General features: G+C 63.4%; 43 protein-coding genes and 1 pseudogene. 14 read left to right on the top strand and 30 right to left on the bottom strand.

The features are described from left to right. On the top strand, positions 1 to 160 hold a 160-nt coding region (locus tag QCE58_RS15780), incomplete at its 5' end, for a winged helix-turn-helix domain-containing protein (RefSeq protein ID WP_309779958.1). An 8-nt stretch (positions 161 to 168) separates the two neighbouring features. On the opposite strand, the gene QCE58_RS15775 is transcribed toward QCE58_RS15780, so the two are convergent. After that, entirely contained in the window at positions 169 to 1473 is a 1305-nt protein-coding gene (locus tag QCE58_RS15775; RefSeq protein ID WP_250457701.1) for an ATP-binding protein, read from the bottom strand. Positions 1474 to 1484: 11 nt separating this feature from the next. Beyond that, positions 1485 to 2204, bottom strand: coding sequence for a response regulator (locus tag QCE58_RS15770; protein ID WP_008345349.1), 720 nt, complete (start codon positions 2202 to 2204; stop codon positions 1485 to 1487). A gap of 387 nt (positions 2205 to 2591) precedes the next feature. On the opposite strand from QCE58_RS15770, the gene QCE58_RS15765 reads away from it, so the two are divergent. Further along, positions 2592 to 3737, top strand: coding sequence for a porin (locus tag QCE58_RS15765; protein ID WP_175982408.1), 1146 nt, complete (start codon positions 2592 to 2594; stop codon positions 3735 to 3737). Between the two features lie 63 nt (positions 3738 to 3800). Here QCE58_RS15765 and QCE58_RS15760 read toward each other — a convergent pair. The 3 genes and pseudogenes from QCE58_RS15760 to QCE58_RS15750 form a co-directional block, all read right to left on the bottom strand. After that, a pseudogene (locus QCE58_RS15760) lies at positions 3801 to 4199 on the bottom strand (fumarylacetoacetate hydrolase family protein); the annotation flags it as partial. Continuing rightward, the gene (locus QCE58_RS15755) at positions 4142 to 4693 is read right to left on the bottom strand and encodes a shikimate dehydrogenase (protein WP_250520470.1); all 552 of its coding nucleotides are present in this window, start codon (positions 4691 to 4693) and stop codon (positions 4142 to 4144) included. The gene QCE58_RS15755 and the pseudogene QCE58_RS15760, both read right to left, overlap by 58 nt. Then, positions 4690 to 5988 carry an acyl CoA:acetate/3-ketoacid CoA transferase gene (locus tag QCE58_RS15750; protein ID WP_250522622.1) on the bottom strand — a complete coding sequence of 433 codons (1299 nt, stop codon included), beginning with the start codon at positions 5986 to 5988 and terminating at the stop codon, positions 4690 to 4692. The genes QCE58_RS15755 and QCE58_RS15750 overlap by 4 nt, the downstream gene beginning before the upstream one ends. Before the next feature lie 127 nt (positions 5989 to 6115). On the opposite strand from QCE58_RS15750, the gene QCE58_RS15745 reads away from it, so the two are divergent. Beyond that, a complete protein-coding gene (locus tag QCE58_RS15745) occupies positions 6116 to 6457 on the top strand; it encodes a helix-turn-helix transcriptional regulator (RefSeq protein WP_008345344.1) in 342 nt (113 codons plus the stop codon). After that, positions 6457 to 7788 (top strand): type II toxin-antitoxin system HipA family toxin, encoded by a 1332-nt coding sequence (locus QCE58_RS15740; RefSeq protein ID WP_250522641.1) that lies wholly within the window; start codon positions 6457 to 6459, stop codon positions 7786 to 7788. The genes QCE58_RS15745 and QCE58_RS15740 overlap by 1 nt, the downstream gene beginning before the upstream one ends. Positions 7789 to 7797: 9 nt before the next feature. Here QCE58_RS15740 and QCE58_RS15735 read toward each other — a convergent pair whose 3' ends face one another. The 10 genes from QCE58_RS15735 to QCE58_RS15690 form a co-directional block, all read right to left on the bottom strand. Continuing rightward, positions 7798 to 9105: a chloride channel protein gene (locus QCE58_RS15735; protein WP_250522623.1), complete on the bottom strand. Its 1308-nt coding sequence runs from the start codon at positions 9103 to 9105 to the stop codon at positions 7798 to 7800. A 48-nt stretch (positions 9106 to 9153) separates the two neighbouring features. Continuing rightward, entirely contained in the window at positions 9154 to 9552 is a 399-nt protein-coding gene (locus QCE58_RS15730; protein ID WP_008345341.1) for a MarR family winged helix-turn-helix transcriptional regulator, read from the bottom strand. A gap of 49 nt (positions 9553 to 9601) precedes the next feature. Then, positions 9602 to 10003, bottom strand: coding sequence for a hypothetical protein (locus QCE58_RS15725; RefSeq protein WP_008345340.1), 402 nt, complete (start codon positions 10001 to 10003; stop codon positions 9602 to 9604). Between the two features lie 11 nt (positions 10004 to 10014). Beyond that, positions 10015 to 13275, bottom strand: a complete 3261-nt coding sequence (locus QCE58_RS15720) for an adenylate/guanylate cyclase domain-containing protein (protein ID WP_250522624.1) — start codon at positions 13273 to 13275, stop codon at positions 10015 to 10017. 70 nt (positions 13276 to 13345) lie between these two features. Beyond that, entirely contained in the window at positions 13346 to 14110 is a 765-nt protein-coding gene (locus tag QCE58_RS15715) for a hypothetical protein (protein ID WP_008345338.1), read from the bottom strand. Positions 14111 to 14120: 10 nt separating this feature from the next. Further along, positions 14121 to 14555 (bottom strand): hypothetical protein, encoded by a 435-nt coding sequence (locus QCE58_RS15710; RefSeq protein ID WP_008345337.1) that lies wholly within the window; start codon positions 14553 to 14555, stop codon positions 14121 to 14123. Positions 14556 to 14735: 180 nt separating this feature from the next. Beyond that, a complete protein-coding gene (locus tag QCE58_RS15705) occupies positions 14736 to 16274 on the bottom strand; it encodes a cytosine permease (RefSeq protein ID WP_250522625.1) in 1539 nt (512 codons plus the stop codon). Positions 16275 to 16359: 85 nt separating this feature from the next. Further along, positions 16360 to 17310: a LysR family transcriptional regulator gene (locus QCE58_RS15700; protein ID WP_250457707.1), complete on the bottom strand. Its 951-nt coding sequence runs from the start codon at positions 17308 to 17310 to the stop codon at positions 16360 to 16362. A gap of 10 nt (positions 17311 to 17320) precedes the next feature. Next, positions 17321 to 18787 carry an FAD-binding oxidoreductase gene (locus QCE58_RS15695; protein WP_250522626.1) on the bottom strand — a complete coding sequence of 489 codons (1467 nt, stop codon included), beginning with the start codon at positions 18785 to 18787 and terminating at the stop codon, positions 17321 to 17323. A 33-nt stretch (positions 18788 to 18820) separates the two neighbouring features. Beyond that, on the bottom strand, positions 18821 to 19147 hold the full coding sequence (locus QCE58_RS15690; RefSeq protein ID WP_309779955.1) for a cupin domain-containing protein: 327 nt from the start codon (positions 19145 to 19147) through the stop codon (positions 18821 to 18823). 222 nt (positions 19148 to 19369) lie between these two features. Here QCE58_RS15690 and QCE58_RS15685 point away from each other — a divergent pair, with 222 nt between their 5' ends. The 3 genes from QCE58_RS15685 (at position 19370) to QCE58_RS15675 (ending at position 22765) form a co-directional block, all read left to right on the top strand. Then, positions 19370 to 20215, top strand: a complete 846-nt coding sequence (locus tag QCE58_RS15685; RefSeq protein ID WP_008345332.1) for a helix-turn-helix transcriptional regulator — start codon at positions 19370 to 19372, stop codon at positions 20213 to 20215. 113 nt (positions 20216 to 20328) lie between these two features. After that, positions 20329 to 21279, top strand: a complete 951-nt coding sequence (gene speB, locus QCE58_RS15680) for an agmatinase (protein ID WP_008345331.1) — start codon at positions 20329 to 20331, stop codon at positions 21277 to 21279. Between the two features lie 16 nt (positions 21280 to 21295). Beyond that, the gene (locus QCE58_RS15675) at positions 21296 to 22765 is read left to right on the top strand and encodes an aldehyde dehydrogenase family protein (RefSeq protein ID WP_250522628.1); all 1470 of its coding nucleotides are present in this window, start codon (positions 21296 to 21298) and stop codon (positions 22763 to 22765) included. Positions 22766 to 22834: 69 nt separating this feature from the next. Here QCE58_RS15675 and hfq read toward each other — a convergent pair whose 3' ends face one another. Both hfq and QCE58_RS15665 read right to left on the bottom strand, forming a co-directional pair. Then, on the bottom strand, positions 22835 to 23113 hold the full coding sequence (gene hfq / locus QCE58_RS15670) for an RNA chaperone Hfq (RefSeq protein WP_008345329.1): 279 nt from the start codon (positions 23111 to 23113) through the stop codon (positions 22835 to 22837). A 225-nt stretch (positions 23114 to 23338) separates the two neighbouring features. Continuing rightward, on the bottom strand, positions 23339 to 24004 hold the full coding sequence (locus tag QCE58_RS15665) for a TetR/AcrR family transcriptional regulator (protein WP_008345328.1): 666 nt from the start codon (positions 24002 to 24004) through the stop codon (positions 23339 to 23341). A gap of 188 nt (positions 24005 to 24192) precedes the next feature. Here QCE58_RS15665 and QCE58_RS15660 point away from each other — a divergent pair, with 188 nt between their 5' ends. The 3 genes from QCE58_RS15660 to QCE58_RS15650 are packed head-to-tail and all read left to right on the top strand — an operon-like array spanning position 24193 to position 28360. Further along, positions 24193 to 25320, top strand: a complete 1128-nt coding sequence (locus QCE58_RS15660) for an HlyD family secretion protein (RefSeq protein ID WP_008345327.1) — start codon at positions 24193 to 24195, stop codon at positions 25318 to 25320. Then, the gene (locus QCE58_RS15655) at positions 25313 to 26887 is read left to right on the top strand and encodes an MDR family MFS transporter (protein WP_250442145.1); all 1575 of its coding nucleotides are present in this window, start codon (positions 25313 to 25315) and stop codon (positions 26885 to 26887) included. The genes QCE58_RS15660 and QCE58_RS15655 overlap by 8 nt, the downstream gene beginning before the upstream one ends. Positions 26888 to 26890: 3 nt before the next feature. Beyond that, entirely contained in the window at positions 26891 to 28360 is a 1470-nt protein-coding gene (locus QCE58_RS15650; protein WP_372492611.1) for an efflux transporter outer membrane subunit, read from the top strand. On the opposite strand, the gene QCE58_RS15645 is transcribed toward QCE58_RS15650, so the two are convergent. The 7 genes from QCE58_RS15645 to QCE58_RS15615 form a co-directional block, all read right to left on the bottom strand. Next, positions 28357 to 28527: a hypothetical protein gene (locus QCE58_RS15645; protein WP_008345324.1), complete on the bottom strand. Its 171-nt coding sequence runs from the start codon at positions 28525 to 28527 to the stop codon at positions 28357 to 28359. The genes QCE58_RS15650 and QCE58_RS15645 overlap by 4 nt on opposite strands. 20 nt (positions 28528 to 28547) lie before the next feature. Beyond that, complete coding sequence (locus QCE58_RS15640) at positions 28548 to 29297, bottom strand: IclR family transcriptional regulator (protein WP_250522629.1); 750 nt, start codon at positions 29295 to 29297, stop codon at positions 28548 to 28550. Positions 29298 to 29315: 18 nt separating this feature from the next. After that, positions 29316 to 30068 (bottom strand): amino acid ABC transporter ATP-binding protein, encoded by a 753-nt coding sequence (locus QCE58_RS15635; protein WP_008345322.1) that lies wholly within the window; start codon positions 30066 to 30068, stop codon positions 29316 to 29318. After that, on the bottom strand, positions 30065 to 30709 hold the full coding sequence (locus QCE58_RS15630) for an amino acid ABC transporter permease (protein WP_008345321.1): 645 nt from the start codon (positions 30707 to 30709) through the stop codon (positions 30065 to 30067). The genes QCE58_RS15635 and QCE58_RS15630 overlap by 4 nt, the downstream gene beginning before the upstream one ends. Positions 30710 to 30730: 21 nt before the next feature. Continuing rightward, entirely contained in the window at positions 30731 to 31447 is a 717-nt protein-coding gene (locus tag QCE58_RS15625; RefSeq protein ID WP_250522630.1) for an amino acid ABC transporter permease, read from the bottom strand. A gap of 51 nt (positions 31448 to 31498) precedes the next feature. Then, positions 31499 to 32353: a transporter substrate-binding domain-containing protein gene (locus QCE58_RS15620; protein ID WP_008345319.1), complete on the bottom strand. Its 855-nt coding sequence runs from the start codon at positions 32351 to 32353 to the stop codon at positions 31499 to 31501. Between the two features lie 362 nt (positions 32354 to 32715). Further along, positions 32716 to 33024, bottom strand: a complete 309-nt coding sequence (locus QCE58_RS15615; protein ID WP_372492612.1) for a hypothetical protein — start codon at positions 33022 to 33024, stop codon at positions 32716 to 32718. Between the two features lie 116 nt (positions 33025 to 33140). Here QCE58_RS15615 and QCE58_RS15610 point away from each other — a divergent pair, with 116 nt between their 5' ends. Beyond that, positions 33141 to 33596, top strand: coding sequence for a YaiI/YqxD family protein (locus QCE58_RS15610; RefSeq protein WP_250442147.1), 456 nt, complete (start codon positions 33141 to 33143; stop codon positions 33594 to 33596). 10 nt (positions 33597 to 33606) lie between these two features. Here the strand turns inward: QCE58_RS15610 and QCE58_RS15605 are convergent, their stop codons facing one another. The 3 genes from QCE58_RS15605 to QCE58_RS15595 all read right to left on the bottom strand — a co-directional run bounded on the left by QCE58_RS15605 (position 33607) and on the right by QCE58_RS15595 (position 35910). After that, on the bottom strand, positions 33607 to 34251 hold the full coding sequence (locus QCE58_RS15605; RefSeq protein WP_250522631.1) for a DsbA family oxidoreductase: 645 nt from the start codon (positions 34249 to 34251) through the stop codon (positions 33607 to 33609). A 39-nt stretch (positions 34252 to 34290) separates the two neighbouring features. After that, entirely contained in the window at positions 34291 to 34458 is a 168-nt protein-coding gene (locus tag QCE58_RS15600) for a hypothetical protein (RefSeq protein ID WP_250522632.1), read from the bottom strand. Positions 34459 to 34530: 72 nt separating this feature from the next. After that, a complete protein-coding gene (locus QCE58_RS15595; protein ID WP_250522633.1) occupies positions 34531 to 35910 on the bottom strand; it encodes a replication initiation protein in 1380 nt (459 codons plus the stop codon). Positions 35911 to 36680: 770 nt separating this feature from the next. Here QCE58_RS15595 and QCE58_RS15590 point away from each other — a divergent pair. Together QCE58_RS15590 and QCE58_RS15585 are read left to right on the top strand one after the other, a co-directional pair. Further along, positions 36681 to 37889 (top strand): ParA family protein, encoded by a 1209-nt coding sequence (locus QCE58_RS15590; RefSeq protein ID WP_033535672.1) that lies wholly within the window; start codon positions 36681 to 36683, stop codon positions 37887 to 37889. Further along, on the top strand, positions 37886 to 38857 hold the full coding sequence (locus tag QCE58_RS15585) for a ParB/RepB/Spo0J family partition protein (RefSeq protein ID WP_008345313.1): 972 nt from the start codon (positions 37886 to 37888) through the stop codon (positions 38855 to 38857). The genes QCE58_RS15590 and QCE58_RS15585 overlap by 4 nt, the downstream gene beginning before the upstream one ends. Before the next feature lie 1639 nt (positions 38858 to 40496). On the opposite strand, the gene QCE58_RS15580 is transcribed toward QCE58_RS15585, so the two are convergent. Next, positions 40497 to 41240 carry a hypothetical protein gene (locus QCE58_RS15580; protein ID WP_175982393.1) on the bottom strand — a complete coding sequence of 248 codons (744 nt, stop codon included), beginning with the start codon at positions 41238 to 41240 and terminating at the stop codon, positions 40497 to 40499. A gap of 273 nt (positions 41241 to 41513) precedes the next feature. Between QCE58_RS15580 and QCE58_RS15575 the strand changes: the two genes are divergently transcribed. Continuing rightward, positions 41514 to 44015, top strand: coding sequence for a glycogen/starch/alpha-glucan phosphorylase (locus QCE58_RS15575; protein ID WP_250522634.1), 2502 nt, complete (start codon positions 41514 to 41516; stop codon positions 44013 to 44015). Here the strand turns inward: QCE58_RS15575 and QCE58_RS15570 are convergent. Together QCE58_RS15570 and QCE58_RS15565 are read right to left on the bottom strand one after the other, a co-directional pair. Next, the gene (locus QCE58_RS15570) at positions 44012 to 45418 is read right to left on the bottom strand and encodes a sugar porter family MFS transporter (RefSeq protein ID WP_008345310.1); all 1407 of its coding nucleotides are present in this window, start codon (positions 45416 to 45418) and stop codon (positions 44012 to 44014) included. The genes QCE58_RS15575 and QCE58_RS15570 overlap by 4 nt on opposite strands. A 166-nt stretch (positions 45419 to 45584) precedes the next feature. Further along, the gene (locus tag QCE58_RS15565) at positions 45585 to 45764 is read right to left on the bottom strand and encodes a hypothetical protein (RefSeq protein WP_250522635.1); all 180 of its coding nucleotides are present in this window, start codon (positions 45762 to 45764) and stop codon (positions 45585 to 45587) included. Between the last annotated feature and the right edge of the window lie 167 nt (positions 45765 to 45931).

The raw sequence follows: 45931 nt of genomic DNA, 5'->3' as shown, positions 1-45931 counted from the left end.
CTCGTTTCTGCTCGATAACGTCTACGCGGATCATCGCGTGGTGACGGATCGCACGATCGACAGCCACATCAAGAATCTGCGCCGCAAGCTGCAGGACGTCCGGCCCGAGGGCGAGATCATCGTCTCGGTCTACGGCGTCGGATACAAGCTCGAAATCTGAGCGAACGTTCAGTTCGATGCGGGCATCGTCACGCGCGCGACCAGGCCCGAAGGCTCGCGATTGATGAGCGCGAGCGTGCCGCCGTGCGAACGCACGATGTCATCGACGATCGACAGCCCGAGGCCCACGCTGCCGGGCCGCTGCGCGCGCGCCGGGTCCAGGCGCACGAACGGCTCGATCACGTCCTGAAGGCGATCGGCGGGAATGCCCGGCCCGTCGTCGGTCACGTCGATCACCACGTTGCCTGCATCGAGCGCCGCCGTCACGACGATCTCCGTGCCGAAGTGAATGGCGTTGTCTATGAGATTCGTGAGAACGCGCTGGATCGCATCCGGCTTGCAGAAGAACGGAATCTGATCCGGCCCGTCGTAGCGGATCGCCGCGCCCGACTCCGCGTATTCGTCGCATAGCGTGCCGAGCAGCGCGCCGAGATCGAGCCACTCTTTTTTCTCCGCGCCCGCATCGCTCGTGAGGAATGCGAGGGCGGAACTCACCATTGTCTGCATCAGATCGATGTCGCGCAGCAGCTTGGCGCGCTCGATCTCTTTCTTCTCGGCGTCGAGCTGCAGGCGCATGCGCGTGAGCGGCGTGCGCAGATCGTGGCTGATCGCGGCGAGCATGCGCGTGCGGCTTTGCATCGAGCGCGCGATGCGTTCCTGCATGCGGTTGAACGCATGCGCGGCGCGGCGGATTTCGAGCGGTCCTTCTTCATCGATCGGCGCAACGGTGATGTCGCGGCCGAACGCATCGGCTTTCTCGGACAATCGCCGCAACGGGCGAATCACGCGCGACACCGCCCACGCCGACAATCCCGCGACGCCCACGCACAGAAACGCGAGCGCGCCGAAGAACGGAATCGTGAAGCGATCGGGCTCGCGTTCGTTGCGGTCGGTGCGAATCTCCAGCGTGCGCTGGCCGAGGGGAATCAGCACTTGAAGATTCTGCGTCGGCTGACGCGCATCGCACGTTCGCACCGTCAGCGCCGCGCCCGCGTGCAGTTCCGCTCTGAGCGCGGCTTCGAGATCGTGCGTGTCGAGCGTCGAGCCTTTGCAGATGACGGCATCGTCGACGAGCTTCGCCGTCATGCGCGCGCGACCGGCGGCGGCCAGCACGCGCACGCGGTCCGCGTCGGGCGTCGCGCTCAGCATGTCCACCAGCGCGACGATGCGATACGACGTCTGCCACGGCCACGGCGGGCTCGGCGGCGCGCCGGGATAGAACAGCAACACGATGAAGAGCAACAGCGTCGCCGCCGACGAGCCCGCGACGATCGCGAGAATCTGCCCGAGCGTGGTCGCGAAAACGCGCGGCATCAGGCGGCGCATCACTGGGCGGTCACTTCGGGCTGGAACGCGTAACCGTCGGCGCGCACGGTCCGGATCGGATCATCGAGCGGATCGTCGCCCGCGAGCTTGCGGCGCAGCCGGCTCACGAGCAGATCGACGGAGCGCGTCGCGATCGGGAAATTTTTGCCGCGCGTGAGACGGATGAGTTCTTCGCGCGATAGCACTTGCCGCGGATGCTGGCACAGCACGAGCAGCAAGTCGGTTTCGGCGCCCGTCAACGGCACGCGCAAGCCGGCGGGCGAGCGTAGAAAGCGCCGGTACGGATAGAACGTGAAGCCGGAGAACGTCATCACGATTTCGCTTGCCGGCGCGCGCGCGGCGGCCTCGTTCGTCTGGCCGCGGCGCAACACGACGCGGATGCGCGCGAGCAGCTCGCGCAGATCGAAGGGCTTCGACACGTAATCGTCCGCGCCGAGTTCGAGGCCGACGACCTTGTCGGTCGGTTCGGACAGCGCGGTCAGCATGATGATGGGCGGCCCGCCCGATGCACGCACGCGACGGCAGAAGCTCAGGCCGTCTTCGCCGGGCAGCATCACGTCGAGCAGCACGAGGTCGAAGCCGCCGCGCGCGAGCAGTTCGTGTCCGGCTTCCGCGCTTCCGGCGACCTGCACGCGAAAGCCCTTGCCGCGCAGATAATCCGCGAGCGATTCGCTGATTTCCGGGTCGTCTTCCACGAGCAGCAGTTGAGATTCGTTCACTTCGTTGCACCGGTTCGAGAGCGGGCGGCGTCGCGCCTCAAGACGAGATTGTCCATCAATCCGGACCTGAACTTGATGTCAATCCGGACACACTCAGCCATCTTACTCAGTACGCGGATGTCGCGCGCAGACCACAACGTCCTTCCGATTCGCACAAGGCATTACCGCAGGTAATCGCGATTCGCGCCGCATTGCGGCATCGCGCGCACGCGAACGCATTGATGCTCAAGGGATTCCTCTTTCGCTGTGCTCCGCAGGCGCACGCGTTACACAACATTCGGTAACTCGCGTCCAACGAAAGCACGTCATGTGCCGTGATTTAATCCGCCGTCCGATGCGTCGACCGATCGATCGGAAAGAACCTCAAGCTCTCTTGGAGATACCACAGTGAAGAAATCCCTATTCACGCTGAGCGCGCTGGCCGCGCTCGGCACCGTCGCCGGCACGGCGCACGCGCAAAGCAGCGTGACGCTCTATGGCCTCATCGACGCGGGCCTCACCTACACGAACAATCAGGGCGGCGCGCATAACGTTCAGGCGACGAGCGGCGCCGTCAACGGCAGCCGCTGGGGCCTGCGCGGAACGGAAGATCTCGGCGGCGGCCTGAAGGCGATCTTCACCCTCGAAAGCGGCTTCAGCGTCATGAACGGCAAGCTCGGCCAAGGCGGACGCGAGTTCGGCCGTCAGGCGTTCGTCGGACTGTCGAGCGATCGCGCGGGCGCACTCACGCTCGGCCGTCAGTACGATTCCGTCGTCGATTATCTCGGCCCGCTCGCACTCACGGGCACGCAATACGGCGGCACGCAGGCCGCGCACCCGTTCGACAACGACAACCTCGACAACTCGTTCCGCGTCAGCAACTCCGTGAAGTACCAGAGCCTGAACTACGGCGGCTTCAAGTTCGGCGGCCTGTATGGCTTCTCGAACGATGCGGGCGGCTTCGCGACGAATCGCGCGTATAGCGTGGGCGCATCGTACAACTACGGTCCGTTGAACGTAGCGGCGAGCTACATGCAGCTGAACAACGCGGGCGCGACGCTGAATTCGAGCGGCGCAGTCAGCGATGACGCCACGTTCAGCGCAAGCCGTCAGCGCACGTTCGGCGCGGGCCTGAGCTACACGTTCGGCGCGGCGCAAGCGGGCTTCGTCTTCACGCAGACGCGACTCGACGGCGCGACGGGCATCGGCGCATCGGCATCGGGCACGACCAACGGCATCACGCTCGATGGCGGCAGCGCGCGCTTCACCAACTACGAAGTGAACGGCCGCTACAACCTGACGCCCGCGTGGTCGGTGTCGGGCGCGTACACCTTCACCGACGGCCATCTCGAAGGCGTCGATCCGAAGTGGAATCAGTTCAGCCTGCAAACGGCGTACGCGCTGTCCAAGCGCACCGACGTGTATCTGCAAGGCGTGTATCAGCACGTGAGCGATACGGGCGATTCGGGCATCACGGCGGCGATCAACGGACTGTCGGCATCGTCGACGAACAGCCAGGTCTCGGCGACCGTGGGCTTGCGTCACCGCTTCTGATCGAAGCGTGAGCGAACGGCGGACGCGTATGTCCGCCGTTTTTGCGTCGCATGGGTTGCGGCGTTACTGATCGTCCCAGCGCGCGACGGTCTGTTCCTGAACGCCGAGCCCTTCGACGGATAGCTTCATCACGTCGCCCGGTTTCAGGTATTGCTCGGGCTTCATGCCGAGGCCGACGCCCGGCGGCGTGCCCGTCGTGATGACATCGCCCGCTTCGAGCACGACGAACTGGCTGATGTACGAAACGAGCTTGCTGATCGGAAAGATCATGTCGGACGTCGATGAGTTCTGGATGCGCTTGCCGTTCAGTTCGAGCCACAGCGGCAGATTCTGCACGTCGCCGAGTTCATCGGGCGTGACGAGCCACGGACCGAGCGGACCGAAGCTGGGCGCCATCTTGCCTTTCACCCATTGACCGCCGTGTTCGAGCTGGAACGCGCGCTCGGACACGTCGTTGCAGACTTCGCGCGATCGATATCGCAGAGCGTGATGTGCGCGACGCCTGCATCCGCGAGCGATACCGCGATGGCCGCGCCCGCGCCGCCGCATCCGAGCACGAGCGCGCGCTTCGCTTTCACGTCGTGGCCCTTCGCGAGCAGGCCGCGCACGAAACCTTCGCCGTCGAACATGTCGGCGTGCCAGCGGCCTTCGTCATCGCGACGCAAAGCGTTCGCCGCGCCGATGCGCCGTCCGCGCGAATGCACTTCATCGGCGATGGCGAGCGCACGTGTCTTGAACGGCGACGTCACGAGCAGGCCGTCGAGGTTCTTCAGGCGCAGCAGCGCGGGCAGAACCGCATCGATCTCGCTTGCCTCGATGTGCATCGGCACGAGCACCGCATCGATGCCCGCATCGGCGAACTTGCGCGTATAGACTTCGGGCGAGCGCACCTGCGCGATCGGATCGCCGATGATGCCGTACAAGCGCGTGCGCCCCGTGATCGACGCGGCACTCATGCGCGGCTCCCGTACCATTCGGCGATGCGTTGCGAACGATGCCTACGTTCCCGGGCCACCGTTTCATCCTTGATGCCCATGAGTTGCGGCGCGAAGATGCGCGCGTCCATCTCGTGCACGTCGGTGGCGATGGCTGGACCGAAATCCATCTGCGCGAAGACATCGCGTTCGATATCGATGCCCGGCGCGACTTCGATCAACTCCAGCCCTTTATCGCCGACACGAAACACCGCGCGCTCGGTGATGAACAACGCGGAATTGCCGCGCTCGTGCGCGAGCGGCGCGCTATAGCAGATCTGTTCGAGCGAACGCACGAACTTCCGATGCCTGCCTTCCTGCAGGATCCGCGTCTTGCCGTTCTCCCATTGCACGTCGAGCCCGCCCGCGGTGAGCGTGCCGCTGAAGATCACGCGCTTCGCGTTCTGGCTGATGTTGATGAACCCGCCGACGCCGACGATCTTGTCACCGAAGCGGCTGATGTTCACGTTGCCGTGCGCGTCGACTTCCGCGAACGAGAGGAACGCGAGATCGAGACCGCCGCCATCGTAGAAGTCGAATTGCGACGGCTGCTCGATCATCGCGGCGAAGTTCTGCGCGCCGCCCGAATCGCGGCCTGTGATGGGCGCACCGCCGATCAGCCCTTGCTCGTTGGTGAGGATCACCGAGTCGAGCAGGTCTTCTTCCGCGGCGACGGTCGAGAGTCCCGTCGAAATGCCTGCGCCGAGATTGCACACGGCATGCGGATACAGCTCCATCGCCGCGCGCCGCGCGATTACCTTGCGCGGGCCGAACGGCAGCGGACGAATCTCCGAAAGCGGCACGCGCAATTCGCCGGCGTAGCTCGGATCGTAATCGGTCGCGTAAGTCTGACGCTGCTCCGGCTCGACGACGACGAAGTCCACGAGAATGCCGGGGATCTTCACTTGCTTGGGCGGCAGCGTGCCGCGCCGCGCCATGCGTTTCACCTGCACGACGACGATGCCGCCCGCGCGCCGCGTCGCCTGCGCCATCGCGAGCATTTCGCCGAGCACGGCTTCCTGTTCCATCGTGACGTTGCCGTCTTCGTCGGCGGTGGTGCCGCGCAGGAACGCGATATCGATCGGGAACGGCTTGAAGCGCAGCCATTCCTCGCCGTCGATATACATCAGCTCGACGAGCATCTCTTCCGTCGACGGACTCTGACGCGCGCCCTGCTGACGCGGATCGACGAACGTGCCGAGCCCGGTCTTCGTGATGAGGCCGGGACGCCCGCCCGCCATTTCGCGCATCAGTTGCGACCTTGACGATGAGGCCATTGGGACAAACCCAAAGGACGAGGCATCGACGGGCACGCATCGATTTACAGGCTATGATCTGTTTTCATGCTTAACAACTTAGAGGCTGTAAAATGGCTTTACAGATCAAAACCTGTAGGAGCACGCGATGGACTATTCGCTGAAAACACTGAGCCAACTCAGGCCGATCCTGATCGGCTTTCGCAAGGCGGCGGGCCTTACGCAAGCGGCGGTCGCGGCGCGTCTCGGCGTTACGCAGCAGACGTACGCGCAACTCGAAGCCAATCCGGCAGCAGTGAGCGTCGAACGTCTCTTCAAGGTTCTACGCGTGCTCGACGTGGAACTCGCGCTCACGCGAGCGGAAAAGGCGAGCGAAGCCACGCCGATACACCCGCCGCCGCCCATCGCGGCCAAGGCCACCGCCGCGCGCCCCGCACGCAAGCGCGCCACGGCCGCCGCTGCGGCCTCGAAGAAACGGGAGAACTGGTAATCATGGCGCGCCGCACGCAATCCGGCCGACTCGACCTGTGGATGAACGGCCTGCCCGTCGGGCATTGGGAAACAGGCGCGGCCGGCGAACGCCTCGTCTATCGCGACGACTGGATCGCCGATCCTCAAGGCCGTCCGCTATCGCTGTCGCTGCCCTTCACGCCGGGCAATCAGCCGTGGCGCGGGCAAGTCGTCACCGACTTCTTCGACAATCTCCTGCCCGATAGCGAGCCGATCCGCCGCCGCATCGCCACGCGATTCCGCACCGGCGGCACGGCGCCGTTCCAGTTGCTCGCGCAGTTGGGCCGCGATTGCGTCGGCGCCCTTCAAATGCTGCCGCCCGGCGAAGCGCCCGTCGATCTCGACACCATAAAAGGCCGTGCGCTCACCGCATCGCAGATCGCGCGTCTGTTGCGCGAGACCACATCGGCGCCGCAACTCGGCCAGCACGAAACGGTCGACGACCTGCGCCTGTCCATCGCCGGGGCGCAGGAAAAGACCGCGCTTCTGCGTCACGGCAAGCGCTGGCTTCTGCCCGAAGGCAGCACGCCGACCACGCATATCTTCAAGCTGCCGCTCGGGCTCGTCGGCAACATGCGCGCCGACATGCGTACATCGGTCGAGAACGAATGGCTCTGCTCGAAGATCGTCGCGGCGTTCGGCCTGCCCATCGCGCGATGCGAAATGGAACGCTTCGACGATCAGAAGGTGCTCGTCGTCGAGCGCTTCGATCGCCGTCTGTCGAGCGACAAATCGTGGATCCTGCGCCTGCCGCAAGAGGACATGTGTCAGGCCACCGGCACGCCCGCGCTGCTCAAGTACGAGTCGGACGGCGGTCCCGGCATCGAACGGATCATGGAGGTGCTCGCCGGATCGACGCACGCCGCACAGGACCGTCTTCGCTTCTTTCGCACGCAGATGATCTTCTGGATACTCGCCGCCACCGATGGTCACGCGAAGAACTTCAGCATCGCGCATCTGCCCGGCAACCGGTATGAATCGACGCCGCTTTATGACGTGCTCTCGGCGCATCCGGTCATCGGTACGCGGGCCAATCAATTCGCCGCGCAACGCGTGCGCCTCGCGATGGCCGTGCGCAGCAAGAACGCGCACTATCTGATCGGCGAGATTCAGCGGCGGCACTGGATCGCGCAGGGGCGGCGCGTGGGACTCGCCGCGAACGATGTCGAAACGATGATCGATGAACTCGGCGCGCGCACGCCGCACGTCATCGACGAAGTGGCCGCACGCTTGCCACGCGATTTCCCGATGGACGTCGCCGAGACGATCTTCGACGGCATGCGCTGCCTCGCGCGCAAGCTCGCATCGTGACGCGCGGCGTCACTTGCCCATGTACTTCTGCGCGAGCGCTTCGTAGAGCGGCGGTGCGAACAGCTTCGACACCTGGCTCGCAATCAGCGCGGTGGCCATCAGCGACAGCACGAGCGCGTGACCGTTGATCATCTCGATGACGATCACGAACGCCGTGATCGGACTCTGCGTGACGGCGGCGAGATAGCCGACCATGCCGAGCGCGATCAGCATCGGCAATTCCATGTTGCCGAACACGAGATGCAGCGCATTGCCGATGCCCGCGCCGATCGCGAGCGACGGCGCGAAAAGTCCGCCCGGCGCGCCCGGCAGATACGACCCGACCATCGACGCCATTTTCAGCAACGGATAGCTCGCGCCGACTTCCGTGTGGCCTTCGAGCATGCCGCGCGCTTCCGCATAGCCGCTACCGAAGGTATGGCCGCCCGCCACCACGCCGATGACCGCGATGGCGAGCCCGCACGCCGCGCCGAACGCCACCGGATGCGTCTGACGCCAGCTCGCGAGACGGCCCGGCATCCAGCGCTCCGTGTTGAGCAACAGCCAGCAGAAGATGCCGCCCGCGATGCCCGTCACCACGCCGAGCAAAACGACGGCGAGCGCGAGCGATTCGGGGAAGTGTCCGGTGAGATCGATCGTGCCGAAGTAGACGTAGTTGCCTTGCAGCGCGAGCGAAACGATGCCGGCAAAGATGATCGCCGTAATCAGCACGCCGCTCGTGCGCTGCTCGAAGCTGCGCGTGAGCTCTTCGATGGCGAACACCACGCCGGCGAGCGGCGCATTGAACGCCGCCGACAATCCCGCAGCCGCACCCGCGAGCGCGAGATTGCGTTCCAGCGCGCCGCCGCGCATGTTGCGCAAGCGTGTGGGATAGAAGCGGCGCAAGCTGAACATGAGCGCCGCGCCCACATGGATGGTCGGCCCTTCGCGCCCGATGGTGAAGCCGCCGAGAATCGACAGAAACGATATGGCGATCTTGCCGACGAGAATGCGCAGCGTGAGCAAGCGCGGCCCGAGCTCGCGCTTGTCGTGCAGCATCGCGATGACCTGCGGAATGCCGCTGCCTTCGGAGCCGGGAAAGAAGCGGCGCGTCAGCCAGACAGCGAGCGCGCCGATCGCGGGCGTGAGCAGCAGCGGCAACCACCAGTAGACGGCGACGACGCGCAGAAAAGCGTCGTACCCGAAGTCGATCAGCCGTGCATACATGACCGCGACGAGCCCGGTCGCGATCGCGCCGAGCCAGAACACGCCGTAATGCAGCCACAGTCTGCGCGCGCGCAGGATGGTGCGCCGGTCGATGAATCCAGGAATGTGCATCGGGGAAGCCGCCTAAAATTTAAGGCACATTGTGACATAAAAGTTGCATCACACTTCCTGCGGACCGAACACCCAGCCGAACGATCCATAGTGCGCCTTGTGTTCTGCAGCGAGCCTGAGCAGGCACCGCTCGCCCTTCGCGGTGAGGTGAACCTGCACTTGACGGCGATCGGTCTTGTCGGTTTTGCGCGTGACGAGTCCCGCCGTCTCGCATCGCGACACCAGCGCCGCGGTGCCGTTCGGCGCGGCCTGCAGCCGCTCCGCGAGCTCGCCCACGGTGGCCCAGCGCCGTTCGGGAAATCCGCGTACATGCAGAAGCAACTGGTACTGAAGCGTCGTGATGCCGGCCGCGTTGCAGACTTCCTCCGACACGCGCAGGAACTTGCGCAGCTCGTAACGGAAGCTCGACATCGCTTCCAGATCCTGCTTGTTGATGCTCGATGACATTGGCGATCCTGATTCGAGATTGGCTTGCTCGCGGATCATACGACGCCGGCTACCCGAACACGCGTCGCCACGCCACCCGAAGGCGCCGCGCGCGGTCCTCGAACAGATACGAAGCGAGCAGCGCGAGAAGCATGGAGACGGCGCCCGTCAGCACATGCTCGACGTAAGGCAGACGATAGTGGCCCGGATGCGCATACGCATCGCCGATCGCGGTGAGCACGCCGACGAGCGCCGCATTGCCGTACCGGTTTCCGTAGAGTTTCGCGGCGGGCGTGAAGGTCAGAAGCAGCGCGAGCAGTCCGGTCAGAAGCCCGGTCTTGAACGCCACCATCCAGTGCGCGGCGCTGGCGATATTGCCCCAGCTGCCGGGCATGCACGTCATGCATGCGCTCGTCGGCTGCCAGAAGCGTTGAACGAAGACCTTGATTCGACGCGTCCATTCGTTCCACATGATCGCCGTCCTCATCGACGCAGCGCGTCATCGATTGCTGCGAGTGCGTAAACCAAGCCGCGCTTCCTGCCCTCTTGCGCGAGCCGCTGTAGCGCATCCGTCGACGCCGCTTTCCGGTCGCCCTTGCCATGCGCGACGAGCGCGCGCGCCCGCGCCACGACGAATGCCGAAAACGGCGATGGCTCGCGTCGCGCGTAATCTTCGAGCGCCGCAGCGTGATGCGCGGCCGCGTCCAGAAGTCCGCGATCGAGGCACGCGTCTATCGCGTCGCGCCGAAAGAGAAAGTGGTTGTGGCTCACCGCGCCGCTGGCGAGCAGAGCTTCGCCTTTCGCAAGCGCGCTGTCGAAGACCGCGACGTCGTCCGTCGAACGCGCCAGCACGCCGAGATATGCGGCGCCCAGATACGTCATGCCGGTCTCGCGGCTGATCGACAGCGCCTCTTCGATATCGTCGAGCGCGTCGCGCCGGCGTCCCGCGACACGATGCAATTCCGCGCGCAACGCGAGCGCCTCGCCTTCGAAGCGCCTCGATTTCAGTTCGCGCGCACAGCGCAGCGCCGGGCCGACATGCTCCCACGCGCGATCCCACTGCGCGAGATCGTGCAGGCAGTGAAACGCCGCATGATGCGCAACCGCGAGCGCCCGCAACTGCCCGACCTTCTCCGCCGCGGCCACGCTCGCGAGCGCCGCATCGAGCCCCGCGTTCGCCGCGCCCGCGAACCATGCGGTGATCGCGTGCATCGGCAGATTGGCGACTTCGATCCGTCCGAATCCGTGGCGCCGGCACAGCTCGATGCAGCGGCTGAAGGCGTCGTTCGCGCTGATCATCCGTCCGCGCATGTACTGCGCGTCGCCGATTCCGCCGAGCGCGGCGGCCTCCAGTTCCGCGTCGCCCGCTTGCTGCGCGAGCGCGAGGCTGCGTTCGTGTTCGCGCACGCAGCCTTCGATATCGCCGCGCGGAAAACACAGGTTGCCGCGCAGGAAATGGATGCGCGCTTCCTCGCGCAGCAGTCCTTGCGCGGTCGCGGCCGATGCGGCGCGATTCAGATCGGCCCACGCACCGTCGAGATCGTCGATGACGCGCTTCACCGTCGCGCGCCCGATCCACGCGTGACAGCGCGCCGTGTCGGTCGTGGCGAAGCCGAGCGCGGTTTCGAACGCCGCGAGCGCCGATGTCATGTCGCCCGCGTCGTGCAGGATCGTGCCGCGCAGGCATTCGAGCGCGGCGCGGTCGCTGTCCGCATCCGCGATTTCGAGCCCGCGCGCGACGAGCCGAAGCGCCGCTTCATGCCGATACGCCGACGCCTGCACGCGCGCCGCGTCGCAATAGGCGAGCGCCGCTGCGCGATCCGCGGCGCGATCGAGATGCTCGGCGCGCAGAACCGGATCGCGCTCGCCGAACCACTGCGCCGCGCGACGATGCAACGCGCGGCGACGGCTTTTCAGCAGCCCGTCGTAGATCGCGTCGCGGATCAGCGCGTGGTGGAAGATGAAGCCGGCGCCCTGGCGTCGCACCAGGCGATCCATCGACGGCGATTCGAGCGCGGCGCCCGCGCCGGTTTCATCGACGAGAAAATCGACTGCATCCTTCTCGACGAGCTGCCCGAGCACCGACGCCGCCTGCAAAGCGGTCTTGCCGGCGGAATCGAGCCGGTCGAGCCGCGCCTGCACGAGACTGCGCACCGAGCCGGGCACGCCGGATTCCGCGCCGTCCTGCGCGTGGTTCAGCAACTGTTCGAGAAACAGCGGATTGCCCGCCGCCCGCGCGATGCAGCGCTCCGCGAGATCCGCCGTCGCGCCGGGAAACGATTCGGCCATGACGCGCGCCTCGCTTGCGCTCAACGGTCCGAGATCGATGAGCGAATACGGCGCGCCGTGCGCGGCGTGCCAGGACGCGTCGAAGGTTTCGGATAACGGGCGCGCGGTCAGTACGAGCACGGCCGCGCAATCCGCCGCCGTCGCGGATAGCGCCGCGAGGTCCGCCAGCGTCGGCGCATCCGACCAGTGAATGTCTTCGACGGCAAGAAACCGCGGATGCCGGCCGCTCGCGCGACGAACGAGCCGCGCCACGACATCGCGCCGGCCGCGAACGCGCATCGCGTTGTCCATTGCCTCGAAGACCGTGCGATCCGCGAGCGGCATGGGCATGTCGAGCAGGTCTTCGAGAAAGAGCGCATCGCCTTCATCGATCGAACCGGCGGCGATCGCCTGGGCGATGCCCTGCCCTATCGTTGCGTCATCGTTCGGATCGTCGAGCGCGAGCAGTCCGCGCACGAGCGATTGAATCGCGCCTCGTCCGGTCGCCGCGCCGAAGTCGAGCACGAGCCCGCCGTGACAGACGAATCCCGCATCCCGCGCGGCGCTTTCGAACGCTTCGACGAGGCGCGTCTTGCCGATGCCCGCCTCGCCGCGCAGCACGATCGTGCGTCCATGGCCCGTCGCGCGGCACGAGCCGAGCACGGTCCGGAACGCGAGCAGATCTTCGCAGCGGCCGACCATCGGCCGGATCGGCGGCGCGTGTCGAATGCCGGCGATGCGCCATGCCGGAACCGGATCGGCGAATCCCTTGACGGACAGCGCGCCGCGTTCGACGCAATCGAGACGCTCGGCCAGATGACGCCGCACGGCCTCCGATATGAGGATTTCTCCCGTGCCGGCCGCGTCCGTGAGACGCGACGCGAGATTGACGGTGTCGCCCGTGACGGTGTACGCCCGATGCGTCGCGCTGCCCGTGCCGCTCGCGACGACCTCGCCGCCCGCAATGCCGATGTGCACGCAAACCGCGCGACCGAGCGCGCGCGACAGGCCGGGCATCGCGTCGTCGATTGCGAGCGCGGCGCGCACTGCGCGTTCGGCATCGTTTCCATGCGAGACCGGCGCGCCGAAGACCGCCATCACCGAGTCGCCGACGTGCTTGTCGACATGGCCGCCATGCAGCTCCACGATGCGATCGACCTGCTCGAAGTATCGATCGAGCACGTCGAGCACTTCTTCCGCGTCGATTTCCCGGCTCATCTGCGTGAAGCCGCACAGGTCGGCGAAAAGCACGGCGACTTGCCGCCGCTCTCCTTCATCGCCCGGTTTGATGGACGCATGCGGCAGTCCGGCCAGCGCATCGAGCAGCTTGCGCCGATGCCCGACCGGCGCGACGCCGAGTTCCTTCAGGTCGTCGGCGGTGAGATTGCGCAGCACGTCGGCGTCGATGGCGTTCTCGCGAAACACCGGCTCGTACCGTTCCATTCCGAGGCTGCGCAGCCAGGCGGCGACGTCCACGATCTCTCCTGGGCGGAAGATCTGCTTCCACTCAAAAAGATAGCACGCAGCCGGACGCGCGCCATGGCTCTCACGCTCCGATCGACTGCAGCAACCGCGTGAGATCGCGCGGCTCGACGCGGATCAATCCGCCTTTCGGACTGTCGATGTCGGCGATCAGCGCGAGTGACAGCGCGACCGTCGCCGGAAGAATCGTGATGAGCAGCCCTTTGGTCAGCTTGCCCTTCGCGCCGTAGCCCTGCATCACGCAGCCGAGCAGCGCGATGATGATCATCAGATACCACGCGCCCAGCGGAATATGGTTGATGCGCGCTGCCTCCGAGTAGTCCTGCGAGTTCAGCACGTCGTTCATGCCGGCGACGACGAGCGCGCCGATGGGCGTCGGCTGATCCTTCGCCACTTGCGTCGCGAGCTGCCACAGCTCCGTTTCGACATTCGACGTATCGCGGACGATCGTCGCGAGCGCATCGGGCGCGCGCGTCGTGTAGTTCGCCAGTCTCAGCTTCGTATAGCGGAGCAGCGCGGACTTGATCTTCGCGCCGGTCGCGGCATCGACGAGATCGGCGCGCGCATATTCGGTGCCGATCGCGTTCGCCTCGCTTTCCTCCAGCGTCTTGCGCAAGTCGTAGCGATTCACCGCCATCGAAAGGCTGAAGCCGACGAGCAGCGCAAGCAAGGTCAGCGTGGAAGTCTGGATGATGTTGAAGTCTTCGCGATCCTCCGGCGGCAGCACGGCGAAGCGCCGCAATACGTGCGCGCCGCACGCCACCGCGCCGATGAACAGCGCGAGCAGCACGACGAACAAACCTTCCGGATGATCGACTAAAACCGTCATCGGCGCTCCTTCAGCGCGCGTCGGCCACGGAAGATTCGGCGCTCGCGAGCATCGTCGCCAGCGTCGTTCCGGCGAGCGCCGGCGCGTCGACGTGAAAGAGCGCATCGCCGAGCGCCGCGCGCGCGCCGATCCGTCCGGCGAGCCATGCGCGCAAGCCCGCCTCCGGCATCACGACGATGTTGCTGCGCCGCGATGCGTCGGTTGCGTCCTCGAAGTCCTGTGCATCCGCGAAGTTAAGGAAGTTGGCGTACTGCTGATTGATGTCGAGCGTCGCGCGCGTCGCCGGCTTCGACGCCGCGCCCGTCCCGCCCGATGGCGACGCGTCGGCCTGCGCCAGCGCATCGCCGACGACGCCCGACAGGCCCGTCGCCATGCCGGCGACCGCAACGTTCTTTAGAAAGACTCGACGCGCTTCTGCATCGGCTGGATGTTTCGGCTCGGACATCTCGTCTCCTGTCGGGGAATGCCGGAACGCATTGTATTCCGTCTCGAATCGCCTTTGCGATCCGCACTGAAACACACGCGTCAATAACGTCCATGTGTTGAACCGATACTGGAAAAGCGCTGGATCAACGGTGGATTAAATCTATCGTCCGAATGTTCGAATAGACGAGCGTTATGAAAGTCAATCCTCGCGCACGCGCGCCGTGATCGGAACGTGCGCGCTCGTGCGTGAAGATTCGCGCGACGCGCCGACGAGACGGCGCCCTTGCGGACCGTGAACGGCGTCGGGTTCGGGAAAGAGCCGCAGCATCGTCAGATACAGCGCGCCGCCCACGACGAACGAAACCGGCACGCTGAGATCGCAGCCGCCCGCGAGCGCGCCGAGCGGCCCGGCGAACTGTCCCGGCAGATTCACGAACGTCAGCCCGATGAACGCGGCCGGCAGCCATGCGCCCATCGCGCGCCAGTTCCAGCCGTGGCTATACCAATAGTGGCCGCCGCGCCCGCCGCGATTGAACACTTGCAGATCGTCGGCCAGATAGAAACCGCCGCGCTGCACGAAGCCGATCACCATGATCGCCATCCACGGGCAACTGAAGGTGCAGATGAGCGTCGAGAACGTCGCCACGCTTTCCACGAGGTTGAACGCGAAACGCCCCACGAAAATGAAGCCGATGGCGAGCAGGCCGATCAGCGCCGTCGCGCGCACGCGGTTGAGGAACTTCGGGAACATGCTCGACGTGTCGAGGCCCGTGCCGTAGAGCGCGGTCGTGCCCGTCGACAGTCCGCCGATGATCGCGATCAGACACATCGGCAACAGGAACCAGCGCGGCGATACCGCAAGCAAGCCGCCCACGTAGTCGTTCGAGCTGATGAAGCTCGGCGCTTGCGTCGCGATGATCGTCGCGGTGACGAGGCCGAAGAGGAACGGCAAGAACGTCGCGATCTGCGCGAGAAACACGGCGCCCATCACGCGGTGGCGCGGCGTTGATTGCGGAATGTAGCGCGCCCAGTCGCCGAGCGTCGACGCGAACGAAACCGGATTGCTCAACGCGACCAGCGCCGCGCCGACGAACGCCGCCCAGAAGCCTGCGCTGCCGTGCTGAAGCGCGCCCGCGTAGTGGACGTCGAAAGGCTTCGCGAACGCGAATGCGCCGAGCACGAACATGAGGCTCGCCGCCCACACGGCGATCTTGTTCACCCACAGCATGAAGCGAAATCCGTAGATGCAGACGATCAGCACGAGCACCGCGAACACCAGATACGCCGTGCCGAGCGTCCACGGATTGACCGGCAAGCCGATCATGTCGTGCGCGCCGCCGACGAGCGCATCGCCCGAACTCCATACGGCGAGCGAGAAGAACGCGACCGATGTGAGCACCGCGAGAAACGATCCGACGATGCGGCCATGAATGCCGAAGTGCGCCCCCGACGACACCGGATCGCTCGTGCCGTTGCGCGGCCCGAAGAGGCTCATCGGCGCGAGCATGCAGGTGCCCGCGAGCACGCCGATCACGATGGACCACACGCTCGCTTCGAACGAAAGGCCGACGAGCACCGGAAAGCTGCCGAGCACCGAAGTCGAAAACGTATTGCAGCCGCCGAACAGCAGGCGGAACAGATCGATGGGCCGCGCGGATCGCGAAGCGTCGGGAATGCGCTCGAAACCGTAGGTTTCGATCTTCGTGATGCTGGTGCTGTCGCTGGTGTTGTCTGCCATGTTGTCTCGCTCCATTGTTATCGGCGGTCATTCCGTTGCGTCGGAATGCGCGCCGTAATGCGTCATCAAGGCGTCGTCAAGGCGTTCACATCGGGCACGTTGCTACCGCGCGTTCAGGCTCATCGTGATGAATCTCGCGCGCGCCATAGACGCCGAAAAGGTCTTCACAGAAGGCTCGAACGATGGCTTTGTCGGCCATGTCGCGCTTCATCGCGAGATGCAGCGGCACGTCGAAGCCGAACGCGGTGCGTCCCAGCACGCGGATCAGTCCGCGCTGCTCGAAGGCGTCCGCGTGATGCGCGGGCAAATAGCCGATATGACTGCCCGACAGGATCAGCACGGTGGCCGCGTCGATGCTGTCCGCGATCGCCGTCACGCGCCGCTCGCCGATGCCCGCGAGTTCTTCCGGCACCGGATAGCTGCGCCAGATCCAGTCGTGCGCGCGCAGATCGTCGAGCGTCACGAGCGGGTCCGCATGAAAGAGCGGATGTCCGCGCCCGCAGCAGATCACTTGCCGCTCGTTGAACAGCCTGCTGTACGACAGCCCCGCGACGCGATGCCAGAAATAGCCGATCGCCAGATCGAGTTCGCGATTGACGAGGCTTTCTTCGAGTTCCTGCGGCGGCGCGACGTGCATCGCGAAACGCACGGCCTGATCGCGCTTGCGAAATGCGCCGATAGCTTCCGCGAGCCGCGCGTTCTCGACATGCGATGCCTGTCCGATCAACCCGATCGACAGCGTGCCGACCAGCTTGCGATCGATGTCGCGCACCTGCGCGACGAATTGCGATGTCGCGCCGATCAGCGCCCGCGCCGACATCACGAAACGCTCGCCTTTGGACGTCAGCCGAAAGCCGCCGCGTCCGCGTTCGCACAGCCTGAAGCCGACGCGCGCCTCGAGCGCGGAAAGCTGCGAGCTGATGGTCGACTGGCGCACGCCGAGCGACGCTTGCGCGGCGGTGATGCCGCGCGCGTCGACGACCGCGAGAAAGACGCGCACGAGGCGAAGGTCGAGATCGGATGTATTGGAGAACATGTCGTCGCGCTCACATCGGGAAGCCCATCGCCTTGATGCCCTTGATCCACGCGCGCTTCCAGCCGCCCTCGGCATCGGCGCCGTCGAATGCGTGGAACGTGACTTTCGCGGCGAGCCATCGCACCGGCTCGGGCGGAATGTAGGTCGGGCTTCGATTGGCGATGTCGAGCGCGCGCTCGGGACTGTCGCGATCGAAAAGGATGTTCAGGCCCATGAACGCGCCGAAGCGGCTCGCGGCCACGCCGAAGCCGGTGTAGCCCGCGACGAACACGGCCTTGTCGCCGAGATAGCGCTTCGCGAATACCGATCCGCGCGAGCAGTAGTCGATCGGACCGCCCCACGCGTGCGAGAAACGCACGTCGCTCAGTTGCGGGAACGTCTTGTAGAACGCCTCCGCGAGACGGTAGTACGTGTCGCGCTGCCGATCGCGCGGCGGATTCGGATCGCCATCGAAGTGATAACTCACGAGGCCGCCGAAGATGATGTTGTTCTTCTTCGTGAGGCGGAAATAGTTGAGCTGCGTGCGCGTGTCGTAGATGCCCTGACGCTGCTTCCAGCCGATGCGCGCAAGTTGCTCGCCGGTGAGCGGCTCGGTCGCGAGTACGTGATCGCGCACTTGCAGGACGCGCCGGTTGATATCCGGAATGCCGACTCTCGCGGTGCCGCTGCCCAACAGCACGCGCGGCGCGCGCACGCTGCCTGCGGGCGTCGTCACGAAGACGGTCGCGCCTTCGTCGATCACGTCGATCAGCGGACTGTGCTCGTAAAGCCGCACGCCGAGTTCGAGCGCCGCGCGTTTCAAACCCCACGCGAGCTTCGCCGGATGCACGATGCCGCTGCGATTGCGCGACCACAGCGCGCCCGCGAACAGCGGCGAATCGAGTTGTTCGCGCGTGGCCGCGGCGTCGAGCAGCGTGACGTCGTGGCCATACGATCTGTGCAGATCGTAATCGGCACGCAGATGGTCGATATGCTCGGGATCGACGGCGACCGTCATCTCGCCGTTCCATTCGATATCGGCGTCGATGCCGTAGCGTTCGAGCGTCTCTTCGAAGCCGTCGAGATTGCGCTGGCCGAAGGCTTCGAGCTCGGCGATATCGTTCGGAAAGACCCGCACGGCGTTGGGCAGGCCGTGCATCACCGATGTCGAGATGATGCCGCCCGCGCGCCCCGATGCGCCGTGCGCGACCCGTCCTGCTTCGATCAGCACGACGTCGAGTTCGGGCATCTGCTCTTTCGCCTGCACGGCGGCCCACAAGCCGGTGAAGCCGCCGCCGACGATCAGAAGATCGGCGCGTGTTTCGCCCGCGAGCGACGGTTCGGCCGGCGGCTCGGCGGGATTGTCGAGCCAGTAGGGAGAGAGCTTCGTGCGGGCGAGTGCTTCTTCGACGGTCAGTCGGGCCCGCTTGCGGCGCACATCGCGCGATGCGCCGGGTGCGGCGAAGTCGGCTTCGAACAGTTGCGCGCTTTCGTTCATGACGTGTCTCCTCCTCGGGCGCGGTGCGCGACGTTATTGCTGCGGTTCGAGCACGACGTAGAACTTCTTCGCGTCCTCGATCGTTTCCCAGCGGCCCGCGAAACCGGCCGGCAGCAGATAGCCCTCGCCCGCCGCGAACTCGCGGCGCGCGCCGTTCATATCGGTCAGCGCGATGCGGCCTTCGACAAGCCAGACGGCTTCGTCGGCGGTGGTCGCGGGGAAATCGACGGCGCCGACCTTGCCTTCCCACCAGCCGATCACGTAGTTGCCGGTCTTGCCTTCGGCCGCGCGCCAGTCGCTTTCGTCCATGCCGTAATCGAGTTGCGTGAATTGCCCGATGCCAGCGCCCAGCGGCGCGATGTCCTAAATCAGCTTGCTCATGTGTTTCCTTCGGTGCGTCGTTTTCAATGAATCGGTGCGCCAAAGTTACCGGGTCGACATGCCCCGGTATGCCCCCCCGCAGGGGGGACAAGCCGCGTTTCAGCGGTCTGCGGGTAAATACCTAGTTACCTCGAAATCCCCGTCTGGCGGGCGATACGGCGCTTGATCTACAATCGGACAGCCTTTTCTTTGGGGCGCGCCATGCTGCTCAACGTACCCCCGCTCAATCAGGATCAAGCCGCGTTTCCGCTGTCTTTCAAGACGCTCGGCAAAGTCATCGAAGCTGTCGGCACGCCGGATTTCGTGCCGCGTCTCACGCTGCTTCTCAATGAAGTCGTGCCGCTCAATGTCGTGCACATCGAACGTTCGCGCGTCGATCGCAGCAAGCCCACGGGGTTTCGCTGCGAGTGGATCGGCAGCAGCGGCGTCGGCATGGACACGAGCGTGATCTCCGATGTCATGACGCTGTACTACGACCGCTTCTACGACAGCGATCCGCTCTTCGCGGGCATTCGCGGCAAGGTCGGGACGATGCTCGTCGTGCGCGATATCGGCGCGATTCCGCCGGGCGAATTCCGTCAGCGGCTCTTCGACGAAGCGTCGATCGCGCACGAATGCGTGCTCGCGCGCGGCACGCCGCACGCGCAGGATTCCATCGCGCTCGAACGCGCGCTCGATGCGCCGCCGTTCACGCTCGCCGAGATGAACCGCTTTCGCAACGTGAGCGAGTTCCTGTTTCCGCTGCTGGAGCTGCATGCTTCGACGAGCGCCGCGAAACGCGTCGCGCATCCGACGTCGTTCCTGCATCCGCTCGCTCAGTTCGATGCGCGCATCGCCGAGGATCGCGTGCGTCTGTCGAAGCGCGAATACGAGATCTGCACGCATCTGATTACGGGCCGCACGGTGCCCGAAGCGGCGGAAATCATCGGTGTGCGAATCGGTACGGCCGAGTCGTATGTGAAGCGCGCGTTCGCGAAGCTCGGCGTGCGGACCAAGCGCGATCTGATCGCGTGGGGGCAGGAGCATCCTCGTCTGCACGCCACCTGAAGCCGCGTTCACATCGAACCGGCTCGATGTGAACATCTCCATTTCGTGATTCGCGCGGCGCTCGCCTCGCCTAACATCGCCCCGTCCTTACAACGATGACGGGAGATGTATCGATGCAGCGCGAACTCAATCAGCCGCTCGGCGGCAACGACATGCCGCGCTTCGCCGGCATCGCGACCATGATGCGGCTGCCGCAGGCGGCGAGCACCGTTGGTCTCGACGCGTGTTTCGTCGGCGTGCCGCTCGATATCGGCACGTCGAACCGTTCGGGCGCGCGCTTCGGGCCGCGCCAGATCCGCGCGGAATCGGTGCTGCTACGTCCGTACAACATGGCGACGGGCGCCGCGCCCTTCGATTCGCTGCAAGTGGCCGATATCGGCGACGTCGCGACGAATCCCTACGACCTGAAGGATTCGATGCGGCTGATCGAATCGGCGTACGACGAGATCGTCGCGAGCGGCTGTCGCCCGATCACGCTCGGCGGCGATCACACGATCGCGTGGCCGATCCTGCGCGCGCTGCACAAGAAGTACGGCAAGGTCGCGGTCGTGCACGTCGATGCGCACGCGGACGTCAACGACACGATGTTCGGCGAGAAGATCGCGCACGGCACGCCGTTTCGACGCGCGGTCGAGGACGGCCTGCTTCGCTGCGATCAGGTCACGCAAATCGGTCTGCGCGGCACGGGCTATCACGCCGACGACTTCGACTGGTGCCGCAAGCAGGGCTTCACCGTCGTGCAGGCCGAAGCGTGCTGGAACCGGTCGCTCGCGCCGTTGATGGAAGAAGTCCGCGCGCGCGTGGGCGACGCACCGGTGTATCTGAGCTTCGATATCGACGGGCTCGATCCCTCGTTTGCACCCGGCACCGGCACGCCGGAAATCGGCGGCCTTTCCGTGCAGCAAGGCCTTGAAATCGTGCGCGGCATGAAGGGCCTGAATGTCGTGGGCGCGGATCTCGTCGAGGTCTCGCCGCCTTACGATCAGGCCGGAACGACGGCGCTCGTCGGCGCGAATCTCGCATTCGAGATGCTCTGCGTGATGCCGGGCGTCGCGTACCGTTGAACCATCGAGGACGATCATGAATATCCGCGACAATCACTCGATTCTTCTGCCCGCCGCGACGATCGCGGGCACGCGCTATGGCGCATCGGTTCTGGAAGCGGGCAACGCGATCCACAACGCGTCGACGGGCGCGGTCATCGGCTGGCAGGAACATGCCGACGCCGCGCAAGTCGATGCCGCCGTGCGTGCCGCGCACGCCGCGCTCGATGCATGGCGCAACCGCACGCCCGCATCGCGCGGCGAGGTGCTGCGCAAGATCGCGCAGTCGCTCGCTGCGAACCGCACGCGTCTTTCGTCGATGCAGCAAGCAGTCAGCGGCAAGCCTCCGCTCGAAGCCGACACCGACGTCAGCGACGCCATCGCCACGTTCGACTACTACGCGGACCTGTGCGCGGACGCATCGCTTTTTGCGACCGAGACGCTGACATTGCCCGACGACGCCGTGACGGGCGAGCGCCATTACGAAGCGGTCGGCGTGGCCGCGCTGATCGTGCCGTGGAATTTCCCGATGGTCACGACCGCGTGGAAGATCGCGCCCGCGCTCGCGGCGGGGTGCACGGCCGTGCTGAAGCCGTCGGAATTGACGTCGCCGGTCGAGCATCTGCTCGCGGAAATCATGACGGCGGCGGGCGTGCCAGATGGCGTCGTGAATATCGTGAACGGCGGCGGCGAAGTCGGCGCGCTGCTCGCGGCGCATCCGCTCATCGACAAGATTTCGTTCACGGGCAGCACGGGCGTCGGCCGCAAGGTGATGCAGACGGCGGCGCAGGACATGAAGCGCGTGACGCTCGAACTCGGCGGGAAATCGGCGCTGATCGTGCGCGCCGATGCGGACATCGAGCACGCGGTCGCGCTCGCAATGGGCGGCGCGTTCACGAACGCCGGGCAAATGTGCTCGGCGACGTCGCGCATCCTCGTTCACGACGAGGTCTATCGCAAGTTCGTGGCCGCGCTCGAAGCGGCCGTGCGCGCGCTCGTGATTGCGCCGCCGCACGTCGAAAATGCCGCCATGGGCCCGCTCGTATCGCATGCGCAGCGTGCGCGCGTGCAGGCGCTCGTCGAGCAGGGCGTGGCGGACGGCGCGCGCATCGCGTTCCGCGGCGCGCTCGACGGCGCTTGCGCGGACGGCTTTTTCATGGCGCCGGTCGTCGTCGCCGAACCGGATGCCGCCAACGTGCTTTGGACGGAAGAAGTGTTCGGGCCGGTCGCGTGCGTGAAGTCGTTCCGCACCGACGATGAAGCCATCGCGCTCGCCAACGGCACGCGTTATGGGCTCGTCGCAACCGTCGTGACGCGCGATGAAGACGCCGCACGGCGCTTTCGCCATGCGCTGCGCGCGGGCCTCGTGTGGATCAACACACCGCAGTTGATCTTCCCGCAGGCGTGCTGGGGCGGACTCGGACTGAGCGGAATCGGCCGCGAGCTCGGCGTGGCGGGATTGCGCGGCTATCAGGAATTGCGCCACGCGATCGTGGCGCGCGGATAGTCGGCCGGTCGACGCGCGTGAGCAAGCTCACGCGCGCGTCGCTTGGGCCAACTTGCGCGCGAGACCGGACTAGCTGCGCGGCGGACGCGGCGGACGGTCGCCCGGACCACGGCTCTCGCGATGATTCGGCCGGCCGGGCGCGCCGTGATCTTCGCAAATGGTGGAAATCGCGTGCTTGAAAAGAACCTGGTTTCCGCTCGTCGAATTGAGATAGACCATATACGTGTCGAACGACTGGATATGGCCCGTCAGCTTGATCCCATTAACGAGATAAATGGAAACCCGCTTGCGTTCTTTGCGCAGCGCGTTGAGAAAATCGCCTTGAATGCTGGCTGGACTGTTGGACATTTATGACCCGTGTTTAACCGAGCGCAGGCACCCCGACCGACCCTCGTCATTCGTGGAGCCTGCTTTTTGTGCTCGGCATGTTTTCTTTGGACAAGTCATTATCCCGTTTCCGCGCCGTTGTTGCGATGAAAAGATAATCGCCCTATATGGCGCATGGCCGTTTCCGTCGAATCGTCGGACAAAATACGACGAATCATGGCCGATAGAGACTGGAAGGCCCGTCCATCATTTGAGCACCGCCGCCTCCACGGCGGCGAGATACGCGGCGAGCGCCCGCTTGACCTCGCGCAGATAACGGCGCGCCAGTTGCACGTCGCCCATTGCGGGACGCAGCTTGACGGCCAGAGCGCCGCTCGCGAGCGCGTGCAGCATGTCCACGTACAGTTCGCGCTCGGACGCTTTCACGCCGGGCATGCGCGCGTCGATCACCTTGCGCATCATGCTGGACTTGCGCTTTTTCTTCGCTTCATCGTGCGGCATGACCGACATCAGAATCAGGAGATCGGTCTTGCGGTCGAAATATTCGATATGCGGCGACATGATCCGATCGATCACCGCTTCCGCCGACAACGCCCGCCAGGTCTCGCTGTCGACCCGCGCAAGTTCGTCTTCGAGTTCCTGCAGCGCCGCCGCGTGGCGGTCCCACAACGCGGCGAGCAACGCGTCGCGATCCGGAAAGAAGTGATACATCGAGCCGATCGGCGTTTGCGCACGCCGCGCGACGCCGTGCATCGTCACGCCTTCCAACCCCTTTTCGACGATCAGCTCGGCGGTCGCATCCAGCACCGCCTCGATGCGCGCGCGCCCGCGCGCCTGCAAGGGCGAACGAGCCGTGCTGGCGCGCTCCGGATCCTGCAATTCGCTTTCATTGTCGGCGCGAGCCTTCTTCATTGTCTCTCCTCGAGCAAGGTCAAACTAGACGCTCGCGTCTAGATTCGTGCATACTAGACGGCATCGTCTAGTTTGGCGAGCGCGTCGCGGTGACATCGTAGTCATTTCTGGCCGCAACGCCCTCGCCGTCCCGCATTCATCGAAGGCTACCGCACCCGCGCGGTGGCGCGAAAGCTCCCGGAGAACACATGTCAGTCACAGCGCCCACGCACGGCGGCCAACCCGCCGACGCCGTCGAACGCAAACCGTCACGCAAACGCCTGCTGATTGCAATCGGCATCGTCGCGGTCGTCGCCGGCATTGCATGGGGCGTGCGCTGGTGGACGGTCGGCCGTTTCGTCGAAACCACCGACGACGCCTATCTCAAGGCCGACAGCGTCACCATCGCGCCGAAAGTAAGCGGCTATATCACCGAAGTGCTCGTCGCCGACAATCAGGCGGTCGAGGCCGGCGCGCCGCTCGCGCGGCTCGATACGCGGCAGTATCAGGCCTCGCTCGATCAGGCGAAGGCCGCGCTCGATGCGCGCGCCGCCGACATCGACCGCGCCGAAGCCGAGCTGAAGCAGCAGCACGCCAACGCCGATCAGGCGAAGGCGCAGGCCGAAGTGTCGCGCGTAAGCCTCGCGCATGCGGAAGACGACGTGAACCGTTATCGTCCGCTCGTCGCGACGGGCGCCGAAACCGCCGAGCGTCTCGCGAGCCTCGTCTCCACGCGCGATCAGGCGCGCGCCACGCTTGCCGCGAATCTCGCCGCCGCGCGTTCGGCATCGACGCAGATCGGCGCGACCGAAGCGCAGATCGCGCAGGCGCGCGCGCAAGTCGAAGCGGCGCAGGCGCAACTGAATCAGTCGAAGCTCGATCTGAGCGACACGACGCTCGTGAGCCCGGTCGCGGGGCGCGTCGGCGATCGCACCGTGCGCGTCGGCCAGTATGTGCAGCCGGGCACGCGCTTGATGACGGTCGTGCCGGTCGAGGCGCTCTATCTGGAAGCGAACTTCAAGGAAACGCAGGTCGGGCGCATGCGCGTCGGCCAGCCGGCGACGCTGCACGTCGATGCACTCAAGGGCACCGAGTTGCACGGCGTCGTCGAAAGCTTCGCGCCCGGCACCGGCGCGCAGTTCGCGCTGCTGCCGCCGGAGAACGCGACCGGGAACTTCACGAAGATCGTGCAGCGCGTGCCGGTGCGCATTCGCGTCGATACGGGTCCGCAAACGCGCAAGGTGCTGCTGCCGGGCCTCTCGGTAACGGTCGATGTCGACACCAAAACCGCCACCGACGACAGCCATCGCATCGCGGCGGAAAATCGCCATGACTGAGGCCGCCGCGCATCCGCATCGCGCGAGCGCGACCGACTGGATCGCGGTCACGGCCGGCGCGCTCGGCGCGCTGATGGCCACGCTCGACATTTCCATCACCAACTCCGCGCTGCCGCAGATTCAAGGCGAAATCGGCGCGACCGGCACCGAAGGGACCTGGATCTCTACCGGCTACCTGATGTCGGAAATCGTGATGATCCCGCTCGCCGCGTGGCTCACGCGCGTGTTCGGGCTGCGCAATTTTCTGCTCGGCAACGCGGTGCTCTTCACGCTGTTCTCGGTGATGTGCGGCTTCTCGACGTCGCTGTCGATGATGATCGTGGGCCGCATCGGCCAGGGCTTCACCGGCGGCGCGATGATTCCGACCGCGCAGACCATCATCCGCACGCGGCTGCCGCGCGAGCAGATGCCCGTCGGCATGACGATCTTCGGCCTGATCGTGTTGCTCGGGCCGCTGCTCGGACCCGTGCTGGGCGGCTGGCTCGCGGAGAACATCTCGTGGTCGTGGTGCTTCTTCGTCAACGTGCCGGTCGGCTTCGCGCTCGTCGCATTGCTCATCACCGGCTTGCCGGCGGAGAAGTCGCATTGGGAATCGTTCTTCAAGGCCGACTGGATCGGCATAGCGGGACTCGCCATCGGCCTGAGCTCGCTTACCGTCGTGCTCGAAGAAGGCCAGCGCAATCAGTGGTTCGAATCGCATGAAATCGTGATGCTCACGTGCGTCACGGCGTTCGGCTTCCTGCTCATCGCGATCTCGCAATTCGTCGCGACGAAACCAATCGTGCGGCTGTCGCTGCTGCGCAATCCGCGCTATGCGAGCGTGATTCTGATCGTGTTCGCCGTCGGCGCGGGGCTGTATTGCGTGTCGTTCCTGCTGCCGCAGTTTCTGAGCGTCGTCGCGGGCTATAACGCGCTGCAATCCGGCGCGATCATGCTCGTGTCGGGCGTGCCCGCGTTTCTCATCATGCCGGTGCTGCCGCGTCTGCTCGGCAAGGTGGATTTTCGCGTGCTCGTCATCTCGGGCCTCCTGTGCTTCGCCGCGAGCTGCCTGCTCGATATCTCGCTCACCGCGCAAAGCGTCGGCCACGATTTCTTCTGGTCGCAGATCTTGCGCGGCTTCGGCCAGATGCTCGCGATGATGCCGCTCAATCAGGCGTCGATGGCCGCCGTTTCGCGCGAAGAATCCGGCGATGCGGCCGGCCTCTACAACATGGCGCGCAATCTCGGCGGTTCGGTCGGGCTTGCGATCATCGGCACCGTGATCGACCGTCGCAACGACTTTCACACCGCATCGATCCGCGAATCGCTGACGGCGAATTCCGTCATCGGTCAGGAACGCATGGCCGCGAGCGCCGCCAGCTTTTTCGCGCAGGGCGGCGACATGGCGCACGCGAAGATGCAGGCGCTCGGCCAGTTGTCGATGCAAATCGGTCAGCAGGCGATCGTCATGACTTACTCCGAAACCTTCTACGTGCTGGCGATCGCGCTGCTCGCGTGTCTGCCGCTCGCACTCTTGCTCAAGACGCCGCGCGGCCAATCCGGCGACATGTCTTCTGCCGGCCACTGATTCATGAACTCATCGACGATGTTCCCTCGCACGCTTCGCCTGACCGCCCTGCTTCCGCTCGCTGCTTTCGCGCTCGCCGCGTGCACGGTCGGCCCCGACTATCGCGGCGCGCCGGAAATCGCGCCCGACGCCGCGAAAAGCGCCGCCTTCGTGCGCGCGCCGGCGCAGGGCGTCGTCGCGACGCACGCGCCCGCGACGTGGTGGCAAGCGCTCAACGATCCGCAACTGAACGCGCTCATCGATGCCGCGTTCGCCCACAATCCCGATCTGAAGATGGCGCAGGCGCGCTTGCGTCAGTCGCGTTCGCAACTGCGCGGACAGCGAGCCAACGAGTTGCCGAAAGTGTCGGGATCGGCGGCGGCGTTGCGCATGCGCTCGCCGGATACGTCGATCTTCGGTTCGTCGGGCGATGACGGTTCGTCGGGTTCGACGGGACGCGGTCCGGTCGATTTCTACACCGTCGGCTTCGATGCCTCGTGGGAGCTCGATCTCTTCGGCGGCACGCGCCGCGCGATCGAAGCGGCATCCGGCGAAGCCGAAGCCGTGCACGCCGATCTTTCGGACGCGCAGGTGTCGCTCGCGGCGGAAGTGGCGTCGGTGTACATCGACTTGCGCGATCAGCAGGAACGTCTCGCGCTCGCGGAACGCACGGCCGAGTATCAGCAGCAGATGCTGACGCTCACCGAGCAGCGGCGCGCGCGCGGCACGGCGGCGGAAGTCGATGTCGAGCGGCTCACGACGCAAGTCGACACGACGCGTGCGACGCTCGTGCCCTTGCAGACGCAGATCACCGATTCGCTGGATCAACTCGCCGTGCTGACGGGCCGCGCGCCCGGCGCGCTCGATGCCGAACTCGGCGCGCGTGCGCCGTTGCCCGCGTTGCCGTCGTCGGTGCCGATCGGCGATCCGGCGGCCATGCTCCAGCAGCGTCCGGATATCCGCGCGGCCGAGCGTCGTCTCGCATCGAGCAATGCGCAGATCGGCGAGCATATTGCCGATTATTTTCCGAAGGTGACGCTGCTCGGCGATATCGGTTTCTCGGCATCGGAGCCGAGTCATCTGCTGCGCAAGCAGAATTTCTCGTGGGTCGGCGTGCCGTATCTGCAATGGAATCTGTTCGACTTCGGGCGCACGGCGGCGAATGTCGATGCCGCCAAAGCCGCGCGCGACGAAGCCGAAGCGCGCTACGAAAAGACCGTGCTCGGCGCGCTGAAGGACGCGAATTCGTCGCTGTCGCGTTACGGCAACCAGCGCGAGCATGTCGTGCGGCTGCAGCAGGTGCAGGCGTCGGCGGAGCGGTCGGCCACGCTCGTGCGGCAACGTTATACGGCGGGCGTATCGACGCTCATCGATCTGCTCGACGCACAGCGCACGCAATTCGCCGCGCAGCAGGACGTGGTCGCCGCGCAGGCCGAACTGCTGAAGGACTTCGTCGCGTTGCAGAAGAGTCTCGGACTCGGCTGGGCGACCTAAGCGTCTTCGGTCGATTGACGCTGCGACGCCATCTCCCGCTCGAACATCGGCGCATAGAACGCGACGGCCTTGCGCAAGATGTCGTTCACTTCCCTTAGCGCGACATTCTCTTCTTCGAGTTGCGCGATGCGTCGAAGCGGATCGTCGTCTGCGGCTGGCGTCGTCATGTGCGTTCGCGTGATGTGCGCTATCGATGCGACAGCGCCTTCGCCGATTGCAGAAGGTCGTCGAGCATCGACTGGCGTCGCTCCGGATCGGTGTCGCGGCCCGTCATGAAGCACAGCGCCGCGATCGGCAGTCCGGCGCGATCGCGCACGGGCGCGGCCATGCACAGGCGAAACGCGTTCGACAAGCCTTCGGTGCAGCAATAGTCCTGATTCTTCGCGGCTTGCACATCGCGCATGAATTCATCGAAATCGATGCGCACGCCGTTGTCGAGCGCGAAGTCTTCGGCGGGAATCAGGGCGCGGATTTCATCGGCGTTCAGGTGGCCGAGCAGCAGGCGTCCGGTCGCCGTCCACGGAATCGGCACGCGCACGCCGATATCCGAGCTGATGTTGAACGGCCGCGCGCTGTTTTCGGACAGCACCACGGTGTACTTGTTTCCTTCGAGCATGCAAAGCTGCGTGGTCTCGTCGTACTTGCGCACGAGCGCGAGTATCGACTGATGCGCGCGGCTGATGAGGTCGTTGTGCGTCGCGTAGTCGGAGCCGTAGTAATGCATCTCGCGTCCGAAGAACACGCTGCCATCGGCCGATGTCTCGAGCCAGCCCACTTCCGCCAGGATCGCGACCAGCTCGTAGATGCTCGAACGCGGCGCGCCGGTCGCTTCGATCAGCTCGCGCATCGTCATCGGGCGCTGCGCGAGATGCAATTGCCGGAACATGGCGATGACCCGATCGACTCCCCTCGCTCGCGACGATTCCGTGACTGCCATTCATTCGCTCCGTGTGCGTCAGTGGTCGAGCACGCGATGCAGGAACTGCCGCGTCCGCTCGTTGGATGGATTCACGAAAATCTGCTCCGGCTCGCCCTGCTCCGCGATCACGCCTTTGTCCATGAAGACGACCCGATCGGCGGTCTTGCGCGCGAAACCCATCTCGTGCGTGACGACGACCATCGTCATGCCATCGCGTGCGAGTCCGCGCATCACTTCGGTCACTTCGCCGACGAGTTCGGGATCGAGCGCCGAAGTCGCTTCGTCGAAGAACATGATGCCCGGCTCGACGGCGAGCGCCCGCGCAATCGCGACGCGCTGCTGCTGTCCGCCGGACAACTGGCTCGGATAATGATCCGCACGGTCGGCAAGCCCGACGCGATCGAGCACGTCCATCGCGCGCTTGCGGGCATCGGCGGGACTCATCTTGCGCGCCTTGATGAGCGCGAGCGTGACGTTGCCGAGCGCGGTCTTGTGCGGAAAAAGATTGAACTGCTGGAACACCATGCCGACGTGGCCGCGAATATCGCGCGCGCGTTTCGGGTCGTGCAGCGGCACTTCGTTGACCCATACTTCGCCGGAATCCGTCGTTTCGAGCCCCGCCATGATGCGCAGCACCGTGCTTTTGCCCGAACCCGACGCGCCGATCAGCACGAGCACTTCGCCCGCGCGCACGTCGAGATTGATCTCGTTGAGCACGCGCGTCGCGCCGAATGCTTTGCTGACGCCCGACAGCGAAATAATGGGCCTGGTCTGACTTTGATTGCTCACGACAGTCTCCTGCGGTCATGGTGGCGCACCCATTGCGAAAGCGGGAAGCACACGACGAAATAAATGAGTGCGACGAGTCCGTAAATCTCGACCGGCTTGCCGATGCGATCGACGATCGCCTGGCCGCCGTGCATCAGCTCCGACATGCCGATCATGCTGACGATCGACGTATCTTTGATAAGCGAAAGATATTGGCCGATGAGCGGCGGCAACACGATCCTGCCGGTCTGCGGCAACACGACGAACGCGAACGCCTGCGTGCGCGACAGACCGAGAATCTGCGAGACTTCCCACTGGCCTTTCGGCACCGCTTCGATCCCGGCGCGAAAAACTTCGGCGATATACGCGCCTTGATAAACGCTCAGGCCGATCACGCCGGCGGCGAAAACATCGATCGCATAGCCGAAATACGAGACGCCGAAGTAGATGAACATCAGCGTGATGAGCACGGGCGTGCCGCGAAAGAGCTCGGTATAAAGCCGCGCGATGCGGTCCGTGCCCCACGGTCCGAACGATCGCAACACGGCGGCGAAAAGGCCGATCAGCGTGCCGCCGACGATCGACGCGACGGACAGCAAAAGCGTCGTCACGAGACCTTGCAGCAGGATCGACAGGCTGGTTCTCAGCAGTTCAAATGACATGATCCGACTCCGGTTCGGGCATCAGGCGCGATTGGCGCGGCGCAACGCGAGGCCGCCGAAGCGTGCGAGCGGCCGGACGACGAGCGGCGGATGAAACATGCGCGCGCCGAGCTGACCCGCGATCCACGACAGCACGTTGCTCAGCACGAGATACGCGACGAGCACGACCGAAAACGTCTGCACGTAGAGCAGCGTGCGCGAATTGATGACGGTCGCGGTGCCGGTGAGTTCGGGCAGCGCGATCGCGGAGAGCAGCGACGTGCCGAGCAATAGCTGGATCAGATAGTTGACGATCGCCGGATAGACCGCGCGCGCGGCCTGCGGCAAGACGATTTCGGTGAAGATCTGCCCGCGTTCGAGGCCGAGAATGCCCGCGGCTTCGAGCTGTCCGCGCGGCACCGACTGAATGCCCGCGCGAAACACTTCCGACAGATACGCGCCGACGTTCAGGCCCAGCGCGATCACGCCGGCCCAGTAGGCATCGAGCGCAATGCCCGCCGACGGCAAGCCGAAGAACACGATGAATATCTGCAAAAGAACCGGCGTATTGCGGATGACTTCGACATACGCGCGCGCGACGAAGCGGATCGCGGCCATCGGCGACAGGCTCGCCAGCGCGGCCAGCAAGCCGAGCACCAGCGACAGCACGAACGCGAGAAGCGTCACCTGCAGCGTCAGCCATCCGGCTTTCAGGAACTCGGGGACGTAGCCCCACAAGGTCAGCCATTCGTAGTTCATCTCGGCCTCCGCATCCGTCCGGTCTCGTGCGATATCGACATCACTTCATCCTCAGAACTGCGGATTGAGCGGGAAATGCGGATCGGTGCCGAACCACTTCTTGTAGAGCTGCGCGTTGAGCTTCGACGCGTTGATGTTGAAGAGGAACAGGTTCAGATAGTTGAGCCACGCCTGATCGCCGGCCTTCACGCCGAAGCCGTTGTATTCGAGCGGCACGAGTGCTTCGTTCGTGACGGTCAATTCGGGATCGAGCTTCGCCTGATACGCGAGGAAGTTGTTGTCCTCGATCATCGCGTCGGCCTGGCCTTGCTTGACGGCGAGAATCGCGGCCTGCGAGCTGTCGTATTCCTGGATCTTGATCGGGATGTTCAGCGAGCGGACTTCATCGCCGTTGGTCGAGCCCTTGACGGTCGCGATCGTGCGGTTGCCCATGTCCTGAACCGACTTGATGCCGCTGCTCTTCTTGACCAGCAGCGCCTCGCTCGCGACGACATACGGCGTCGTGAATTCGATGACCTTCGCGCGCTCCAGATTGCGCGTGAAGTTGCAGAACACGACATCGACCTTGCTCGTCTGCAGGTTCGGGATGCGGTTCGCGCTCGTCGTGTTCACGACTTCGAGCTTCACACCCATCTGCCTGGCGAGTTCCTTGGCGAGATCGACGTCGTAGCCGTCGGGCTGACCATCCTTGTCGTAGAAGCCGAACGGCGCGAACGTCAGACAGTCGCCGACCCGCAACGTCCCGCGCTGCAGAACCGCCTGGAGCGTCGACGAACCTGCCGCCGCCCCGGCGTTTGCGCCGCCGCCTTCGGCCGGCGTGGAAACCTTGGTGCAGGCGGCCAACGCCAGCGCGCCGGCGATGACGAACAGCGAAACGGTTCTGACGCCTATGTTCGAGAGTTTCATGAGCAGGTCCTTTCGAAGGATGGTTAGGAGGAACCGGTTCCAGAACCGGCTCAGAGCGAAACGCGAAAGTTCGTCCATGTCCGATATACCGGACAGACATCTGGCGTATCGGATCGAACTGCAGTGTTGGATGAGAAAATTCCGAGCACAAGCGGCCCGAACCCTAATTGGCGAGGGTTTTTTGATCAGATAAGGGGATGCGGCTACAGGCGCAGTCGGCTGACGAGCCGCCAGGACGCGCGAGCGGCGCGGCGGAATCACGGAAGCGATGGTTCGACGTTCGGCCGCGCGGCCCGACCCGGCCGAACCGGGTCATGGATTTTGCGTTCTATGTCTCGCGAGCCGGAACGTCGCGTCGGAAGCTACTGGCTGGCGCCCGCTCCGATCCCCGCTTTCTTCTGAGCGTTCTGCAAGTCCTGGGGATAGTTGGGATCATTCGCGCGGCCGGGGTTATAGCCCGCGTCCTCGAGTTTCTTCAGCTCGGCGTTCTTCTTGTCGCGCGCCTGTTTTCGTGCGGCTTTTTTCTCGGCTTTCGTCATGGACGCAGCTTGCGTCGCGCCGGTTGCGGTCGAACCGGTATCCTGCGCATAGGAAAGCGAGGCCGCGGATGCGCCCGCCACGCCCAGGAAGAATGACACGGCAATGCTTGCTAGCTTCGTTCTCACGGTGATTCTCCGTTCGCCTGGAGGACTTGCGTTGAGGAAAGTATAGGGCGCGCGTTTCGGCACTGCGCCCGTCGAGCATGCGACTTTCATTCGTCACGACATAACTTATCGGAAGCCAACGGATGCAAATCATCGTCGATGCCGACGCCTGCCCCGCCGTCGTGAAGGATATTCTCTTTCGCGCAGGCACACGCATGAAGGTGCACGTGACGCTCGTCGCGAATCAGTTTTTGCGCACGCCGCCCTCGCCGTGGATACGCGCGATTCAGGTGCCCGCCGGTTTCGATGTCGCCGACGCGCGCATCGTCGAGATGGCGCAGGCTGGCGATCTCGTCATCACGGCGGACATTCCGCTCGCGGCGGCGGTGATCGCAAAGGGCGCGTTCGCGCTCGATCCGCGCGGCGAATGGATGAACGCGGAGAACATCGAGGAACGTCTGTCGATCCGCGCGATGATGGATCAGTTGCGCGGCTCCGGCGTGCAGACCGGCGGGCCGCCGCCGTACGCGCCGCGCGACGGCAAGAACTTCGCCGCGCAGCTCGACCGTTTTCTCGCGAAGCAGCGGACGCCCGAATGAGCAGGCGGCTTCAGGCGGTCCCGTCGATGATCTTCCGGATCGCTTCCTCGAACGCCTCGGAAGGCTGCCCGCCGCTCACCAAATACTTCTGGTCGAAGATGATCGCCGGCACGGACTGAATGCCGAGTTGCTGGAACTCGCGCTCTTCGGCGCGGACTTCGTCGGCGTACGCACCGCTTTGCAGCACCGTGCGCGCCTCGTCGCCATCGAGCCCGGCGCTGCGAGCCGCTTCGACCAGCACGTCGGGGTCGCTCGTATCCTTGCCGTCACCGTGATAAGCGCGCAGCAGCGCGAGCTTGAGCGGCAGTTGCTTGCCTTCGATGCGCGCCCAATGCAGCAGCCGATGAGCATCGAACGTGTTGTAGACGCACTTGCGTTCGCCGAACGCGAAGCCTTCGCGCGCGCCGCGCTCGCGGATCATCGCCTGCGTCTCGCCGATCTGTTCGGGCGTGCGGCCATATTTGCGGCCGAGATAATCGACGATGCGCTCGCCTTGCGGACTCATGTCCGGATTCAGCTCGAAGGGATGAAGGGTGATGCGCGCATCGACGGTATCGCCGAGACGCTCCAGCGCGCGTTGCAGCGAAGAGAGTCCGACGGCGCACCACGGGCACGCGATATCGGAGACGAAGTCGATTTGGAGAGTGCGGGACATGAGGTTCGTGAAGATTGGAATCGAGTCGGACAGACTAGCTCAAATCGCCGATATCGGTTTGCGCGTGCCCTTCGCGGCATCCGCGAACAGGTCGAAGACTGGATTCACGATTTCGCCGCGCTCGAACTGGAGCCGGAAGAGCGTCAGGGCGGAACGTGGCTCGAGCCGATAGTGCGAATGCCCAATGTCGTTCTTGCCGTCGGGCATGGGGGATCGCGAAGCAAATGGTGGCGCGGTTGCTAAAGACCGTTAGTTGCGATCGATGCGATTGCGTAATGGTCAGTCCCTGCCCTTCGCGCTTTTCGACTTGTTGAAGACGTAGCCCGAGAAGCCGTCTCTCAGATCGGGATATTTCTGAATGATGGTTTCGACGAGCTCGCTCGATGGATCGATGCCCAATCTGCGCAGTGTCAGCTTTCCCGCCGGACTCGTCTTGTAGGTGCGCCGCCAGTCTTCGCGCTGCCGCGGCGTCGCGGCTTCGTACATCTCCCAGCCGCGACGGACTTCATCGACGATCCGGTTCTGAGCGTTCACATCCTGTGCCGCGACCTGCAATGCCCGACGCGCTTCGGCCTGTTGCTTCGCTTCGGTGTCGCGTTGATCGGTCAGCGCCAGATTCTCCTGAATCTGAACCATCTGGCGTTCCGCATCCGAGACGATCCAGCCTTCCTTCAGCGCTTTCATGAAGAAGCCCGCCGGACTCTTCGACACCTTGCCGAGCTTGAGGCTGAAACGCGTACGCTCGATTGCCTGCTCCAGACGTTCGTCGGTAAAGGTATCGCGGTCGGAAGCGATCTGATTCAACTGCGCGCTGGACAGACCGATTTCCTGTTTCAGCGTCAGATACAGCGCCTGCGCGTGCTCGTGCGTATGCAGCAGGCGCTCGGCCATTTCCTTGCGCTCGACGCGAAATCGCATGCGTCCGATCTTGCGTGAACCCGGTTCATTGCGCGTCTCATACGAGAGGGAAAGATCGGATACCTCATTAATTTGATCCACCGCCGGAGCGAGCCAATCGCGCTTGAAGTATTTGAATTCCTGCGCTTTTGCGCCCATCGTCCCCTGCCAGGCGCGCAATTCGTCGAGCGTGAACCAATCGGTTATACCCTCGGACGCGTAGGGAAGCAGATGGTCGTACATCACGCGCGCATAGCTGAGCGTGAAAAGCGAAGTGATGCGCAAGCTCAGCCAATGCGATTTCCCGGGACCGCGAATGATTCCGATGAGATCGGGCGGAACGCGGAACTGAAACCGTCCGCCGACGTATGAGATGCGTCCAATCAGTTGAACCGATCCGAACGGCTTGGAGCCATCGGCGTCGGCTTCCGCGGTCGCCTGAATGAGCGCCCTCTGCGCCTCGGTGATCACCTGTTCCAGATGCGCGTTGTTCCGGCTCGAGTAGCGCATGAGCCACTTGAAATAGTCGAGCTCGACGTCGTACAGGTCGTGAATCTTTTCTTCTTGCGCGACGATGAAATAGGCCGCGTCGATCAAGCGACGAGCCGCCACGCCAAGATCGACGATGCGGATCAGGACGTTCTTGCGCGAAAAGCCGATGTCCGAGCGGGCGGCTTCGACGGGCAAGCCCTGCGCATTCGCATCGTCGAATAGGGCCAGCGCCAGTTGTCTGGACGTGGCCACCTGCCCTGCTGTCGTCATTCCGTCTCCGTGTCCGGCGCTAGTTCATTGTGTCGAGCGGTACGTTAACGGCTGCAAGGTGAGCTGTCAACACAAACTACCTCACCTTTTGCAGGCGCGGACACAGGAAACCTCACCATTGCGTCGCAACCTACACAAATTTCCTCACCATTCTTGCCTAGACGCCTCACCTTGGGGTCCACTTCATCTCACCTTGACGGGGTAAACACAGCACCTTGACGCTCAATCAACATCACTTCAAGCACACTTTTCCTCACCTTATGGGTGTAAGTCGTTGATTTCATGAGCGTGCGCGTGAGACGTTAGTGGTGGTGAGTCTTTGTGTTTACAAAAATAACTAACCAACGGCCTTACTCATATAGACGGTGCATTTGATTTTTAACCAGCGGGACTATGGCGTTCCGCGCGCTTCGTTTAGGTGAAGTGAATTGTGACCAGCCGTCGAGACGCTGGAATCCAACTGCGCCGACGTTCGCGGAGGTGAGGTTTTTTGTGATGGGATCCGGCGTTCCACTGAGCTTCCGATGCCGTGGAGCGTTTCGCTGTCCTCTGAGCGTTTCGGGAATCACTGAAGATAGCTTGTATAAGTGGTTGATCTTATTGATAGTCTTGCACCTCCGCCCCGGTGCTTGCAAATTTCGATCAATTCCAATAGCTATTCATCACTGCGGCGAGTATTCTACGGTTCGACATCTAGTTACACCAAAACCGTGGAAACATCGGCGAGCGTGAAGAAAACGCCTCACCGTGGACTAAAAAGGAAGCACCGAATGAATTTGAGCGAACTGCCAGGGATTAATCGAAGGGTGAAGCTCTCCAACCTAGGAGAATTCGCAGAGCGTTTGTCGGTCATGACGAACGAACTGCGTGATCAGATCTTGGCACCACGGCCAAGGAAGACAGCGCCCGTGTTTACGATAGGCGAGCTGTCGGACATGTGCGGGATCGACCGGCAGAAGATCAATTATCTGGCGACAAAGGAAGGTACTGACCTCCCGCCGGGTGAAACGCACGGAACCGGGCGTGCGCGTATCTTCTCTCTGAAGGATGCCCGAACGTGGGTTCAGCAGGTCTCGGACATTTATCAGACGCCGCTTGTCACTGGTACGCGCGAACATCGCGGTCGCGTGTTAATCACGGCGAACTTCAAAGGCGGATCGTGCAAGACGACGACGTCGATGTGCATCGGCCAAGGATTGAGCTTGCGTGGTCGCAAGGTTCTCATGATCGACCTCGACCCACAAGCGTCGCTTTCGGAGTTGTGCGGCCTGTATGCGGAAAAGGACGTGACTTGGGAGGATACGGTCCTGCCATACATTTACGATCCGGACATGGAAGGCGGTCTCGCGTCGAAAGTGCAAAGCACGTATTGGGACGGACTCGATGTGATTCCGGCACACAACTATCTTCACGACGCCGAATTCCATCTGCCTACCGCGCAGAAGACGAACGCGAACTTCGAGTTCTGGTCGGTGTTGCGAAAAGGGATTGAGCCGCTGCGCGCGGAGTACGACTACATCATCCTGGATACCGCGCCTTCGCTCTCTTATATGACGCTGAACGGATTGATGGCGGCCGATTCGATGGTCATGCCGCTCGTACCCGAAAGTCTGGATTTCATTTCGTCGGTGTCGTTCTGGTCGTTGTTCGCTGAAGTCGCGAATGGTTTCGTCGAACACGAAGTCGACAAAACATACGACTTCGTTTCGGTGCTTCTCTCGCGGGTCGACTATGGCAATACATCTTCGGCGCCGGTCGTTCGCTCATGGTCTCAGCGCGCGTATGGCGACTGGTTGCACACCACTGAGATTCCGGCGAGTTCGGTCATGAGCAATGGCGCGTTGGCTTTTTCTACTGTCTTCGATCTTTCACGGGCCGAGACAGTCGCGAAAACTTTGGCGCGCGTAAAACAGCCGATGGTCGACTACTGCAAATGGATCGATGACCAGTACGTTGAGCAATGGAGGGCGGGACAATGAGCAGCCTTCGCGACCGAATGATGAGCAAGACCGCGGAAGTGCGTGCGGCAAAGGACATCCAACTCGATCCGCAGCAAGAGAAGGCGACGAGTCCGCGCACTGCGCCCGGAATGGCAGCGGCGTTGGCCTCGGCGCAGCAGCGCATCGCGCAACTCGAGCAGGCAGGTCCTGCGTCGGAAGCGCCGGTGTCGGAGATCGTTCCGAATCCCTGGCAGCCTCGGCAAGTATTCAACGACGCGAAGCTTGTGCAACTCGCCGAGTCGATCCGCGAAGCGGGTCTCGTACAGCCGATCGTTGTACGGCGCATCGGCACCGGATACCAGATCGTGGCGGGTGAGCGGCGCTGGCGCGCGCACAAGATGATCGGTAAGGAATCGATCAAGGTTCTTGTCGTCGATCTTTCCGACGAAGAGATGGCGATGCTTGCCCTCGTCGAAAACGTAGCGCGTGAAGATCTGTGCGACTACGAGATCTCGCGATCGATTCGACGGACCGAAAAGGAGTTTCCTAACCGCAAGCGCATGGCTGAAGCGTTGGGCATCTCGCGCTCCGAGTTGTACCGGTATCTTTCCTTTGGCGAGTTGCCGGATTTCGTCGTGCAGGATCTAGATGTGCAGCCTCGCCTGTTGGGAGCCACGGCCGCGGAGAATGTCGTCTCGGTACTGCGCGGGCGGAACGCGGCGGCGTTCGACGTTGCCAAGGGCCTTTGGGCGCGCGTGGTTTCGGGCGATCTGGATCAGTCGAAATTTGGCAAGGCGATCAAGCAGGCGTTGGATGACGAGCGCAAGCCGGCGCCGGCCGTAAGCGATCGCAGTATCGACAAGATTTTTGCGGGTGGATCGCAGGCAGGGTCGATCACGAGAGACTCAATGGGGCTCACGGTCAAGATCAAAGCCGGATTACTGACCGAAGAAAAGGAACGGCAAATTCGGGAGTTGGTTACACAGTTGTTTGCCGATAACAGCTAGTCGATTCCCTCCAGCAATTGGTCTTGATGCGGTGCGCTCGGCATCTGGGTCAATTTCCGAAGCTCCAAGAGTGTCTCAACTTGGGACACGCGCAGCGCGAAGTCACGCTCGTGCACTTCCTCTAGGTTGATCTAGCGAGTGTCCCGACTTGGGACACTCGATCTCCGCAGCAACCTCGGCCGTTCACGCCCGGGGCGCAAACTTTCCCACACGCGCGCATCGAAAGGACTCCCACGGTTGTTTGCACGCCAACTCGTGAACTGATGCAATTTCCCAGTGGGAACGAGCTGTCTCAACGGCAGGACTATTGATGGCACGCACCATCGATGCACATGAGGCGCGCGAAATATCTCGATTTCGATTCAGGCGCATGGTCATCCGGTTTGGCGCAGAGGACGACGCAGCCACTACTCCAAGCGCGTCGATGCCAGTCACTCTCAGCGTGGGTGAATAGCAGCTTGGGAAAGGCAGAGCCTGCCAACATCCGAAGCTTGAATGTAAAGCCTGAACGTCCTCTTAGCGATGCGAAACCAACGGAGAAGCCGGTCACCGCCACTCGAGCAAGTACTTCGCCTAGAAAGCTGCTGAACAATGATCGCTCCGATCGTTCGTGAAACAATCGACGCCCCGTTTCCACTCCTGCGATCGCTAGACAGGACGGGCTTTGCGGCCCATTTTCAAGGGTGATCTGGGAGGATGTTTCACGAAATCGTCTGCCTGAACAGAGGGTATCGGCATAAAAGGAACCGGCGAGCGCTCCGAAACGCGCATAACGGCCGCATCGTGACGAATAAGACGAAAAATGTAGCGCTCGATACGTCCGCAGTGAGGCGTCGAAGCTGCGTTAGACGGCGTTTCGCTGGTCGCGGCGAAGAACACCCGTCGCGACTCCGGATGGGGCGACGGAAGACATCGATGCGCCAGACCAACCTTCATAAAATGCTGCGCGGATCAGCAAACTTTCCGCTTGCTCCCTCGTCCATTCAGACTGCTTGCCGCCCGCGTGCTGGTGAAAAAGCTCGGACGGAACATGCGCGAGCCGCAGGTATCTGAAAGTTAGGCTCAGCGTCCCCGCTCGTTCGCTCTAGCGAACTTCCGCGCGCGCGACAATCCCGAAGAGCGCTCATCACGCGCGACCGGGATCAGTCGCGGGAAGAAAATGTCGAGCACCGCGACCATCGAGAGCAATACGACGGCAACGAAGACCATCGTGCCAAGGAACTCGAGCAAAGACATATTCACCTCGTCCGGTCGCATAGTTTTGTATTGGAGATCTACTGGACTCAGTGTGAGCGAGGCATGGCAAAGTCGATGTCGCGATCAGCCGGGACAACAGGCATCTGTTCGACGCTTCAAATTTCCGTCCGCGCTTAATGTCTGGAATGCGCGCGGGCTGACCGAAATGCGTCCGCGGGCGTCCGGCGCGTCGAAATTCAAAGTCAGACGCAAGTGGCGAGTTGTCGGCGGAAAGGCCCTTGCGCAACGCCTACCTTGTATATTTATTCGGTATCCGAAATAATGTGGCCGTGAAAATGCGCGCGGGATGCTTAGCGCAAATAAATCCGGACGGGCAAAGCTCAACAGGCCGCCGGCAATCCGATCCGCAACTGGGAGTGCGCGACGCGCACTCCACGCGACATCACTTCGTAGCGGCCACCACGAAGGCGTCCGATCTGTCAGGTAGCGTCAAAGCTCCTAATACCTGACTGTTGCTGAAAAAAACGACGCCCGTAAGCTTCGCACCCGGATATATGCAGGGCGCGGGTCCAAACGTGATCGTGGCGTCCAGCACGTCTTTGTCGCCATGAGGCGTGGCGGCTCCGCTGAACGTGCAGCCGCTCAAGCCTTCACCCTTGATCGAGCCGTCCTGCCCGATTACAAAAGTGGCGGTCTCGCCGTCCTTCGTCGATCCGGCCGCGCCCGAATACGTCCCGGCAACGGACGACAGCGCCACCGGACGTTCATAGTTGGCGTCATAAACCACGTTGAACTTGATGCTGTTCTGCTTCGCCGTGCTCGTATAGATCACGCCCTGAACGCTGTTCTTCGCGTTGTAGCCCGCGAGGACGGGCGTATCGGTCGCAGCCTTGCCGCTTATGTCGAAGGTGCGCGCATTGTCCGACTGAAAAGTGCCATGAGATGCGGATGCCGCACCCTGTACCAGACCTAGCGCGTTTGTCGTCGTGTTCGCATACACGAAATAGAAAGCGCCAGTCTCGAGCACTACGCCGCCCACGACGTTGCCGTTCGCATCGGTTCCGGAATAAAGGCCTTGTGCAGCGTTAGCCTCGGGCGCGCTCGGCGCATTATCGGAACTGCCGCCGCCCCCACCGCATGCGGCCAAAACGACTGTAACTGCAGATACTGCGACGACGCGTTTCATATTTTTCTGATGTCTGAACTTGCGCTAGCGGCAAGCGAATGAAATAAGCGATGACCGGAATCTTGAACTGGTCCGACAGCCTTTGAAGCGGCAGGCCATCGTGGTCCCGCGATTGCCGAATTTGGCCTTCCCCTTGGGGATAACGGCATGGAAGCGCACGACTTGAGGGCGTATGCTATTCATCGATGCGCCATGACGCAGCACTGTCAACGGCCGGACATAGAGCCGGCACATTCTTGTCGAAGCCCGGTACGCAGGGAGAGAGGACAGATCATGGATGACACGCCCACCATCGAATCGCGGATCAGCGCCGAGCCCGCGCGCAGCGGACTTGGCGTCGAGGCGCTGCAGCGCGATATCGTCGATAACCTCATCTGTCTGCAGGCGCGCTATCCGGAGATCGCCACGCCGCACGACTGGTACATGGCGCTCGCCTACGCCGTCCGCGACCGGATGATGACCCGCCGAGTCGCCACCACGCACACCTATGTAGCGCGCGACGCAAAAGTCGCGTGTTATCTGTCCGCTGAATTTCTCATCGGCCCGCAGCTCGGCAACAACCTGGTCAATCTCGGCATAGAAAGCAACGCGCGCGAAGCGTTGCAGGCGCTCGGACTCGACCTCGATACGCTGCTGTCGATCGAAGAGGAACCGGGCCTTGGCAACGGCGGCCTCGGACGCCTGGCCGCGTGCTATCTCGACTCGCTTTCCACGCTCGAAATCCCGGCGATCGGTTACGGAATCCGCTATGAGTTCGGCATCTTCGATCAGGAAATCCGCGACGGCTGGCAAGTGGAAATCACCGACAAATGGCTGCAGAAGGGCAACCCGTGGGAAATCCTGCGCCCTGACGTCGCGTTCTACGTGAACTTCGGTGGCCGCACCGAAAGCTCGACCGATGAAGCGGGCCGCTTTCATGTGCGCTGGATTCCTGCCTATACGGTCAAAGGCGTGGCCTGCGATACGCCGATCCCCGGTTTTCACGTCAATACATGTAACTCGTTGAGGCTCTGGAAAAGCGAGGCAGTCGAGTCGTTCGATCTTCAGGATTTCAATGCCGGCGACTATTACGAAGCCGTGCACGAGAAGGTGCTTTCGGAGACGCTGTCGAAGGTGCTTTATCCAAATGACGAGCCCGAAGCGGGTAAGCGCTTGCGGCTCGCGCAGCAGTACTTCTTCGTTTCGTGTTCGTTGCAGGACATGTTGCGCCTGCTTGCGCTCAAGGGCGAGCCGATCAATCGCTTGCCGGACATGTTCACGGCGCAATTGAACGACACGCATCCGTCGATAGCCGTCGCCGAGTTGATGCGCCTGCTCGTGGATGAGCGGCAACTGCCTTGGGACGACGCCTGGGACATCACGCAGCGCACGCTCGCCTATACGAATCACACGCTGTTGCCCGAAGCGCTCGAAACGTGGGGCTTGCCATTGTTTCAGGGCTTGTTGCCGCGATTGATCGAGATCATCTACGAGATCAATCGCCGCTTCCTCGATGATGTCCGCCAACGATATCCCGGCGATGAAGCGCGGATCGCGCGCATGTCGCTGATCGACGAAAGCGGCACGAAGCGCGTACGCATGGCGCATCTTGCGACGGTCGGCAGTCACGCGATCAACGGTGTGGCCGCGCTCCATTCGGCACTGCTCGAAAAGACGGTGCTGCGAGATTTCGCCGAGCTATGGCCCGAGCGCTTCCATAACGTGACCAACGGCGTCACGCCGCGCCGCTTCATGATGCTCAGCAATCCGGGTCTCGCGAAACTGCTGGACGAGGGGCTGGGGGAAGGTTGGGCGACCGATCTCGGCAGACTGCGCAAGCTGTCCGAATACGCCGACGATGCCGCATTTCAGGAACGCTGGCGCAACGTGAAGCAGGCGAACAAGCAGATCCTCGCGGATAAGATCAAGAGCGCGACGGGCATCGTCGTCGATCCCGCGGCGCTGTTCGACATACAGGTCAAGCGAATCCACGAGTACAAGCGGCAACATCTGAACGCGCTATACATCGTGACGCAGTACATGCGTCTGCGCCGCGATCCACAACTCGCGCTGACGCCGCGCTGCTTCGTATTCGGCGGCAAGGCCGCGCCGGGCTACGCGATGGCCAAGCTCATCATCCGGCTGATCAACGGCATCGCTGAAGTCGTGAACGACGATCCCGCGATGAACGGCCGCCTGAAAGTCGTATTCTTCCCGGACTTCAACGTCAAGAACGCACACTTCATTTACCCGGCTGCGGACCTGTCCGAGCAGATCTCGACCGCGGGCAAGGAGGCTTCGGGCACCGGAAACATGAAGTTCATGATGAACGGCGCGTTGACCATCGGTACGCTCGATGGCGCGAATATTGAGATGCGCGAAGAAGTCGGCGATGAAAACTTCTTCCTGTTCGGCCTGAATGCGGACGAAGTGGAACGCGTGAAGCGCGAAGGGTATCGTCCGGCCGACTATGCGGATGCGAATCAGACGTTGCGGGAAGTGCTGGAGTTGATCGGCAGCGGGCACTTCTCGCGCGGAGATCGAGAGATATTCCGTCCGCTGGTCGACAACCTGCTACACCACGATCCGTTTCTGGTGCTTGCCGACTATGCCGCGTACGTCGCGCGTCAGGAAGATGTGAGCGCCGCCTGGCGCGACGAGCGGCGCTGGACTCGCATGTCCATCCTGAATACCGCCTATGCAGGCAAGTTCTCTTCGGACCGCGCGGTTCACGAATATTGCGAGCGGATCTGGAATATCCGCCCCGTGAAGATTTCCATCGAACGACAAAACTAGTTTTTCTTCCCGAGATCGCGCAGACGCTTGCCGGCCATCAGATCGTTGCCGAGTTTCTCGAGCGAAACGCCGCGCGTCTCGGGCACGTAGAAGAACACGACGACTGCAAAGATGACGTTGAGGATCGCATAGAGCACGAAGGTGTTCGCTTCGCCGACGGTCGACAGCAAGCTCAGGAACGTGGCCGCGACCGCCATGTTGGCGACCCAGTTGACGAGCGTCGAAACGGCGATGCCGAAGTCGCGCCCTTGCTGCGGCTGGATCTCCGAGCACAGGATCCAAACGAGCGGGCCGGCAGACATGGCGAACCCCGCGATGAAAAGCAGCAGCGACGCGACCGCCAGAATCTGTGCCGTGAGGCCGGCGACTCCGGCATGCAGCAGGAACCCGAGCGAGCACATGCCGATTGCCATGATGGCGCATCCCGCATAGAGGATCGGCTTGCGGCCCCAACGATCGACGAAGGCAATGGCGCCGAAGGTCGCAATGACGTTGACGAGGCCGACGATGACTGTCGCCCACAGTTGCTGTTCATGAGTCGCGAAGCCGGCCAGTTCGAAGATGCGCGGAGCGTAGTACATCACGACGTTGATGCCGGTGAGTTGCTGGAACACCTGCAGCACGACTCCGAGCAATACCGAGCGACGGAAGTTCGCGTTTTGCCGCAACAGGCTCCATCCTCGCTGGGGCCGCGTGTTGTCTTCGTTGACCTGTTCGAGTTCGGCTTGCACGTCGGCGGGATTGGCGTAGAAGCGTTGAAGGACGGCGCGCGCTTCGTCGGCGCGGTTGCGTTGAAGCAGCCAGCGCGGGCTATCGGGAAGGGCGAGCACGCCTGCGAGGAAGAAGACGGCGGGAATCGCGATGACGCCGAGCATCCAGCGCCAGTCGGCCACGTACGACAGTCCGATGTTCGACAGGAAGGCGGCCAGGATTCCGACGGTAATCATCAACTGATACGTCGAGATCATCGCGCCGCGTACTTGTCGCGGCGCAACCTCCGAAAGATAAAGCGGCGCGGTGAAAGACGCCATCCCGACCGCGAGGCCCAGCAGCAAGCGTGCGCCGATCAGATGAGCCGGACTCGCCGCGAACCCGGACCATAGCGATCCCGCAATGAAAAGTATCGCCGCCAGCACGAGCGCATAGCGGCGTCCGAGACGCCACGATAGCCAGCCCGCACCCAGTGCGCCGATCGCCGCGCCTACCATCATCGAGCTGACGATCCATTCTTGTGCGCGATCGCTCAGAACAAAATGCTTCGCGATGAAAGGCAGTGCGCCCGAGATCACCCCGATGTCGAGGCCGAACAGCAGGCCGGCGAGCGCCGCCATCAGGCAGACGAAGAGACCATATCGTCCGGTTTTCGTGGATGTCGGGACGCTGCGGTCGGCGAGGGTGCTCATCTGAGTTGTCTCCAGGTTGCGCTTCAAACCGGTCACGGTGGCAGTCGGGCGGCTTTGCTTCGACCATGCGACTGCGCACATGATCGAAGATGAGAATTAGCACGGGATGAGCGCGCGATGAACGACGCCTGAATCGTGTGACCGGCCGACATCGTACCGGTGAGCGTCAATTGCCGCCCAATGCCATCGCCGCGTTGTTGTGCCTGGTCAATTCTTCGTGCGCGTGCGATCTGACGTGCACAGACGCCGGTGACACGCGCCGCTGCTCGGCTTCGAATTTGCCGCCCGAAATGACCCGATTATTTTTTTGGAAAAGGCGCTTGACGTCGTCGAAATAGCCCCGCATAATTCGCCTCCCGTTGAATGACGGCGCGCAAGAAAGCAAGCGAATAGCGAAGCAAATAACTGCGCAAATGCTCTTTAAAAACTAACAGCCGATAAGTGTGGGCGCTTGATGGCGAGTGCGGCTGGTTCTTCGGAATCGGCGATAGCAAAAGTATCAAGAGTCTCACA

This window comes from Caballeronia sp. LZ028, from assembly GCF_031451415.1.
Taxonomy (GTDB): Bacteria; Pseudomonadota; Gammaproteobacteria; order Burkholderiales; family Burkholderiaceae; genus Caballeronia; species Caballeronia zhejiangensis.
The sequence above is the reverse complement of the archived record's forward strand: the minus strand, read 5'-3'. Positions and strand labels throughout refer to the sequence as shown.

Coding starts and splice junctions, on each gene's coding strand:
- QCE58_RS15775 (WP_250457701.1), bottom strand. CDS start 1,473: ATGCCGCGCGTTTTCGCGACCACGCTCGGGCAGATTCTCGCGATCGTC.
- QCE58_RS15755 (WP_250520470.1), bottom strand. CDS start 4,693: ATGAGTGCCGCGTCGATCACGGGGCGCACGCGCTTGTACGGCATCATC.
- QCE58_RS15750 (WP_250522622.1), bottom strand. CDS start 5,988: ATGGCCTCATCGTCAAGGTCGCAACTGATGCGCGAAATGGCGGGCGGG.
- QCE58_RS15745 (WP_008345344.1), top strand. CDS start 6,116: ATGGACTATTCGCTGAAAACACTGAGCCAACTCAGGCCGATCCTGATC.
- QCE58_RS15735 (WP_250522623.1), bottom strand. CDS start 9,105: ATGCACATTCCTGGATTCATCGACCGGCGCACCATCCTGCGCGCGCGC.
- QCE58_RS15730 (WP_008345341.1), bottom strand. CDS start 9,552: ATGTCATCGAGCATCAACAAGCAGGATCTGGAAGCGATGTCGAGCTTC.
- QCE58_RS15725 (WP_008345340.1), bottom strand. CDS start 10,003: ATGTGGAACGAATGGACGCGTCGAATCAAGGTCTTCGTTCAACGCTTC.
- QCE58_RS15715 (WP_008345338.1), bottom strand. CDS start 14,110: ATGACGGTTTTAGTCGATCATCCGGAAGGTTTGTTCGTCGTGCTGCTC.
- QCE58_RS15710 (WP_008345337.1), bottom strand. CDS start 14,555: ATGTCCGAGCCGAAACATCCAGCCGATGCAGAAGCGCGTCGAGTCTTT.
- QCE58_RS15705 (WP_250522625.1), bottom strand. CDS start 16,274: ATGGCAGACAACACCAGCGACAGCACCAGCATCACGAAGATCGAAACC.
- QCE58_RS15700 (WP_250457707.1), bottom strand. CDS start 17,310: ATGTTCTCCAATACATCCGATCTCGACCTTCGCCTCGTGCGCGTCTTT.
- QCE58_RS15695 (WP_250522626.1), bottom strand. CDS start 18,787: ATGAACGAAAGCGCGCAACTGTTCGAAGCCGACTTCGCCGCACCCGGC.
- QCE58_RS15685 (WP_008345332.1), top strand. CDS start 19,370: ATGCTGCTCAACGTACCCCCGCTCAATCAGGATCAAGCCGCGTTTCCG.
- speB (WP_008345331.1), top strand. CDS start 20,329: ATGCAGCGCGAACTCAATCAGCCGCTCGGCGGCAACGACATGCCGCGC.
- QCE58_RS15675 (WP_250522628.1), top strand. CDS start 21,296: ATGAATATCCGCGACAATCACTCGATTCTTCTGCCCGCCGCGACGATC.
- hfq (WP_008345329.1), bottom strand. CDS start 23,113: ATGTCCAACAGTCCAGCCAGCATTCAAGGCGATTTTCTCAACGCGCTG.
- QCE58_RS15665 (WP_008345328.1), bottom strand. CDS start 24,004: ATGAAGAAGGCTCGCGCCGACAATGAAAGCGAATTGCAGGATCCGGAG.
- QCE58_RS15660 (WP_008345327.1), top strand. CDS start 24,193: ATGTCAGTCACAGCGCCCACGCACGGCGGCCAACCCGCCGACGCCGTC.
- QCE58_RS15655 (WP_250442145.1), top strand. CDS start 25,313: ATGACTGAGGCCGCCGCGCATCCGCATCGCGCGAGCGCGACCGACTGG.
- QCE58_RS15650 (WP_372492611.1), top strand. CDS start 26,891: ATGAACTCATCGACGATGTTCCCTCGCACGCTTCGCCTGACCGCCCTG.
- QCE58_RS15645 (WP_008345324.1), bottom strand. CDS start 28,527: ATGACGACGCCAGCCGCAGACGACGATCCGCTTCGACGCATCGCGCAA.
- QCE58_RS15640 (WP_250522629.1), bottom strand. CDS start 29,297: ATGGCAGTCACGGAATCGTCGCGAGCGAGGGGAGTCGATCGGGTCATC.
- QCE58_RS15630 (WP_008345321.1), bottom strand. CDS start 30,709: ATGTCATTTGAACTGCTGAGAACCAGCCTGTCGATCCTGCTGCAAGGT.
- QCE58_RS15625 (WP_250522630.1), bottom strand. CDS start 31,447: ATGAACTACGAATGGCTGACCTTGTGGGGCTACGTCCCCGAGTTCCTG.
- QCE58_RS15620 (WP_008345319.1), bottom strand. CDS start 32,353: ATGAAACTCTCGAACATAGGCGTCAGAACCGTTTCGCTGTTCGTCATC.
- QCE58_RS15610 (WP_250442147.1), top strand. CDS start 33,141: ATGCAAATCATCGTCGATGCCGACGCCTGCCCCGCCGTCGTGAAGGAT.
- QCE58_RS15605 (WP_250522631.1), bottom strand. CDS start 34,251: ATGTCCCGCACTCTCCAAATCGACTTCGTCTCCGATATCGCGTGCCCG.
- QCE58_RS15600 (WP_250522632.1), bottom strand. CDS start 34,458: ATGCCCGACGGCAAGAACGACATTGGGCATTCGCACTATCGGCTCGAG.
- QCE58_RS15595 (WP_250522633.1), bottom strand. CDS start 35,910: ATGACGACAGCAGGGCAGGTGGCCACGTCCAGACAACTGGCGCTGGCC.
- QCE58_RS15590 (WP_033535672.1), top strand. CDS start 36,681: ATGAATTTGAGCGAACTGCCAGGGATTAATCGAAGGGTGAAGCTCTCC.
- QCE58_RS15585 (WP_008345313.1), top strand. CDS start 37,886: ATGAGCAGCCTTCGCGACCGAATGATGAGCAAGACCGCGGAAGTGCGT.
- QCE58_RS15580 (WP_175982393.1), bottom strand. CDS start 41,240: ATGAAACGCGTCGTCGCAGTATCTGCAGTTACAGTCGTTTTGGCCGCA.
- QCE58_RS15575 (WP_250522634.1), top strand. CDS start 41,514: ATGGATGACACGCCCACCATCGAATCGCGGATCAGCGCCGAGCCCGCG.
- QCE58_RS15570 (WP_008345310.1), bottom strand. CDS start 45,418: ATGAGCACCCTCGCCGACCGCAGCGTCCCGACATCCACGAAAACCGGA.
- QCE58_RS15565 (WP_250522635.1), bottom strand. CDS start 45,764: ATGCGGGGCTATTTCGACGACGTCAAGCGCCTTTTCCAAAAAAATAAT.